This window comes from Sutcliffiella deserti (genome assembly GCF_020037475.1).
GTDB lineage: Bacteria > Bacillota > Bacilli > Bacillales > Bacillaceae_I > Sutcliffiella_A > Sutcliffiella_A deserti.
This window is the reverse complement of record NZ_JAIQDB010000001.1, coordinates 346030-403700: the sequence shown is the minus strand read 5'-3', so window position 1 is coordinate 403700 and position 57671 is coordinate 346030. Positions and strand designations below refer to the sequence as shown.

Below are 57671 nucleotides of genomic sequence, written 5' to 3'. Positions count from 1 at the left end.
CATTACCAAAACTCCGGTTATGATTGTCGAAGTTAGCAGTTTAACAGATATCCTTCCCGAGGAGATTGTACATGCTATGGACTCCATTGAACAATCACAGGGGTGGCCGACGTTTTCAGAAGATTGTGGATGGATTGATCGCATAAGAATCATCCCCTACCGAGCAGTAGGGAAAGAAACAACTCTTATGCTTGCCATTAAACCAGACAATGCAGTAATTTCACATGACAACAAGCTTTATGAAACAAGAAGGTTCTTGATTGGTCTAACAAGAACACAACTCTCATCTGATGGAGATTACACCGCGATTGTGCATCCGAAAATGCTACAGGGAGACGTAAATGAGTGTGTATCTTAAACAAGTCTGTGGCTGGTAGAAGGCTTTAGCACCACCTCCAAAATGCAACTAGCTTATAGGGACATCAACAAGAAGTACGAACAGTAATACCTTTATTCATGTTAACTAATTTGCACTTGATAGATTAAGATTTCATGCTAGCTAAATAAGAAGGAGGAATTAATTTGGGAAAGCTGAAAATAAGAATCACTTACTTATGGTATAAACTATTAATGAAATTGGGACTCAAAACAGATGAAATTTATTATATAGGAGGAAGTGAGGCACTGCCGCCACCGTTATCCAAAGAAGAAGAGGCACATCTTTTAATAAAGCTTCCAAAAGGAGACCAGGCTGCACGCTCCATACTTATTGAAAGAAACTTAAGACTAGTGGTGTACATTGCTAGAAAATTTGAGAACACAGGCATTAATATTGAGGATTTAATCAGTATCGGCACAATTGGACTTATAAAAGCTGTTAATACCTTTAATCCAGAAAAAAAAATAAAACTTGCTACCTACGCTTCCCGTTGTATTGAGAATGAGATTCTTATGTACCTGCGCCGGAACAATAAGGTCCGTTCGGAGGTGTCATTCGATGAACCATTGAACATTGATTGGGATGGAAACGAATTATTATTATCTGATGTTCTAGGAACAGATGACGATATTATCACTAAAGACTTAGAGGCAAATGTTGATCGTAAGTTACTTCTAAAAGCATTAGATCAATTAAACGAGAGGGAAAAGCAAATTATGGAGCTGAGGTTTGGACTGATTGGCGGGGAAGAGAAGACCCAAAAGGATGTAGCTGACATGCTCGGGATATCTCAATCCTATATATCACGTTTAGAAAAAAGAATCATAAAAAGGCTAAGAAAAGAATTTAACAAAATGGTGTAAAAAAATTTTACATTATTTTTTCCAGTAATGATAAGGGATAGCTTAATTTTTCAAAATAGATAAAATATAGCTTGTGCATATTTTTCCCTCCACAGGAGATACTTAACTCTGAACAGCAACTCCTGTTAGGAGGGGAAAGAATGACACGTAATAAGGTAGAAATCTGCGGAGTAGACACATCTAAGCTCCCTGTATTGAAGAATGAAGAAATGCGTAAGTTGTTTCGTGAAATGCAAAGTGGTGAGCTATCTGCAAGAGAAAAGCTTGTTAATGGTAATTTAAGACTTGTTCTCAGTGTTATTCAACGGTTTAATAACCGTGGTGAATTTGTAGATGACTTATTTCAAGTAGGATGCATTGGTTTAATGAAATCCATTGATAATTTTGATTTAGGTCAAAATGTAAAGTTCTCTACATATGCAGTACCTATGATAATCGGGGAGATAAGACGATATCTTCGGGATAATAATCCGATTAGGGTTTCCCGTTCTTTACGTGACATTGCTTATAAGGCATTGCAGGTAAGAGAGCGGTTAATGAGTGAAACATCCAGAGAGCCTACCGCAGAGGAAATATCAAAAGTACTTGAAGTACCACATGAGGAAATTGTTTTTGCTTTAGATGCAATCCAGGATCCAGTTTCTTTATTTGAGCCAATTTATAATGATGGTGGAGACCCGATTTATGTTTTAGATCAAATAAGTGATGAAAAGAACAAGGACATACAGTGGATTGAAGAAATCGCTCTAAAAGAAGGAATGAGACGTCTAAACGACAGAGAGAAGCTCATTTTAAGAAAACGGTTTTTTCAAGGGAAAACGCAAATGGAAGTTGCTGATGAGATTGGAATATCGCAAGCACAGGTTTCTCGTCTTGAAAAAGCTGCGATCAAGCAAATGAATAAAAATATTCAAAGTTAGAACGAATAAAAAGCACCTGCATTCTTTGTGTCCCACAAGGAATTGTTTGGTGCTTTTATTATTGCCCCATTTTTATATCTAAATATATACATATGGTTTTATGCTGTTAATTAGAGTACAAGAAATAAAGGTTTTCCTTACTCTTCCCTACTAGTCACTTTTTTTGTATTGCTTTTGAACATCTTTTTGCAAAAGAGCAAATTTATATCCCTTAAATTATATAATTTTTATTATTTATAAATACCCTTCATGAATAAGGATACAGGTATCATATATTGTATTATATGCTTATTAAATTGGAGGAATGATCGTGATTAAAATATCCGAATTCCAGATGAAAGATGTTGTTAGTGTTTCAGACGGTAAAAAGCTAGGAAATATAGGCGATATTGATATAAATTTAATGAACGGAAAAATCGAGGCAATAATTATTACAGGAGGCGGAAAGATGCTAGGCTTTTTCGGAAAAGATGAAGAAGTCGTCATCCCATGGAGGAACATTGTCAAGATTGGCTCCGATGTTATTTTGGTTAGGTACCAATCAAGTGTGGAACCGACATATGAAGAATAATAGAGACCCTTTCCTTAAAGATTGTTGCTATAAGTCAGTAAAAAAATCAGCTTTGAATTTTTTACTGCCCTCTTCACTACAAAATTTAGCGTAATTTCTAAATTGAAAAGGAAAAGAGCTCAAAAGCACGAGTGGTACCGATATAAGTGAAAGCAACAATCAATGCGAAAAAAGCCATAATAAAAGACGAATTTCTGTGTCGAAATTTAACTTAACATTCTAATTTACAAGGATAATATGGTACAATGTGAAAGAATATGTATGAAACAGATAAAGAAGGTGTCATGTATGTCGGAACCTTTTGTTCAACATTTTAATCAAGCCTTAACCATTCCAAGTTGGACTTCATTAAATAGCAGCCTTGTTACTGGTTTCACCACTAAAGTGGGCGGTGTAAGTGAGGGGGACTATACCAGTTTAAATATGGGTCTCCATGTAGATGATTTAGAAGAGTCGGTACGCCGCAACAAGGAAATTCTAGCCGATTCCTTGCGTTTTCCCACTAGCAGATGGATTGGCTGCGAACAGGTTCATGAGGCTGGTATTGAGAAAGTGGATGAAAACTTCATCGGAAAAGGTGTCACTTCCTATGAAAATGCACTTCCAGAAACTGACGGATTGTATACTGATAAGAAAGATATTTTACTAACTTTATGTTTTGCTGACTGTGTTCCTATCTATTTCTATTCACCTGAACACTCATTGATTGGTCTTGCTCATGCAGGATGGAAAGGTACAGTGAAAAATATAGGTCCCAAAATGGTGGAGCGGTGGAAGGCAGAGGGAGTCGATTCTAGTGAAATTCTGGTTGCTATAGGACCTTCCATTTCTCCTGAAGCTTACGTGGTGGATGACTACGTGCTAGATAAAGTTAAATCTGTCTTCTCACCTTCCAAGATCTCCGATGTACATAAAGAGGTTGCAAAAGGGCAGTATAGATTAGATTTAAAGAAAATCAACAAACAACTGCTCCTGGATGCTGGAGTAAAAGACTCAAATATTATCTGTAGCTCTTTTTGTACAAGCTCTGAAGATAAGTTGTTTTTCTCTCATCGTAGAGATAAAGGGAAAACCGGCAGAATGATGAGTTTTATTGGAATGAAAGGGGTACAAAATAATGAATGATACCTTTTCTATACAACAGAATGTTGCCACTATTAAAGAAAATATTGAAAAATCCTGCCTAATTGGGGGACAAGATCCAAAAAAAATAACAATTGTTGCTGTTACTAAATATGTTTCTATAGCCAGAGCAGAGGAAGCAGTTGCAAATGGAATAACGGATTTAGGGGAAAATCGCGATGAAGGTTTGTTGGAAAAATGGGCGGCTATTTCTTCTAATGCTTCTTGGCATTTTATCGGTTCCTTACAGTCCAGAAAAGTAAAAACAATCATTGATAAGGTTGATTATATCCACTCCTTAGATAGAATTTCCTTAGCGGAGGAAATACATAAACGAGCTACTAGAAAGATAAAGTGCTTTGTACAAGTAAATGTTTCTGGAGAAGATTCCAAGCATGGTTTACCAATGAATAAAGTAGCAAGTTTTATTGAAGAGTTATCTTCCTATACTAAGTTGGAAATAGTAGGATTAATGACAATGGCACCTTACACCAAGGACGAAGAGGTTTTGCGGAAATGTTTCCGGAACTTAAAGAATCTACAACAAAGTATCCAATCTAAGCATTATTCCTACGCACCTTGTACCGAGCTGTCCATGGGAATGTCAAATGATTATATGATTGCGATTGAAGAGGGAGCCACATTTATTCGAATTGGTAGTGCCCTTGTTGGGAATGAACAATAATCTGGAGGTGTAAGGAATGACTATAAAATCGAAATTTAAAAGCTTTTTTGCACTAGAGGATGAATACGAATATAAAGAACAAGATGAATATGTAGAAGAAGAGATGATCGAGGAGCCAAGAAGAACAAGATCCTCTTCTTCGCAACAAAAACAAAACGTTGTTAGTCTTCAAAGTGTCCAAAAATCCACTACCTCTAAGGTAGTGCTTGTTGAACCGAAATCCTATTCTGAAGCTCAGGATATTGCAGACCATTTAAAAGGTCGCCGAGCAATCATTGTTAACCTGCAAAGAATTGACCATGGTCAGGCTAAGCGTATAATCGATTTTCTAAGCGGTACGGTATATGCTGTAGGAGGAGATATTCAACGTGTCGGGCAAAACATTTTCTTATGTACACCAGATAACGTAGATGTATCTGGGTCTATTTCTGAAATAATGCAACAAGAGCAGGAAGACTTTAGCGATAAGAGGTGGTAGATTTATATGTATTTTATTTATGATTTAGTTAGTAACTTGGTGTATTTTTACTCCATCGCATTAATTATCTATATCTTTATGTCCTGGTTTCCAGGAGCAAGAGAGTCTTCTATTGGGAGATTTTTAGGGAAGATTTGTGAACCGTATTTAGATATGTTCCGTCGTATTATTCCACCACTTGGAATGATCGATATTTCTCCAATCGTTGGGATTTTAGTTTTGCGTTTTGCAATGGTGGGTCTTGGACAGTTGCTTAGAATGCTAGGTTTAATGTAAATAAAGCAAAGTGGCAATACAACAAATTATTATTTTAAATTTAAACTTTATTACAAAGTGCCAGATGTGATGGTGATTAGTATGAGTATTTATCAGCACTTCCGTCCAGAAGAACATGAGTTTATTGATCAGGTGATGGAATGGAAAGAAAACGTAATAGTCCAGTATGCACCTAAGCTAACGGACTTCTTAGATCCACGTGAACAAGAAATTGTTCAAAGTATTATTGGCACAAATGAAGAGATAAAGCTTGAATTTTTCGGTGGGGTAAGTGAAGCGGAACGCAAAAGAGCTTTGCTATACCCTTCGTACTACTCCCCCTCTACGGAAGATTTTCAAATTAAAACATATGAGCTTTCCTATCCTGATAAATTTGTTCAAATTGAACATCGACAAGTGCTAGGTTCGTTAATGGGTATCGGGCTGAAGCGGAGTAAGTTTGGAGATATTTATTTTCATGAAAAGAGTGTTCAGCTTGTTATAGGTGAAGAGGTAAGTTCATATGTGGAGCTGCAGTTTCAAGAAGTGGGAAAAGTGAAAGTAAATCTTAAAAACATCCCCTATACTGATTTAATCAGTCAAGAATCCGGATGGGAAGAATCATCAACCACCACAGCTTCACTACGCTTAGATGTGTTAATTGCAACAATCTATAACCTTTCGAGACAAAAAGCTCAAATGTTCATTGGTGCAAAAAAAGTGAAAGTAAACTGGAAGTTGGTAGAACAATCATCTTTTGAATGTTTGGAAGGTGATATTCTTTCTGTAAGAGGCTATGGTAGAAGCAAGCTTTTATCAGTAGAGGGAAAAACGAAAAAAGATAAATGGAGAGTTATAGTAGGAAAACAAAAATAATTCGACAGAATAAAGGTGTTTCTTCTTGAACTGTCGAATAATGTAAAGATCAGAAGAGATATAAATGGAGGTGGCAGCCATGCCCTTAACACCGTTAGATATTCACAATAAAGAGTTTAACAAAGGATTTAGAGGATATGATGAGGACGAAGTAAATGAATTTCTTGACCAGGTCATTAAGGATTATGAACTGGTTATTCGTGAAAAAAAGGAATTTGAAGAAAAAGTAAAAGAGCTCAACAGTCGTTTAACTCACTTTAATACTATTGAAGAGACTCTAAATAAATCCATTCTGATCGCACAGGAATCTGCGGAAGATGTGAGAAGAAACGCTCAAAAAGAGGCAAAGTTGATTATTAAAGAAGCAGAGAAAAATGCTGATCGCATTATCAATGAATCTTTACTTAAATCCAGAAAGCTTCAGATTGAAATTGATGAATTGAAAAAGCAATCCAAAGTCTTCCGAAATCGTTTCAAAATGCTTGTTGAGGCTCAATTAGAGTTAATCGCCAATGATGACTGGGACCATTTGATGGAATATGAAGAAAAAGACAAAGAATTAGAAGAAAATAGAGTATAACCTTGACATTTTAGGTTTATTTTCAGTATAATAACGAAACAATTATTGTATATTCTTTTTAATGATTAGCGAACTTATAATATTTATAAAACGTTGATAGGGATAGTAGTTTCTTTTAGACTTTATCAAGCGACCCGGGGATGGTGGAAGCCCGAGGAAAGTTAAGAAATGAAGATCACCCTTGAGTATTAGACTGAACGCAGTTGCCTGTAAGTTTAATCGTACGATCCACGTTACGGATACTAAAGTGGACTTGTAATCTTAAAGTCAATTTAGGGTGGTACCACGGGAGTCCTCTCGTCCCTTTTTGGGATGAGGGGACTTTTTTGTTTTTCAAATATACTTACTGGAGGAAAGAAACATGGAATATAAAGATACATTACTTATGCCGAAAACTGAATTCCCTATGAGAGGGAATTTACCAAATCGTGAGCCTCAAATTCAACAGCAATGGGACGATATGAATATCTATGAAAAAGTTCAAGAACGGACAAAGGATCGACCAATGTATGTGCTACATGACGGCCCACCGTATGCCAATGGAGACATCCATATGGGGCATGCTTTAAATAAAGTATTAAAGGATTTTATTGTCCGCTACAAGTCAATGAGCGGCTTTAAAGCACCATATGTTCCTGGCTGGGACACTCATGGGCTGCCAATTGAAACAGCGTTAACAAAAAATAAAAAAGTGAAGCGGAAAGAGATGTCGGTTGCAGAATTCCGTAAACTATGTGAAGAGTATGCATATGAGCAAGTGGACCGTCAGCGGGAACAATTCATGCGTTTAGGTGTGCGTGGTGATTGGTTTAATCCATACATTACCCTTAAACCTGAGTATGAAGCTCAGCAAATTAAGGTTTTTGGAGATATGGCGAAAAATGGTCTAATCTATAAAGGGTTAAAGCCTGTATATTGGTCCCCTTCTAGTGAATCTGCACTTGCGGAAGCAGAAATTGAGTACCAAGATAAGCGTTCACCATCCATTTATGTAGCATTTAATGTTGCAGATGGTAAAGGAGTACTAGAGGGCGATGAGCGTTTTATCATCTGGACCACTACTCCATGGACGATTCCTGCCAACCTCGGGATCGCTGTAAATCCTGAATTGAGTTATAGTGTTGTGGAAGTTAGCGGCGAAAAGTTTATTATTGCCTCTGAATTATTTGAAACTGTCGCAAAAGAATTAGAATGGGAAGATGCTGCAGTAGTTAAGACATTAAAGGGGCAAGACCTTGAACATATCGTTGCTAAGCATCCTTTATATGAACGCGAATCTCTTGTGATGTTAGGAGATCATGTTACGACAGATGCTGGTACAGGTTGTGTGCATACGGCTCCTGGGCACGGGGAAGATGACTTCATCATTGGCCAGAAATATGGCTTGGAAGTATTATGCCCTGTCGACTCTAAAGGTAATATGACGCAAGAGGCGCCAGGATTTGAAGGGTTGTTTTATGATCAAGCGAACAAGCCGATTACAGAAAAGCTACAAGATGCTGGAGCACTTTTGAAATTAACTTTTATTACGCACTCTTATCCTCACGACTGGCGTACAAAGAAGCCAACTATTTTCCGTGCAACGGCTCAATGGTTTGCTAGCATCGACAAAATCAGAGATCAATTATTAAATGCGGTAGCTGAAACTAAATGGGTTCCTGCATGGGGAGAAACTCGTTTAACAAACATGGTTCGTGACCGTGGAGACTGGTGTATTTCCCGTCAACGTGCATGGGGAGTACCTATCCCTGTATTCTACGCGGAAAATGGTCAAGAGATTATTACAACCGAGACCATCGATCATGTTTCCGATTTGTTCAGAAACCATGGTTCAAATATCTGGTTTGAAAAAGAAGCAAAAGAGCTATTACCAGAAGGTTTCACGCATGAAGGAAGTCCGAACGGATCTTTCACTAAAGAAATGGATATTATGGACGTGTGGTTTGATTCCGGTTCTTCTCATCAATCCGTATTGGAAGAAAGAGAAGACCTGCAAAGACCAGCAGACCTTTATCTAGAAGGCTCAGACCAATATCGTGGATGGTTCAACTCTTCCTTAACAACTAGTGTTGCTGTTACTGGAAAAGCTCCTTATAAAGGGATTTTAAGTCACGGATTTGCGCTTGATGGTAATGGCAGAAAAATGAGTAAATCTCTGGGGAATGTAGTTCTTCCTTCTAAAGTAATGAATCAGTTAGGTGCAGACATCCTACGTTTATGGGTTTCATCTGTTGATTACCAAGCGGATGTTCGTGTTTCTGACAATATCTTAAAACAAGTAGCAGAAGTATATCGGAAAATCCGTAATACATTCCGTTTCTTGCTCGGTAACCTAGCTGACTTTAATCCAACCGTAAACAAAGTAGAGATGAATGATCTTCGCGAAGTGGACCGCTACATGATGGTGAAGTTAAATAATTTGATGACAAAGGTGAAAAGGTCCTATGATGATTATGAATTTGCAGGAATCTATCATGCGGTTCATAACTTTTGCACCATTGAACTAAGTTCGTTCTACTTGGATTTTGCAAAAGATATTCTTTATATCGAAGCAAAAGATCAACACGATCGTCGTTCGATCCAAACTGTTCTTTATGAAACTTTGCTTGCTCTAACTAAGCTGGTAGCGCCGATTTTACCACATACAGCTGATGAGGTTTGGTCGCATATTGAGTTTGTATCAGAAGAAAGTGTCCAATTAGTTGACATGCCAGAGCCGCTTCAAGTAGATAATGCGGAAGCAATTGAAGAAAAATGGAATCGTTTCATGAATTTGCGTGATGATGTTCTTAAAGCTTTAGAGGTTGCACGAAATGAAAAAATCATTGGTAAATCTCTAGCAGCAAAAATTACGTTGTATCCTAATGGAGAAACAAAAGCTTTGTTGGATTCCATTGAAGAAAATATTCAACAGTTGTTTATTGTTTCGGGCCTTGAAATTGCTGACTCAAAAGAAGAAGCACCTGCCAGCGCTCAAACGTTTGACAGTGTCTCCATTGTGATTGCACCTGCAGAAGGGGAAACATGTGACCGCTGTTGGGTTGTATCAAAAACTGTCGGAGAAGATAAAGATCATCCTTCCTTATGCACACGATGTGCATCTGTGGTAAAAAATAATTACACCGCATAAATTTTAACCACTAAACCTCGCAAGAGAAAAGTCTTGCGAGGTTTAGTTACGTTTTAGAAAGCCGTAAAACCTCCGAAAGGTAAATACACCTTTTAGGAAGGGAAGCGTAATTATACATGCTTTCTTTACCAATGCTTATTTGCTATAATTCAGAGGTACATAAACATGAGCTGGAGGTACTATTGGTGATTTATTATATACTTGCACTTTTCATCATTATAGTTGATCAATTAACAAAATGGTTGGTTGTAAAATATATGGAACTTGGAGAGAATATAACAATTATAGAGAACTTTTTGTATTTATCCTCTCATCGGAATAGAGGGGCGGCATGGGGCATTCTAGAAGGCCAAATGTATTTTTTCTATATTATTACGGTTGCAGTAGTAATAGGGTTAATTGTGTATATACAAAAATTGCCGAAAGACCAAAAATGGATGAAGCTGGCGCTCAGTCTGATGCTCGGCGGTGCAATTGGAAACTTCATCGACCGTTTGCTTCACCAGGAAGTAATAGATTTTATCAATACCTTTATATTTAGCTACGATTTTCCAATATTTAATGTAGCAGATTCCACATTAGTGATAGGTGTTGGTATTATTTTAGTTTTAACCTTACTAGAGGGTAAGAAAGAGAAGGAGCTATCAAACTAATGGAAGAAACCTTATTGTTCCACGTAAAGGAAGCACAAAAGAATGACCGTATTGACAAAGTGATCTCGACGGAAAATGAAGAATGGTCAAGATCTCAGGTTCAACAATGGATAAAAGATGGACACATTCTTGTTAACGGTGAAAAAACGAAACCAAATTATAAATGTAGTATCGGTGATGATATTACCGTAATTGTTCCAGAACCCGAAATTCTCGATGTGACTCCGGAAGAAATGAATTTAGACATCTATTATGAAGATGCAGATGTAATTGTCGTAAATAAACCTCGCGGAATGGTTGTTCACCCAGCAGTGGGTCATGGATCAGGTACACTTGTAAATGGACTAATGGCTCATTGTAAAGACCTTTCAGGCATAAACGGAGTATTACGGCCAGGTATTGTCCACCGAATTGACAAAGATACAAGTGGCTTGCTAATGGTTGCAAAAAATGACTTCGCTCATGAAAAGTTAGTAAACCAACTTGTAGCTAAATCTGTTACAAGAAAATATGAAGCGATTGTACATGGTGTAATCTCTCATGATGTAGGCACAGTTGATGCTCCAATTGGCAGGGATAAAAAAGATAGACAGGCAATGACGGTTACAGATGATAACAGCAGAAATGCCGTGACTCATTTCCGTGTGCTAGAACGATTTAAGGATTTTACTCATGTTGAATGTCAGCTGGAAACAGGAAGAACACATCAAATTCGCGTTCACATGAAATATATCGGTTATCCATTAGCAGGCGATCCTAAGTATGGACCGAAAAAATCGTTGGATATTGAAGGTCAGGCTCTACATGCAGGTGTTTTGGGCTTTGAGCATCCACGTACTGGAAAGTACCTTGAGTTCCAGGCACCAATACCAGCAGATTTCGAGCACATTCTTAAAATATTAAAAAGTCATTGACAGACTAATGTTATTTTGAGATAATCATTACAGTTGAATAAGACCTTTAAACGACAGTCCCGTGAGGCTGAGAAGGTACCGGATATACGAAATTGGATTAACATACATCCACCCATTTTCGTATCCTAAAACCTCTCATTATACGGTGAGAGGTTTTTTGTATGTATCGTTCAGACCTTAATAAGAGAATGGGGAGGCAAAGCATGTCAGAGAAAGCATTAATTTTAGATGAGCAAGCTATAAGAAGAGCCCTGACTCGTATCGCGCACGAAATTATTGAACGTAACAAAGGTGTAGAAGATTCGGTTTTAGTAGGAATCAAGACCAGAGGGATTCACCTTGCTAAACGATTAGCTGCCCGCATTAGTGAAATTGAAGAGAAAGAAATAGCAGTTGGCGAACTGGATATCACGCTCTATCGAGATGATCTTTCCACTAAGACTCAGGACAAAGAGCCCCTTGTTAAGGGATCAGACATTCCTGTTTCTATTACAAATAAAAAAGTGATTTTAGTTGATGATGTTCTTTTCACAGGAAGAACGGTCCGAGCAGGAATGGACGCTCTAATGGATTTCGGCAGGCCATCACAAATTCAGCTGGCAGTATTAGTAGACAGAGGGCACAGAGAGCTCCCTATACGAGCAGACTTTGTTGGTAAGAATATACCAACAGCAAGCTCCGAAAAAATTGTTGTCGAGCTTTCCGAAATTGATGAAAATGATCAAGTAAGTATACATGAAAAATAAATAAATGACCCTTTTAAGTGCAGTCCCGTGAGGCTTGCAAAGGGGTAAATAGGTTCTGATCCTCATCGGATTTTTATGGACCTCTCTACCTCTTTGTGCCCGCACAAAGAGTTTTTTTATTGGAAAAACAAATTTGGAGGTTACACCTATGAGAGAAAAACCAGTTTTAGATATACATGAAGTACCAAAAGCACCGAAATGGTTCATGCTTAGCATTCAGCATCTATTCGCCATGTTTGGAGCTACTATACTAGTACCTATGCTTGTTGGCTTAAGTCCGGCGGTTGCATTAGTATCAAGTGGTCTAGGAACCCTAGCGTACCTGCTTATTACTAAAGGACAAATACCAGCTTATCTTGGATCATCCTTTGCATTTATCATTCCCATCGTTTCAGCAACAGCAATAGGCGGACCAGGAGGAGCAATGGTGGGAAGCTTTTTGGCTGGTATTGTGTATGGAATTGTTGCACTGTTAATTAAGCAGCTCGGTCATCAATGGATCTTAAAGCTATTACCTCCAGTAGTAGTAGGACCAGTTATTATTGTCATTGGATTAGGCCTTGCAAGTGTAGCAGTCGATATGGCCATGTATGAAAATCCAGGAGCAGCACCTGCTGATCTGATTTATAGTCTTAAACACTTAATGGTGGCATTAACAACGCTGGCAATCACTGTAGGAGCAGCAATCTTCTTAAAGGGTATCTTTGGAATCATTCCGATCCTGCTTGGAATTGTGGGAGGATATACAACTGCATATTTTGCTGGTTTAGTAGACTTCACATCAGTAAAAGCTGCAGCATGGATTCAAGCACCTGACTTTCTTGTACCATTTTTCAGCTACACACCAAGCTTAAACTGGTCCATCATTGTAATCATGGTACCAATCGCGGTAGTAACGATCGCCGAGCATATTGGTGACCAGATGGTATTAAGTAAAATTGTTGGAAGAAATTTTGTAAAAAAACCAGGACTGCACCGATCAATTTTAGGTGATGGAGTAGCAACTATCTTAGCATCCCTTATCGGAGGACCACCAAATACGACATACGGAGAAAATATCGGTGTCATTGCAATCACTAGAGTATTCAGTGTGTTCGTAGTAGGGGGAGCAGCGGTACTCGCAATCGGCTTTGGATTTATCGGGAAAATTACAGCTCTTATCGGTACTATACCGAGTGCAGTAATGGGGGGAGTTTCGATCCTATTGTTCGGTATCATAGCATCAAGTGGTTTAAGAATGTTAATAGATAATAAGGTAGACTTAGGAAACAAAAGAAATTTAATTATCTCCTCCGTTATTGCTGTAGTTGGTGTAGGTGGGGCATTCATCCAAGTGAATGATGATCTACAAATAGCAGGAATGGCTTTAGCGGCAATTCTAGGAATCTTCTTAAACTTAGTATTACCAGGAAAAGAAACGAACAGCGAACAAGAAGATTTTTTCAAAAATGAAAATGATACCATTGCATAGTACCTTTTAAAAGAAGTCCAGAGAGGCTTAAAAGGGTGAACGGCACAAGCTTGATCATACAAGAAAGTTTATTGAAGGCTTTCTTGTATTCAAGTCCACCGATGACACCCTTTCTTAACGGAATGGGTGTTTTTTATAGAAAAAAGGGAGGATATCAATACATGAGGCATTTGCGGACGATGGATGATGTAACAGATAAAGAAATCTTTCAATTAATAGAGGAAGCGCTAGAGCTACAACAGGGTAAAAGTTGGAAGGCTACAGAACAGAAATTTGTTGCAAATCTTTTCTACGAATCTAGTACAAGAACAAAATGCAGCTTTGAAATGGCTGAAAGAAAACTTGGATTATCCGTTCTTCCATTTGAAGTAAGCACCTCAAGTGTCAATAAAGGAGAAAGTTTGTATGACACTGCTAGAACCTTAGAGGCACTTGGTGTGAAAGCCTTAGTTATTCGCCACCCTGAAGATGAATTTTTCTTACAACTAAGTTCTTTGAACCTCGCAATTATTAATGGTGGAGATGGCTGTGGAAACCATCCAACTCAATCACTCCTTGACTTGATGACAATTTATCAGGAATACGGGAAATTTGACGGGGTTCAGATTACGATTATTGGAGATATCCGTCATAGCAGAGTTGCTAGGTCCAATAGAGCAGTATTGACTCGTCTAGGAGCAACGGTTACCTTCGTCGCACCACCCGAATGGAGAGACTTTAGTTATGATGATGAAGCATATATCACCATGGACGAGGCGATAAATACGAGTGACGTTATAATGCTCCTTCGTATTCAACATGAAAGACATGAAGCAAAGAATAAGAGCATCGAACGTTATCACCAGCAATATGGGTTAACGATTGAAAGAGAAAAACAGATGAAAACGAACAGCATTATCATGCACCCTGCTCCAATTAACCGCGGAGTGGAAATAGCAACGGAATTAGTAGAATGCCAGCGTTCGCGAATTTTTAAGCAAATGGAAAACGGACTGTATATGAGAATGGCTGTTTTAAAAAGAGCTTTATCAAATCATGAAGGAGGAGTTTTTGATGACAACAGTACTGAAGAATGGAAAATGGCTTAATCTAAAAGGTGAATTAGAAAAGGTAGACATTCTGATAGAAGATAACCGTATCGCTAAAATCTCCTCTAATATACAAACATCAGGAACAGAAGAGATCATTAACTTAGAGAATAAGCTAATAGCCCCAGGGTTTATCGATGTTCATGTTCACTTAAGAGAACCCGGTGGGGAAAAGAAAGAAACAATTAGAACAGGCACATTGGCGGCAGCAAAAGGTGGATTCACTACAATATGCCCTATGCCCAATACAAGACCAACTCCAGACACAAAAGAACAGTTAGAATGGCTGCAAAAAAGAATAAAAGAAACAGCGCATGTAAGAGTGCTCCCATATGCTTGCATTACAACTAGGCAGCTTGGTGAAGAGATAACAAATTTCGCAGAATTAAAAAGAGCAGGGGCATTTGCCTTTACGGACGATGGTGTAGGAGTGCAGGATGCTTCCAAAATGCTTACAGCAATGAAACAAGCTGCTGAACTGAATATGGCGATTGTTGCACATTGCGAAGAAAACACACTAATCAATAAAGGTAGTGTACATGAAGGGAAATTTTCGAAAGAGCATGGATTAAATGGAATACCATCTGTTTGCGAATCCGTACACATTGCGAGAGACATTTTGTTAGCCGAGGCTGCAGGTTGTCATTACCATGTTTGTCATATCAGCACAAAAGAATCCGTAAGAGTGGTTCGAGATGCCAAAAGAGCCGGAATCAAAGTGACAGCTGAAGTAAGCCCCCACCATTTACTGTTATCTGAAGAAGATATACCAGGGCTAGATTCTAATTATAAAATGAACCCTCCTTTAAGAGGATTTGATGATAGAGCTGCTTTAATTGAAGGTCTTATGGATGGAACAATTGACTTTATAGCAACGGACCATGCTCCTCATACTGCTGAAGAAAAAGCAGAAGGAATGGAAGTGGCACCATTTGGAATAGTTGGGCTCGAAACAGCTTTCCCATTGCTTTATACACATTTTGTATTAGAAGGTAAGATGGCACTTTCTGACCTGATTGATTGGCTAACAGTAAAACCGGCAAATGTTTTTGATCTTCCTTATGGAGTGTTAAAAGAAGGTGCGATTGCAGACATTACCATTCTTGACTTAGAAGCTAGTGCAAGTATCGATCCGTCCACATTTTTATCCAAAGGCAGAAACACACCATTTACAGATTGGGAATGTAAGGGCTGGCCTGTAATGACAATGGTAGAAGGAAAACTAGTATGGCAGAAAGGTAGTGTTGAAGTATGAATCGGCAACTAATTTTAGAGGATGGTACTTTTTTTGTAGGAAAGGCTTTTGGAAGCACAAAGGATTCTATTGGTGAAGTAGTTTTTAATACGGGGATGACAGGATATCAAGAAATATTGTCTGATCCATCCTATTGCGGACAGTTAGTTACATTAACCTATCCACTAGTAGGAAATTATGGAATAAACAGAGATGATTTTGAATCCATACACCCTGCAATTAATGGCTTTATTGTTCGGGAGGTTAGTGACTTTCCATCTAATTTCAGAAACCAATGGTCACTTGATGAATTTTTTAAAGCGAAAGATATTCCTGGGATTTCAGGAATAGATACTCGTAAACTTACTCGTATTATCCGACAATATGGAACGTTAAAAGGAGCTTTCTGCAGTCTTGATGTAGATCGGGAAAGCATCATTCAACGCTTGAGAAATACGACACTTGCTACAAATCAAGTGTACCAGGTATCAACAAAAACAGCTTACCCAAGTCCGGGTAGAGGGTATCGTGTTGTGCTTGTGGATTTTGGAATGAAGCATGGCATTCTAAGGGAGCTAAATAAAAGAGGCTGTGATGTAGTGGTAGTACCATACAACGTAACAGCAGAAGAAATTATGCAGCTCAGTCCTGATGGAGTTATGTTATCGAACGGCCCTGGAGACCCAAAAGATGTACCCCAAGCAATAGTGATGATTCAGGAGCTCCTTGGAAAAGTTCCTGTTTTTGGAATATGCTTAGGTCATCAACTTTTTGCCCTTGCATGTGGTGCAGATACAGAAAAAATGAAATTTGGACACAGAGGTTCCAATCATCCAGTTAAGGACATAACAACTGGTAAAATAGCAATAACTTCTCAAAATCACGGCTACACCGTGACAGAGCAATCGATTGATGGAACCAGATTAGAAATAACGCATCTGGCCCTTAATGATGGCACAGTGGAAGGTGTCAAACATAAGGATTATCCAGCATTCACTGTCCAATACCACCCTGAAGCAAGTCCTGGGCCAGAGGATGCAAATTATTTGTTTGATCAGTTTATGAATTTAATCACTGAAGATACAAAGAAGAAGGGGGAAGCAGTATGCCAAAACGTCTAGACATTCAATCCATCTTAGTTATTGGTTCAGGTCCCATTGTTATCGGGCAAGCAGCAGAATTCGATTATGCCGGCACACAAGCTTGTATTGCATTAAGAGAAGAAGGATACCGAGTGATATTGGTAAACTCTAATCCAGCTACAATTATGACGGATCAAGAAATGGCGGATAAAGTGTACATGGAGCCTCTAACCGTTGAGTTTGTTAGTAGAATAATTCGCAAAGAACGGCCTGACGCGATTCTTCCGACACTCGGAGGGCAAACTGGATTAAATTTAGCAGTAGAATTAGCTGAAGCTGGAGTTCTAGAAGAATGTAATGTTCAAATACTTGGAACGAAGCTTTCTGCGATCCAAAAAGCAGAGGACCGGGATCTTTTTCGGACACTGATGAATGAATTAAATGAACCTGTCCCACAAAGTGATATTATCCATAATCTTGATGAAGCATATCAATTTATCGAAAAAGTCGGGTACCCTGTCATCGTCCGTCCTGCCTACACGCTTGGAGGAACTGGTGGTGGAATTTGTTCAGACAAGGAAGAGTTGGATGAAATAGTAGCTAGTGGATTAAAAAATAGTCCCGTAACTCAATGTTTGTTAGAAAAAAGTATCGCAGGATTTAAGGAAATTGAGTATGAAGTGATGCGCGATAGCAATGATAATGCCATTGTCGTATGTAATATGGAGAATATTGACCCTGTAGGAGTTCATACCGGTGATTCGATTGTTGTTGCTCCAAGCCAAACACTCAGCGATAGAGAATACCAGCTCTTACGGAATGTATCCCTGAAAATAATTCGCGCGCTAGAAATTGAAGGTGGATGTAACGTTCAGCTCGCACTTGATCCTTATAGCTTTAACTACTATATTATTGAAGTGAATCCTAGGGTAAGTCGTTCCTCAGCACTTGCTTCAAAAGCAACAGGATATCCTATTGCTAAGCTTGCAGCTAAAATAGCCGTTGGATTGACCCTCGACGAAATGATGAATCCTGTAACAGGGAAAACTTATGCATGCTTTGAGCCGTCATTAGATTATATTGTGACAAAAATACCTCGATTCCCTTTTGATAAATTTGAAAGTGCTAACCGTCGTTTAGGGACGCAGATGAAAGCAACAGGAGAAGTCATGGCAATAGGCCGTACATTCGAAGAATCCTTGTTAAAAGCGGTTCGTTCTCTAGAATCCAACATCTATCATCTGGAGCTAGCAAATAGTAACGAGTTTACAGACGAATTGGTGGAAAAGCGAATACGAAAAGCAGGAGATGAACGGTTATTCTATATCGCAGAAGCGCTCCGAAGAGGTGTAAGCATCCAAAAGATTAATGAATGGTGTGAAATTGATCTGTTTTTCCTGAAAAAGCTACAAAATATCCTGGATATGGAAGAGGTCTTAAGCGATAATGTGGAATGCTTGTCGATCCTCTTTGAAGCAAAACAAATGGGTTTTAGTGATTTGACGATTGCCAAGCTATGGAATACTACTGAACGTGCGATCTATGATTTACGAGTGAGGGAAGATCTTACTCCGGTTTTTAAAATGGTAGATACTTGTGCAGCGGAATTCGAGTCAGGAACTCCCTACTTCTATGGAACCTATGAAGAAGAGAATGAATCGATTGTTACAGATAAAGAAAGTATTGTCGTGCTGGGTTCAGGTCCCATCCGAATAGGTCAGGGAATCGAGTTTGACTATGCGACGGTTCATTCCGTTTGGGCGATTAAAGAAGCGGGCTATGAAGCAATCATTATTAATAACAATCCTGAAACTGTTTCAACAGACTTCAGTATTTCCGACAAACTTTACTTTGAGCCTTTAACGATAGAAGACGTGATGAATGTTATCAACCTCGAAAAACCAAAAGGTGTTGTAGTTCAATTTGGAGGCCAAACGGCTATAAATCTCGCTGCAGAACTAGAAGCACGTGGGGTGAAAATTCTCGGAACGACATTAGAGGATATAGATCGAGCTGAAAATCGTAATAAGTTCGAAAAAACTCTATCAAGATTGGGTATTCCCCAGCCAAAAGGAAAAACAGCTACCTCTATTGATGAGGCGATCCTGATTGCTGAAAGCATCGGATATCCGGTACTTGTTAGACCCTCCTATGTACTCGGTGGACGTGCGATGGAGATTGTCTATAGAACGCAGGAACTATTGCATTATATGAAAAATGCGGTAAAAATTAACCCAGAACATCCAGTGTTAATTGATAAATATATGATAGGTAAAGAGATTGAAGTAGATGCAATTTCAGATGGAAAAGATGTATTCATCCCAGGCATCATGGAGCATATCGAGCGAGCTGGAGTACATTCAGGGGATTCCATTGCCGTCTATCCTCCTCAAACATTGAGTACGGAAATTAAAAACCAGATAATAGATTATACGATAAAACTGGCAAAAGGATTAAACATTGTAGGACTATTAAACATCCAGTTCGTCATCTACAAAGATGAAGTTTATGTGATTGAAGTTAATCCAAGATCAAGTCGAACCGTTCCATTTTTAAGTAAAATTACTTATGTACCAATGGCAAAGGTTGCAACAAAAATCATTCTAGGACAATCATTGACTGAGCAAGGATATCAAACTGGATTACAGCCAGAAACAAAAGGTGTCTTTGTGAAGGTTCCTGTCTTCTCCTTTGCGAAATTACGAAACGTTGATATCACACTAGGTCCTGAAATGAAGTCAACGGGAGAAGTAATGGGCAAAGATATTACATTGGAAAAGGCATTATATAAAGGGTTAGTAGCTTCAGGTTTTTCCATTAAAACCTACGGATCGGTATTGTTTACCATTGCAGATAAAGACAAAGAAGAAGCGCTTATGATTGCGAAAAGATTCCACCGTATTGGGTATAAGTTATTGGCTACAGAAGGGACAGCGAATTTCTTCGCCGAAGAGAATATACCGGTTACCATTGTTAATAAAATCGGTGCTGAATCACCTAACTTGATTGATGTTATCCGCAAAGGAGAGGCACAGTTTGTCATTAATACGTTAACCAAAGGGAAACAGCCTGCTCGTGATGGATTTAGAATTCGTAGAGAAAGTGTTGAAAATGGTATTCCTTGCTTAACCTCTCTTGACACTGCACTAGCTATATTAAGAGTCCTAGAATCGATGACATTTTCGATTGAATCAATGGAAGGATTAGAAATCCAGGAAGCTGAGGCGGTGTTCAGTTCATGAAAAAAGCATGGATGAAGGTGGTTTCTCAAAAAATTCTCACACGAAATATCTTTGAATTGACCCTAGAAGGAGAACTCGTAGGTATAATGAGTTCTCCGGGTCAATTCGTGCATATACGTGTTGGAGAAGGGCTTGACCCTCTGCTCCGCAGACCGATAAGTATCGCAGCAATCGATAAGGCTAGAAATCAGTGCAAACTAACCTACCGGGCAGAAGGTAAAGGTACTACCCTGCTTGCAAAAAAGCAAGAGGGTGAAATGATTGATATTTTAGGTCCCTTAGGTAACGGCTTTCCACTTCATGAACTTCAAAGAGGAGACACAGCATTAATAGTTGGCGGAGGCATTGGCATTCCACCTCTATTAGAGCTAACAAAGCAATTGCATCAAAAAGGGGTTCAAACAAAACATGTGTTAGGCTTTCAATCTATCGATGACGTTTTTTACAAAAATGAATTTGCCTATTATGGCGATACGTATATTGCCACAGTTGATGGTTCATATGGAACAAAAGGCTATGTAACAAATGTATTGGATGAACTGCAGCCATCTTTTCATACACTCTTTTCCTGTGGACCAACCCCAATGCTTAAAGCAGTAGAAGATCTTTATCCTAATGACAATGTCTATTTATCCTTGGAAGAACGAATGGGCTGTGGAATTGGTGCCTGTTTTGCATGTGTGTGTCATTTACAAGAGGACCCTGATGGCTATTCTTATAAAAAGGTTTGTACAGATGGCCCAGTTTTCCGAGCTAAGGAGGTAGTACTATGACGAGTTTGAATATGACTCTTCCTGGACTTGATTTGAAGAATCCTATTATGCCAGCATCCGGCTGCTTTGGCTTTGGCAGGGAGTATAGCAAGTTTTATGATTTAAGTGTTCTTGGAGCAATTATGATAAAGGCGACCACACAGGAAGCGAGATTCGGGAACCCGACGCCGCGAGTAGCAGAAACATCTGCTGGGATGTTAAACGCGATCGGTTTGCAGAATCCAGGACTAGCTAAGGTAATAGATGAAGAGCTTCCTTTTTTGTCAAACTATGATGTTCCAATTATTGCTAACGTAGCAGGTTCAAAGCTAGAAGATTATGTGGAAGTAGCGAAAGAAATCTCCAAATCTCCAAATGTAAAAGCCCTTGAACTGAATATCTCCTGTCCCAATGTGAAAACCGGTGGCATCGCCTTTGGAACAGATCCAGCAGTTGCTTATGAGGTGACAAAGGCTGTAAAAAATGTTTCAGAGGTGCCTGTGTATGTGAAGCTTTCTCCTAATGTGACCAATATTGTAGACATTGCTTTAAGCATTGAAAAAGCTGGTGCCGATGGATTAACCATGATCAATACGCTTCTTGGTATGAGAATTGACTTAAAGACGGGACGACCTATTCTCGCAAATGGATCTGGTGGACTTTCAGGTCCTGCGATAAAACCAGTTGCAATTAGAATGGTTTATGAAGTAAGTCAAAAGGTGAATATTCCGATCATCGGGATGGGTGGCGTTCAATCAGCTGAGGATGTACTTGAGTTTTATTTTGCAGGAGCAAGTGCAGTTGCAGTTGGAACTGCGAATTTTGTAGATCCCTTTATCTGTCCGACCATTATCGATGCATTACCTCAAAAGCTTCAAGATTTAGGTTTTGAGCATATCTCTGAATGTATTGGAAGGAGCTGGAATCAACATGCAAAAATCGCTTATAGTCGCCCTTGATTTTCAAAACAAAGAAGAGGTTTTGGCTTTTTTAAGAAATTTTCAAGAGGAACAACTTTATGTAAAAGTCGGAATGGAACTATTCTACTCGGAAGGTCCAGATATTATTAAACTATTAAAAGATCAAGGACATGATATCTTCCTAGATTTAAAACTTCATGATATTCCGCATACTGTCTACAGTGCAATGAAGGTACTTGCAAAGCTCGGGGTAAATATGACAAATGTCCATGCAGCAGGTGGTCGGGAAATGATGAGGGCCGCATTAGAAGGGATTAGAGAGGGATCTATTACAGGGGATTCCCCGGCACTTATCGCTGTGACACAGTTAACCAGCATGTCGGAAGAACAGATGCAACAGGATCTTTTAATATACCGTAATTTAAATGATGTGGTGTTACACTATGCTAGAAATGCATATGAAATGGGTTTGGCCGGAGTGGTTTGTTCATCTTTGGAAGCACCTTTATTAAAAAGAGAACTAGGTGCAACATTTAAAAAAGTAACACCAGGTATTCGATTGAAAGAAGATGAGAAGGCAGACCAGAGTAGAATTGTGACTCCAAGAGAAGCTTTTGAGCTAGGTGCAACAGAAATTGTTGTAGGGAGAAGTATTACTAGATCAGCGGATCCAGTGCTAGCATATCAAACAATTTTACAACAATGGCAAGGAGTGGAGAGAGCATGAATACAACCTTAGCAGAAGATCTTTTAAGAATTAAAGCGGTATTTTTTCAGCCAAATGAACCCTTCACATGGTCATCAGGAATAAAATCCCCGATATATTGTGATAATCGCTTAACCATTTCCTACCCTGACATAAGAAATAATATTGCACATTCCCTTGCTGAGCTTATAGAAGAAAAGTATCCACAAGCAGAAATGATTGCCGGCACAGCAACAGCAGGCATTCCACATGGTTCATTAGTAAGTGATAGGCTAAATCTCCCAATGTGTTATGTAAGAAGCAAGCCTAAAGGTCACGGAAAAGGAAAACAGATTGAAGGAGTGGTGCAGGAGGGGCAAAAGGTTGTAGTGGTGGAAGACTTAATATCAACTGGAGGAAGTTCTCTAAACGCAGTGAAAGCGCTCCGTGAGGTTGGGTGTGAAGTTTTAGGAGTAGTTGCGATTTTCACCTATGGTCTTGAGGTAGCAAAAAGCAACCTAAAAAGTCAAGCTATAGAGGCAGATGCGATTTGCGACTACCAAACACTTATGGATGTTGCCATTGAAAAAGGCTATCTTGCCCAAAAGGATCGTTCCAAGCTTTCAAAATGGGCCCAAGACCCAACAAATGAAGCATGGATGAACTTATAGACATTAAAATACTTATATTAAAAAGGCTCTGTTAAACGCCGCTGTTGATTTCCGCAAAAGGCTACGCGTTCCACGGGGCGGTGCTAGAGCCTCCTCGCAAGTCTACCGCGGCCGGACGTGGAGTCTCCGCCTTTTGCTCCAATCATCGCTGGTAAAGTACTATTATCAACACTCATCTTTAACAGAGCATTAAAAAAGAGCACCTTTTCCTAAGAAAGTGTGCTCTTAACTTTTATTAAATTAAAGTTTCAATTTCACTGTTTTCTCTTAACTCTTGTACTAAAGCTTGTAATTGCTGTTGAATTGCTTGGTCTTCTAGTTGAGTTCTGATTTGCTCTTCTACATCAGCAAATTCTGGGAAAGCGGCTTGCTCTTCTTCAGCTTGCTCCTGTTCTTCACTTTGCGCTTTTGCTTGGTCATAATATTCTCTTACTTGCTCATCTGTAACTTCAGCAGTAGTTACTTCTTCTTCCATATATTTCTGTAATGCAAGTTCTTGAGCAATTTGTTTTTTGAAGGTCTCTAACGTAAGTGTACTGCTTTCAAGTGCTTCTTCAAACTGTTCCTCGCTCTCGAAACCTTCTTTTACTTCTGCTAAATATTCCTCAATTTCTTCATCGGAGGCTTCGTAGCCTTTGTTTGTAACTTCTTGTGAAAGCAATTCTTGATCAATTAAAGAATTTAATGTTTGTTCTTTAATCGTTTCAGGATCAGCTTGTTGTCCATATTGCATCATCATCATCTGAGTCTGCTGGGCCATTGAATTATAATCCTGACCTTTAATTTCTTCCCCATTAACTTTTACAACAACTTCGTCTGGGTCTACTTCTTCCACTCCCGTTTGTTCGTTTGGCTGTTCTTCGTTTGGTACTTCTTCTTCAGCCGCATTATTGTTATTATTATTTCCTCCGCACGCTGCCAATATAAGACTTGACATTAATACCATTAAGAATATTGTGAGCTTTTTTTTCATGTTGAAACCTCCATTAGTATACATTGAAAACTATTTTTCCATTTAAACATGTATTTTATAAGGATGCAAATAATATCCTTTATAATTCTGTGATTAGCTTAGCCTTTTAGCGAAATAATCATTTCTTCATCAGGTGTAACATAAACAGTTTGCTGCTGATCATAAATAACAAATCCCGGTTTGGACCCAGAAGGTTTCTTCACATTACGAACTTTGGTGAAATCCACTGGAACAGAACCTGAATGACGAGCCTTACTGAAATACGCGGCAAGTGTTGCGGCTTCTAGTATGGTCTTTTCTGATGGTTCTGAGGTGCGTATTACCACATGGGACCCCGGGATATCCTTTGTATGCAACCAAACATCATCTCTTCTTGCAATTTTATTAGTTAAATGATCATTTTGCTTATTATTTTTACCGACCAATATTTCTGTGCCGTCAGAAGACTTATAAATGTCCAATACCGGTTTTTGTGGCTTTACTTTCTTCTGGTTTCTCTTTTGCTTTAGCTTAATATATCCTTCTTCTGCAAGTTCTTCTCGTATCTCCCGGATATCTTTAGGAGAAGCAGTTTCCACCTGCTGCAGAAGAATACTGAAATAGTCAATTTCGGCTTCCGCTTTTGTAATTTGGGCCTCTACAACCTCTAATGAATTTTTGGCTTTTTGATATTTTTGGAAATAGCGTTGTGCATTACTTGATGGACCGCGCTGTGGATCAAGCGGAATGACAATATTATCTGATTCTTCACTATAGTAATTGAGCACCTCTACTCTAGAATCTCCTCTGGAAATTTGATAGAGGTTAGCTGTTAATAATTCACCATATAGTTGATATTTTTCTGCTTCTTTTGCATCAACCAATGTTTTTTTTAGCTTAACAATCTTCTTTTTGTTTTTTTCTATTTCATTTAAGATGAAACGTTCCAAGTCATTTGCCTGCTGCTTAACCCGGTCTCTTGAAGCTTTTCCGAAATAAAAGCGATCAAGCAGCTCACTTAAAGTAGCGAAGGTTTTTCTATCACCTTTAATATGATCCAAGGGAAGAATATAAAATATTTCTTTGCTGTCAGTTGAAATTAATTGTGGCTCTACTTGGTATTCTTTTACTTTTTCCACCATATCAATAAAGCTTTTCGGCAGCGTCTGACGATTTGCAAGTCCTGCCCTGTGCACTGCTTCTTTAGCAAAAAGAGGTGAGATACCAGCAAAAATATTCACTAATTGCTTATCAAGCTTTCCGCCTATAAAATCAATTTTTCTTTGTACAGTTTCTTCTGTCGCTTCAAACGGATGATACTTATTCTGTTCTGGAGGCAGCACATACTCTTGACCAGGAGATAAGCTTCGATGCCTGTTTTGGGACATAGGAACATGCTTGATGCTATCTAAAATCATCTTTCTTTCATTATCAACAAAAATAATATTCGAATGCCGTCCCATAATTTCCACTATTAATTGCTTGTAAGATATATCTCCAATTTCGTTTCGTGCCTTTACATCGAAAATAATTATTCGGTCCATTGCGACTTGATGAATATTTGTAATGATACTACCTTCTAGATGCTTACGCAGAAGCATACAAAACATCGGTGGTTCGGAAGGATTATCATAGGATTCCTCTGTTAAATGCATTCTCGCGTAACTAGGATGTGCAGATATAAGCAGCTTATGATTACTCCCACCCGACCGGATTGTCATGACCAATTCATTTTTATATGGCTGATAGATTTTCGCTATCCGACCATTTTCCAATTTTTCACGCAATTCACCTACCATTGCATAAGTAAAAAAACCATCAAATGACATCTATATTACTCCCTTTCTAAACTGCCAGATCTAATGCGTTTGCCAAAGTATGTATTCTAATAACAAGACCCTAACTTTTAAAAGTATATCATTTTTTTGGACGAGTCTGAATAAGCTTTGTTAGATAGATTTTGTGTAAAGGTTGTGAGGTGAAACAGATGAAGTGGTATGAGATGCGAACAGAAGAAGTAGAAGAAAAAATTAATGCGGATTTAAAAATCGGATTAAGCGAATCAGAAGCAGAAAATCGTCTGTTGCAGTTTGGGGCAAATGAACTTCAAGAGGCGGAGCGGCCAAATGCCTTTTTAGTATTTCTTGAACAATTTAAAGATTTCATGGTAGTGGTGCTCTTGGCAGCAACGTTAATTTCAGGGCTGTTAGGAGAGTATATTGATGCAATTGCGATCATTGCAATTGTCATTATAAATGGGATATTGGGATTTTTTCAAGAGCGTAAAGCAGAGCGTTCCTTACAAGCACTTAAAGAACTTTCTGCTCCACAAGTGACTGTATTAAGAGAAAATGAATGGAGAAAAATTGCCTCACGTGAAATTGTCGTTGGAGATGTGGTGAAATTCACGAGTGGGGACAGGATTGGCGCCGATTTAAGAATAGTTCAGTCAAGTTCATTAGAAATAGAAGAGTCTGCATTAACAGGGGAGTCAGTTCCGGTTGTCAAAAAGAACACGCCCGTCCTTGGAGGAGACCTATCTATTGGTGACCAAGAAAATATGGCATTTATGGGTACGCTTGTTACAAGAGGAACTGGTGTAGGTGTTGTAGTGGCAACAGGTATGAACACTGCGATGGGGCAAATAGCTGACCTTCTTCAATCAGCTGAAGCAACCATAACCCCTTTGCAACGGAAGTTAGAACAATTAGGGAAGATACTCATTGTTGTGGCATTGTTTTTAACCCTTCTTGTCGTTATTTTAGGTATCATCCAAGGTCATGAAGTTTATGATATGTTTTTGGCTGGTGTTTCCTTGGCGGTGGCCGCAATTCCAGAGGGCTTGCCTGCAATTGTAACGGTGGCTTTGTCGCTAGGTGTGCAGCGTATGATAAAACAAAAATCAATCGTTAGAAAACTTCCTGCTGTGGAAACATTAGGTTGTGCTTCTGTTATATGTTCGGACAAAACTGGAACACTTACACAAAATAAAATGACGGTAACTCAAGTGTGGTCAGGCGGGCAAACTTGGGCTGTTACTGGAAATGGTTATGAGCCCAAAGGTGAATTTATTTCTGCCGATTCCAAGGGTCCTACTAAGAGCAAGTCCCTTCAGCAGCTTCTAACCTTTGGGTTGCTTTGTAATCATGCAAGCATAATCAAGAAAAATAACCAATATATACTTGACGGTGACCCGACAGAGGGGGCACTAGCTGTTGCTGCATTAAAAGCAGGGTATGCAAGGGAAACGCTTTTAGATGAATTTTCCATTGTAAAAGAATATCCATTTGATTCGGAACGGAAAATGATGAGTATTGTTGTTAAGGATAAGCAAGAAAAGTTATTCTTAATTACAAAAGGGGCGCCAGATGTAATTAGCAATGTAAGTGAGTCCATCCTATGGGAAGGTCGAAAACAAATATTTACAGATAAGTACGTTACTATTGTAAAAGATACGGTTCATGGTTTAGCGGCTCTTGCACTTAGGAACATAGCCGTTGCCTTTAAGCCATTACCCAATTTCCATCAGAACATGACAGAAAAAGAAGTAGAAAAAGACCTTACATTCATTGGTATCCAAGGCATGATTGATCCTCCTAGACCAGAAGTAAAACAAGCTGTAAAAGAATGCAAAGAAGCAGGCATTAAAACGATAATGATCACAGGTGACCATATAATCACAGCAAAAGCAATCGCTACAGAAATAGGTATCCTTCCAATGGGTGGAAAAGTAATGGAAGGAAAAACACTTCAAAAGATGTCTCAGAATGAACTTGAAGAAATGGTGGATGATATCTATGTATTTGCACGAGTTTCTCCGCAACATAAACTATCCATTGTAAAAGCTCTACAAAAGAAAGGCCATATCGTTGCAATGACTGGGGATGGAGTAAATGATGCTCCGGCCATCAAAGCTTCTGATATTGGTATATCGATGGGGATCACAGGAACAGATGTCGCAAAGGAAGCCTCTTCACTTGTACTATTGGATGATAACTTTGCCACCATCAAATCTGCTATAAAAGAAGGAAGAAATATATACGAAAATATCCGAAAATTCATCCGATATTTGCTTGCATCCAACGTCGGAGAGATTCTTGTTATGCTATTTGCAATGTTACTTGCATTACCTCTGCCACTTGTACCAATCCAAATTTTATGGGTAAACCTTGTGACAGATGGACTTCCAGCAATGGCGCTAGGACTTGACCAAGCAGAAGGGGACGTGATGAAACGAAAGCCGAGGCATCCTAGAGAAGGAGTGTTTGCAAGAGGACTATGGTGGAAAATTATAAGCAGAGGGTTTATGATCGGACTTGTTACCCTTATTGCCTTCATCATTGTCTATAAACAGCACCCGGATAACCTTATTTACGCTCAAACCGTGGCATTTGCTACATTAGTAATGGCACAACTCATCCATGTATTTGATTGTAGAAGTGAGCGCTCGGTATACCATCGTAATCCTTTTCAGAACCTGTACCTTGTTTTCGCTGTAATCTCAAGTATACTTTTAATGCTTGTTGTTATCTATTATCCGCCACTGCAAGGAATTTTCCACACGGTGGCACTTGATCCGCAAGAATGGTTATTGATATTAGGATTAGCCTCTCTTCCAACTTTTTTACTTGTGGGAACTCTTTTTACAAGAAAAGCAAAATAGAATATGTTATAATTAGTTAAGGTAGTAGAGGCTTCTCTATTACCTTTTTAATGGTTTTGGATGACTCAGTCCAGTTTGTACGTCTAAGCGGAGCCTTGCGCTTTTGTTCTTGTTTTCAACATTTCATGAAATAACTTCTTTTAAAAATGCTTAAACAGTGCTAATATAGTGTTTGCTTAAGCTAAAACAAGCCCGCTTACTAAGCTCTTTTTTATTTTAAAAAGGCTATTTTCGCATTGATTGTTACCTTTACGAAGAGGGTACCATCCGTTACAATCGTTGCTGTCGTGCTCTTTTCCTGTTAAAAAATTTCACTTAATCTTGAGTGAATCTACGGGCCTATAGCAACAATTTTAAAGAGCCTTGGAAAAAGAGTCTTTCTATACTTAGAGAACGGACGTGAGGATGATGGTGAAGAGCATGACAGGCTTTGGTAGATCAGAAAAGAACACAGACTCATACCGGATTGTGGTAGAAATGAAGTCTGTTAATCATCGTTTTTGTGAAATCAATATTAGAATGCCTAAGCTATTGCTTTCTCTAGAGGATAAAATTAAAAAGTTGGTTAGTATACACCTTCAGCGGGGGAGAATAGAAGTCTTCCTTACAATAGATGGACATGGTTTGTCCAAAAAAGAAGTAAAAGTAGATTGGGAACTGCTGAACGAATACATACAATCTTTACAAAGGGTGAAGGATCGGTTTCAAATTTCTAGTTCTTTTCAAATAAATGATATACTTCAGTTAGAGAATGTTTTAACTGTAACAGAAGAAGAAAATATCCAAAATGATTTAGAAGAACAATTATTGGAAAATGTACATATTGCACTAAAACAGCTTGTCTCGATGCGTTCTGCAGAAGGGGAGCAACTCCAAATAGACATTATGGATAATATTACTCATATAGAACGAATTGCAGTGGAGCTGAATCAATATGCTCCCATTGTCGTAGACGCTTACCGATTACGACTGGAAAAGAAAATTAAAGAGTATGTCAGTACAGTTATTGACGAACAGAGGCTGATTACAGAAGCAGCAATCTTTGCAGATAAGGCCGACATCAATGAAGAGTTAAAAAGAATTCATAGTCATGTTGTCCAATTCACTCAAACGCTACAAGCCGATGGAGCGGTCGGAAGAAAGCTGGATTTTCTTGTACAAGAATTGAACCGTGAAGTAAACACGATTGGTTCAAAGGCGAATGATGCTAGGATTGCTAATTATGTAGTAGAAATGAAAGCGTGCTTAGAGAAAATCAAAGAGCAAGTGCAAAACATTGAGTGATCATTGATTACTAACCCTATATCAGGGTTAGAATAGAGTTTGTAACTAGAGGTGGAAATCGTGATTAAGTTAATTAATATTGGCTTCGGGAATATTGTTTCTGCAAACCGTATCATATCTATCGTAAGCCCTGAATCTGCCCCGATAAAAAGGATTATCCAGGACGCCAGAGACCAAGGGATGCTAATAGATGCAACCTATGGAAGACGAACAAGAGCAGTTCTTATTATGGACAGCGATCATGTTATATTGTCAGCGGTACAACCAGAGACTGTAGCGCAGCGACTTGTAAATAAAGATGATATGTCTGATGAAGGGTAGGTATAAACAATAGATGAGAGATAGAGGATTATTAATCGTACTTTCCGGTCCATCTGGGGTTGGGAAAGGAACAGTGCGGAAAGCTTTATTTTCAAAAGAAGATGTGAGCTTGCATTATTCCATTTCCATGACTACTAGAAGTCCTCGCGCAGGCGAAGTGGATGCAACGGATTATTTTTTTAAATCCAGAGAAGAGTTTGAAAAACTTATCGAGAAAGATAAATTTATCGAATGGGCAGAATATGTCGGGAATTATTACGGCACACCAGTTGATTATGTAGAACAATGCCTGACAGAAGGGAAAGATGTTTTTCTAGAAATAGAAGTTCAGGGTGCCATACAGGTAAAAAGCAAATTCCCTGAAGGAGTATTCATCTTCTTAATGCCACCGAGCCTTTCAGAATTAAAAAACAGAATTACTACTAGAGGCACAGAAACTGAAGATCTTATAAACAATAGAATGACAGTAGCAAAAGAAGAAATCGAAATGATGGACGCTTATGATTATGTTGTTGAAAACGACCAAGTCGATTTAGCTTGCGATCGCATCCAAGCAATTGTTCAAGCAGAACATTGTAAAAGAACACGACTACGCGAAAAATATAAAATGATGCTGGAGGCTGAATAATATGTTATATCCGTCTATAGATTCCTTAATGCAAAAGCTTGATTCAAAATATACCCTTGTAACGGTGTCTGCTAGACGCGCCCGTGAACTCCAAGTGGTAAACGATCAGATGCTAGAAGAAACAGTATCCTATAAATTTGTGGGAAAAGCGTTAGAAGAAATTGATGCTGGTTTATTATCAGCTAAAACGATTAAAACAGCTGAAAGAAGCGAAGGAATTCTTAATCACAAGTAAAAATAACAACCTAGAAATAGGTTGTTATTTTTTTAATAGTTGACTGTGTTATACACCGCTGTTAATTTCAAAATAGACATGTGTGGCGAGAGAAAGTTTGCGGGGTCTATGGCTTCCCGTTTCTACCCGGTTCAGTCCGAGTCAAAAAAAGCACAATTATCAGCACTCAACTTTAACAGAGCCTACTAGTTAAGGTTGTAATGAGCCTAGTTAAATGAAAAGTCGGGGGATAGTGAAATGCTTTTAACAAATAAAAAAATCCTTTTATGTGTAACTGGTGGTATTGCTGTCTATAAAGCGGTTGCACTTACTAGTAAACTTGTCCAACAAGGGGCAGAAGTTAAGGTAATTATGAGTCAATCCGCTTGTAAATTTGTAACTCCATTATCTTTTCAAGCTTTATCACGAAATGAAGTGTTTACTGATACATTTGAAGAAAAAAACCCTTCTGTAATTTCGCATATCGACCTTGCAGACTGGGCTGACATAATTTTAGTTGTACCAGCAACAGCAAATGTAATTGGGAAATTGGCCAATGGATTAGCTGATGACATGGTAACAACAACCCTTCTTGCTTCCACTGCACCTGTCTTTATTGCACCTGCAATGAATGTTCATATGATTAGTCATCCAGCTGTTGTAAACAATATGAATCGTTTAGCAGACTATGGCTATCGTTTTATTGAACCTGGTGAAGGCTTTTTAGCATGCGGTTATGTAGGAAAAGGTCGACTAGAAGAACCAGAAGCGATAGTGAGTGCAATTATTAATTATTTTTCAACACAAAATAAAGAACCTAAACTTCTTAAAGGAATAAATATTCTAGTAACTGCAGGTCCAACTGTCGAAAAGGTAGATCCTGTCCGATATTTCACTAACAAGTCTACTGGGAAAATGGGATACGCCATTGCAGAAGTGGCAACTGAGTTTGGGGCAAATGTTACCTTAATTTCTGGTCCTACCTCCCTCCAAAGCCCGAAAGGTGTTCATACGATAAGAGTTGAGTCTGCTAAGGAAATGTATGATGTTGTATTAGAAAATTACGATCAATGTGAAGTTGTAATCAAATCAGCAGCTGTTGCTGACTATCGTCCTAAAAATGTTTCAGAAATTAAAATAAAAAAACAAGCTGGAGATCAGGCAATAGAAATGGAGCGCACGCAAGATATTCTGAAAGAGTTGGGAGAAAGAAAAACGCAACAGATTCTTGTGGGGTTTGCAGCAGAAACAAATAACGTAAAAGAATATGCTTTAAATAAACTCAAGAAAAAAAACCTTGATTACATTGTGGCAAATGACGTAACAGTGGCTGGAGCAGGTTTTGGAACAGATACCAACATTGTGACGATATACCGCAAAGATGAGACAAACAGAAAGCTCCCGTTGATGACTAAAAGAGAGGTAGCGGCAGCATTATTACAGGAAATAGCTTCATACATAGAGGGTAAGGCATGACTTACGCAAGTGTCATAGTAGATGTACCGGCGAAGCAGACGGATCGTGCATTTGATTATGAAATCCCTGAAAAATGGGAAGGGTTCCTTCAACCGGGAATGAGAGTGATTGTGCCCTTTGGTCCTCGGCATATTCAGGGCTTTGTTGTTAGTATCAAAAATACAACTTCAGTAAACAAGACAAAAAAAATATCCTCATTAATTGATATAACACCGATTTTAACTAAGGAGCTCCTTTTACTGGCAGGCTGGGTTAGGGATCATACTTTATGCTTTACCATTTCTGCTTTTCAAGCAATGCTGCCTGCTGCTTTAAAGGCAAAGTACGAAAAATGGCTTATTGCCAAGAATCTGGAACTTGTTCCTGCTGAGCTGGCATTATTTTTCCAAAATTCAAATAGGGTTCGTTTTGGTGATATAGAAGGAACCGGTCATTTTAAATTAATCAAGCAGTTAATAGAGGATAATGTTTTAGAAGTTTACTATGAGGTAAAAGATAAGCTATCAAAAAAAACTATACGCATTGTTCGTCCTAACCGTTCGCAGGAAGAACTTATAAAGGCGAAGGATCAGCTCTCAAACCGTGCTGCAGCTCAACATAAGCTTCTCGATTATTTTATTGCTACTAAAAGAGAACAGGCTGTTAAAAAGAATCTGTTAGAAGAATTGCAAATTGGAACGAGTGCCATTAGCGCGTTGGTGAAAATGAGATTGCTACAGGAAGCAGACGAAGAAATCTATCGAGATCCTTATGAAAACAGAAGCTTTAAACAATCAGAAAATCTAGCCTTAACACCACAGCAACAAGCAACCATTTCTCCAATTCTCCACTCTATTGAAAAGGGTAAACATGATGGATATGTTATGTTTGGTGTCACAGGAAGTGGGAAAACGGAAGTTTATATGCAAGCGGTTGATGCTGTATTAAAAAAAGGAAAAGAAGCGATTGTTCTAGTCCCGGAAATATCGTTAACACCGCAAATGGTAAACCGCTTCAAATCCAGATTCGGATCGGATGTAGCTGTTATGCACAGCGGGTTGGGTATGGGTGAAAAATATGACGAGTGGCGAAAAATACATCGTAAAGAAGTGAAAGTTGTTGTAGGGGCAAGATCTGCTATTTTTGCTCCATTTGAAAATATCGGTATTATCATTATTGATGAAGAACATGAAACAAGCTACAAGCAGGAAGATACCCCTCGCTATCATGCAAGGGACATCGCAATTCAAAGAGGAAAATATCATCAATGTCCGGTAGTGTTAGGAAGTGCTACTCCGTCACTTGAAACGTTCGCAAGAGCATCCAAAGGAGTATACCAACTTTTAACCATGGATAAGAGGATGAGCGACCAAGGAATGCCAAAAGTTGAAATTGTAGATATGAGAGAAGAACTTAGAGAGGGAAACCGTTCCATGTTCTCAAGGGACCTCCTAGAAAAGCTCCACATCCGCTTAGATAAAGGAGAACAGTCTGTTCTTTTTCTTAACAAACGTGGCTATTCTTCTTTTGTTATGTGTCGAGATTGCGGCTATGTTGTTGAATGTCCTCACTGTGATATTTCCTTAACCTATCATCGTATTTCCAATAATTTAAAGTGCCATTATTGTGGGTATGAAGAAAAAGTTCACGAGACATGTCCTTCCTGCGATAGTGAACATTTTCGTTTTTTTGGAACCGGAACACAAAAGGTGGAGGAAGAACTGACAAAACTAATACCTGATGCCCGAGTAATAAGAATGGATGTTGATACAACATCCAAAAAAGGCTCCCACGAAAAGCTTCTACAACAATTTGGAGATCAAAAGGCAGATATCTTATTAGGAACCCAAATGATTGCCAAAGGTCTTGATTTTCCAATGGTGACACTAGTAGGAGTGCTTACAGCGGATACGATGCTTAACATCCCGGACTTTCGATCCTCAGAAAAAACTTTTCAGTTGCTTACACAAGTGAGTGGGCGGGCAGGTAGACACCTACTCGCAGGAGAAGTAGTCATTCAAACTTACAGCCCAGAGCATTATAGTGTAGAATTAGCAAGTACCCATGATTACCTCTCTTTTTATCAAAAAGAAATGCAACTAAGGAAAGCACATCAATATCCGCCTTTTTATTATCTGGCTCTTGTTACCGTTACACATCAGGAGCTAACTAAAGTAGTCGATGTAACAGAAAAAATCACTAATTTTCTTGGAATGCAATTGTCTAAAGAAGCGGTTATATTAGGGCCTGTATCTTCCCCTATTGCGCGTATTAAAGATAAATACAGGTATCAATGTATCGTTAAATATAAAAAAGAACCTAATCTCCATGAAGCGTTAAAAACAATCGTGGAAAAATACCAAGCACAAATGGATCAGGAAAAACTTTCCATTCATATAGATTTGAACCCTTACATGTTAATGTAATGGATGGAGGAAGAGAAATTGTCAATTTTAAAGATTGTAGAGTACCCGGCAACAGTGCTGGAACAAAAATGCGAAACAGTTATTACCTTTGATAAAAAACTTAACCAGTTATTGAATAGTATGTACGAAACCATGGTAGAAGCAGATGGAGTTGGTCTTGCTGCCCCACAAATTGGGATAGCGAAACAAATCGCTATTGTAGAAGTGGATGAGCGAAAAGGGAAAATCGAACTTATTAATCCTGAAATAATAGTGGAGGACGGAGAGCAGATTGGACCAGAAGGATGTCTAAGTTTTCCAGGGTTATATGGGGAAGTTAGACGCTCGTATTACGTGAAAGTTCGTGCCCAAAACCGTAAAGGAAAATGGTATGAGGCAGAGGCCACTGGTTTTCTTGCACGGGCCATACAGCACGAAATTGATCATTTAAATGGAGTTTTATTTACATCTAAAGTCTTGAACTATTTAGAAGAAGAAGAGTTAGAAGGGTGATTTATATGAAACGAATAGTGTTTATGGGGACACCTGATTTTGCTGTCCCAGTTCTTCAACAGATAATCCAAGATGGCTATGAGGTTATCGCAGTGGTGACTCAGCCGGATCGACCAAAAGGGCGAAAAAAAGTATTAACGGCACCTCCTGTTAAAATAGAAGCAGAAAAACATGGAATACCTGTATTTCAGCCGGAAAAGATAAGAGAAAAGTCGGAATACGAAAAAATCACTTCTTTAAAGCCTGATCTTATTGTGACGGCAGCTTTCGGACAGATTCTACCGAACCCTCTGTTGGATTCACCCAAATATGGATGTATAAATGTCCATGCTTCTCTATTACCAAAACTAAGAGGTGGGGCGCCAATTCACTATGCTATTATGCAAGGAGAAAAGAAAACAGGCGTGACGATTATGTATATGGTGGAGAAACTAGATGCAGGAGACATTTTAACGCAAGTGGAAGTAAATATTACCGAAAAGGATCATGTGGGATCTCTTCATAATAAATTAAGTGAGGCAGGTTCGTTATTGCTATCCCAAACACTTCCGCTATTATTTGAAGGAAAACTTACACCTATTAAGCAAATTTCAGATGATGCTACATTTGCTGGCAATATTAAAAGAGAACAGGAAAAGATCGATTGGAACAAAACCGGAGAAGAAATCTATAACCAAATTAGGGGCTTACATCCATGGCCGGTTGCTTATACTAATTTAGAAGGACAAGTAATGAAGGTTTGGTGGGGTGAAAAGGTTGAGAAGGATAGCACTGCATCGCCAGGGACGATTATTGGAAAAGAAGAAGATGGATTCCTTGTGAAAACTGGTAATACTATAAGTATTAAAATTACCGACCTTCAACTTGCCGGTAAAAAAAGAATGACTGGAACACAATTTTTAAATGGTGCAGGAGCTTCATTATCCGAGGGCACAAAGCTAGGAGAATAAAATGAAAAACGTGAGAGAACTTGCTTTAGAAGCGCTACTGAATATTGAAAAAAAGCAAGCCTATAGTAATTTACTTATAAACAATTATTTGGATTCCGGAAAGTTAAGCAAAAAAGATGCCGGTCTTTTTACCGAAATGGTGTATGGAACTATCCAACGCTCCATGACGTTAGATTATTATTTGACACCATATTTGGAGAAACAAAAGAAACTGCAGGATTGGGTAAGGGTATTGCTTCGTTTAACACTATACCAAATGGTTTATCTTGATAAGGTTCCCGAGAGAGCAGCAATCTTTGAAGCGGTGGAAATTGCTAAAAAGCAAGGTCATAAAGGGGTCGCTTCTGTAGTGAATGGTGTTCTAAGGTCCATTCAACGTCAAGGTTTACCAAACCTTGAAGAGTTAGAAAACGATTTGGACAGAATCTCAATCGCGACTAGCCATCCTCGTTGGCTGGTTGAAAAATGGATAGAACAATACGGTGTAGAAAATACAGAACGAATGTGTGAAATGAATCTTGTTCCTCCAAGTCAAACCGTTCGGGTAAATACAGCAAAGGCCACAGTTGAAGAAGTGATTTCCATGCTGAGAACTCAAGGTTTTGATGTGGACAAGGGAGATCTTGCTGAAGATAGCATCGTATCCAACAAAGGCAACCTGGCATTTTCAAATGCATATAAAAATGGGTACATTACAATTCAAGACGAAAGCTCCATGCTTGTTGCAAGAACATTGGGTGTAACAGAAGGAGATACTGTTTTTGATAGTTGTGCAGCCCCTGGAGGAAAATCCACTCATATTGCAGAACTTTTAAAGGGTACAGGGACAGTTTTTTCAACAGATTTACACGAGCATAAAATCAGGTTAATAAAAGAACAAGCAACGCGACTAAATCTTCCCAATATTAAAGTGCAGACGTTAGATAGCCGAAAAGCACAGGAAGTTTTTGAAATAGAACAATTTGATAGGGTACTGGTTGATGCCCCATGCTCCGGTTTTGGAGTAATTCGTAGAAAACCGGATTTAAAGTTCACGAAAACTATGGAGGATGTGAAACAGTTAGCCTCGGTTCAGTTATCGATCTTAGAACAAGTTGCACCTTTAGTAAAAAAAGGTGGAACTTTAGTGTATAGTACATGTACAATTGATAAAGAAGAAAATACAGAAGTTGTAAAAGCTTTCTTAGAAAATAACCCAGACTATAAGATAGATTTCAACATAAAAGATTTATTGCCAGCTAGTCTGGAGACCTATATAAAAGATGGGATGCTCCAGCTCTTGCCACACTATTTTGGTACAGATGGATTTTTTATTGTTAGACTAAAAAGGCAGGTGCTATAAAGATGGAACAAAAAACAACATCCGTGAGTAAAAAAGAAGCAACAACAAGTAAACCATCCATCTATTCTCTTCAAATGCATGAACTTGAAGCATGGTTAATTAGTATTGGAGAAAAGAAATTCAGGACAACCCAAATTTTTGAATGGCTTTACAAGAAAAGAGTAACAACCTTTGAAGAAATGTCCAACTTATCAAAATCTCTACGTGATAAATTGGAAGAAACCTACACCATAACTACGCTCAAGACGATTGTCCAACAAACGTCAGCAGATGGGACAATGAAGTTTTTATTTGAACTACATGACGGTTATTCCATTGAAACGGTACTAATGAAACATGAATATGGAAACTCTGTATGTGTGACCACTCAGGTAGGATGCCGGATTGGTTGTACATTCTGTGCATCTACACTAGGCGGGTTAAAACGTAATCTAGAAGCGGGAGAAATCGTAGCACAAGTCGTTAAAGTACAGCAAGCGGTTGATGAGCTAGAAGAACGCGTCAGTCATGTTGTGATCATGGGTATTGGAGAACCTTTTGATAACTATGATGAAATGTTAAGCTTCCTGAAAATCATTAACCATGATCAAGCTCTTAACATTGGTGCTAGACATATTACTGTTTCTACAAGTGGTATTATTCCGAAGATTTATAAATTCGCGGATGAAAATATGCAGATTAATTTTGCAATTTCCCTGCATGCTCCAAACACGGAAATACGTTCCCGACTTATGCCAATAAACAAAGCATATAAACTTCCTGATCTGATGGAATCTATTCATTATTATATAAAGAAAACAGGTAGAAGAGTAAGCTTTGAATATGGCTTGTTTGGTGGAGTAAATGATCAAGTAGAGCATGCCGAAGAATTGGCCAAGCTTGTAAAAGGTATAAAGTGTCATATAAATCTCATTCCAGTAAATTATGTACCGGAACGTGATTACGTAAGAACACCAAAGGAACAAATAAACTTATTTGAAAAAACCTTAAAAGATCTAGGTGTTAATGTAACAGTACGTCGTGAGCAAGGGCATGATATTGATGCTGCATGTGGCCAACTGCGTGCGAAGGAGCGAAAAGAAGAGACGAGGTGACAGTGTTGAAGGTCTTTTTAACAGATAAAGGGAGAGTTCGTTCGCATAATGAAGACAACGGGGGAATTTTTGTTAATAAAGATGGAACCGTATTAGCGGTTGTTTGTGATGGAATGGGGGGGCATCAAGCTGGTGATGTTGCCAGTGAGAAAGCTGTTTCACACATTAAGGCAATGTGGGAGGAGTCAGAAAATGTCTCTTCTCCTGAGCCTGCAGAAGTTTGGTTTAAGACTTATATAAACCATATCAACCAACATTTATTTGAGCATGCAAATAAACACAAGGAATGCCAAGGGATGGGAACAACGATTGTTGCGGCTATACTTGGAGATTCTTTTATTACGATTGCCCATGTAGGGGATAGCAGAATCTATCTCATTACAAACGGGGAAGCGAAACAACTTACTGAGGACCAAACTTTTGTTAATGAGTTAGTGAAAAGCGGCCAAATATCGAAAGAGGATGCAGAACATCATCCTAGAAAAAATGTAATACTACAAGCATTAGGGACAGAAAATACCGTTAAAGTTGATTTGAAAACTATTACATATGATGATGCAGGCTATCTTTTACTTTGTTCAGATGGGTTAAGTAACAAAGTGTATGCAACCGAATTAGTGGATGTATTAGCTAAAGGTAAAGCGCCATTATCTGCAAAAGCTAAAGAGTTAATCGATCGAGCAAATCAGTATGGCGGAGAAGATAACATCACAGTTGCCATTTTGGAATTATCTGTCACCGAAGACGAGAGTGGGTGATATTTTTGTTAATTGGCAAAAGATTAAACGGGCGATATAAAATCCGTGAAGTCATTGGCGGCGGTGGAATGGCAAATGTCTACCTTGCACATGATGTGATATTAGACCGTGATGTAGCGGTAAAGGTACTACGTCTAGATTTTGCAAATGACGAAGAATTTATACGCCGCTTTAGAAGAGAAGCACAATCTGCAACTAGTTTAGATCACCCGAATATTGTCAGTATTTATGATATTGGGGAAGAAGAAGACATTTATTATATCGTGATGGAACATGTTTCAGGTAAAACATTAAAGCAATATATCCAGCAGTATGCTCCAATAGAGCAGTATAACACTGTGGAAATAATGAAACAGCTAACATCAGCGATTGCCCACGCGCATGAAAATGGTATTATCCACAGGGATATAAAACCACAGAATATTTTAATAGACGATTATGGCACAATTAAAGTAACAGATTTTGGAATTGCGATGGCTTTAAGTTCTACCACGATAACACAGACTAACTCCCTCTTAGGTTCGGTGCACTATTTATCACCCGAACAAGCCAGAGGAAGCTTAGCGACCAAAAAATCGGATGTTTATGCATTAGGAATTGTTATGTTTGAAATGCTAACTGGGAGGTTACCTTTTTCAGGCGAATCTGCCGTTTCAATTGCTTTAAAACATCTTCAGTCCGAAACGCCATCTCCAAAAAGATGGAATCCAGCGATCCCACAAAGCCTTGAGAATGTTGTATTAAAATCAATGGCGAAGGATCCATTTCATCGCTACGAAAGTGTGGAAGAAATCTCGGAAGACTTGGAGACTGTACTTAACCCGAATAGAATAGACGAACCTAAGTTCGTCATTCCTGATAATGATGAAGAGGCAACAAAAGCAATTCCTATCATTAAGGGGGATCTATCCAAGCATCTTATGAAGGAATCTGGTGCAGATCACAGGCCTGTAGATACAAAAAATCCTGAGGAAAAAGAACCTCCAAAAAAGAAAAAGAAAAAATGGCTTGTTGCTGTATTTATATTTTTATTTCTGCTAATAGGGGGAATAGCTGCGGCATTTACGATCCTTCCACCAATTCTGTTACCTCAAGACATTACAGTACCGGATGTTACAAATATGGAGTATGATGCTGCTGTTGAAGAACTAACCACCACTGGCTTTATTATAACGGCGACAGAAGACGAACCGAGTGAAGACATCGAACAAGGTCATGTAATTAGAACCTGGCCAGAGGCTGGTAAGGTTAGAAAAGAAGGCTCAGAGATCACGATTTACCGAAGTGCAGGAAAAGAACCTATAGAAGTGGAAGATTATACTTCGCTTCAAATTAATGATGCTATAAATAGAGTGAACTTAGAGAATTACAAAGATTATGAAGTGGTGGATGAGATTTTTTCTGAGGACGATCCTGAAGGGACTATTATTAGACAAGATCCTTCTCCAGGTGATTTGGTTATCCCTGATGAAACTGTTATTACCTTTGTGGTTTCAAAAGGTTCAAGTCCAATTTCTTTGGATAACTACCAGGGTTCTTCGTTAGAATTCGCTCAAAGACATCTGGCTACACTGGGCATTGAGATTGAAACCGTGGAGGAATACAGCCCGGACGTATCTGCTGGAAATATAATTAAACAAGATCCTGCACCGGATTCTCAAGTGAAAAAGGGTGCTACGATCAAGTTGATTGTTTCAAAAGGACCTCAACCAGAAGATAAAGTAGTTGATATTCCGCTTGAAGTGACATATGAACCGTCAGAAGAAGGTGTCGAACAAAAAGTTGAACTTTATATAGAAGACTTAAATAATAATATGGAATCTCCAGAAGAAACCTATATTATTACAGATGATCTTATTACAGAATTCACGATAACTGTTCCATATAAACAACAAGCTAAATATGAAGTTTTTGTTGATGGAGAAAAAGTGGAGTCTGTTACGATAAACTATGATGATCTTGATTAATTAAGCTCTTTTCGTAAAGATTGTTGCTGTAAGCCCGTAAAAAATCGGCAATTGGATTTTTTACTCTCCTATCCACACAAAATTAAGAGGATTCTATTAAGTTAAACAGGAAAAGAGCACGACATCAACGATAGTAACGTGTTATATCAACTTACGTAAAAGCAACAATCAATGCGAAAACAGCCATTAATTACAAGGAGTGAGAGTATGCCAGAAGGAAAGATTGTCAAAGCACTGAGTGGTTTTTATTATGTTTTGACAGCGGATGGCCTTATAACCCAATGTAGAGGCAGAGGAATATTTCGTAAAAATAAAATCAACCCTCTTGTTGGGGACTCGGTTGTTTTTCAAGCGGATAATGACCGGGAAGGGTATATTCTCGAGGTATTACCGAGAAAAAACGAGTTGGTTCGCCCTCCTATTGCAAATATTGACCAAGCTATTTTAGTCTTCTCAGCAATGGAACCTGAGTTCAGCACTGCACTTTTAGACAGGTTTTTGGTGCTAGTAGAATCAAAAGAAGTGACACCTCTCATCTGTATTTCTAAAATGGACTTGATAGATCAGGATGAAAAACTCAACTTCTTTGCTGAATATTATCGTAAAATAGGCTACGAAGTAATATTAATTTCTACAAAAGATCCAGAAGGATTAAAGGAGATTTTACCCTATCTAAAAGATCGAACTTCTGTGATAGCAGGGCAGTCTGGTGTAGGTAAATCTTCGCTATTGAATGTGTTGCGCCCAGAATTGGCATTAAAGACAAATGATATCTCCACTCATCTTGGTCGAGGTAAGCATACAACACGTCATGTAGAGCTTATAGAAATCAATGATGGATTTGTTGCAGATACTCCAGGATTTAGTTCGCTTGAATTTCAAGAAATGGAAGCAGAAGAAGTGAAAGAGTGTTTTCCTGAGTTCGTTCATATTAGTGATCAATGTAAATTTAGAGAATGCACCCATCTAAAGGAACCTAAATGTGCTGTGAAAGACGCTGTAGAAACAGAAAAGATTGCAGCCTTCCGTTATAAGCACTATGTTTCATTTGTAGAAGAAATAAAAGATAGAAAGCCGAGGTATTAGGATGATTAAAATAGCCCCTTCTATCCTAAGCGCAGATTTTGCTAATCTACAAAAGGATATACAAGAAGTCGATCAGGGTGGTGCTGATTATATCCATATCGATGTGATGGACGGTCATTTTGTTCCCAATATCACAATCGGTCCATTAATTGTAGAAGCAATTCGGCCAATTACTACTCTGCCTTTGGATGTTCATTTAATGATTGAGGACCCGGATCGTTACATCTCTGCCTTCGCGAAGGCAGGAGCAGATATTATCTCTGTTCATGTAGAGGCATGTCGTCATCTGCATCGCACAGTTCAACTTATAAAATCCGAAGGGGTGAAAGCGGGTGTTGTTATAAATCCTGCTACTCCTGTGGAGAGTATTATCCCGATACTAGATGAGGTAGACTTAGTTTTATTAATGACAGTGAATCCTGGTTTTGGTGGGCAAGCATTTATTCATAATGTACTCTCTAAAATTAGACAAGTTCGATCACTTATTAATGAAAAAGGACTTTCTGTAGAAGTGGAGGTAGATGGTGGAGTTAATCCAGAAACTGCTCGTCTTTGTGTAGAGGCAGGGGCGAATGTTTTGGTAGCTGGGTCCGCGATCTACCAGAAAACTGATCGGAAGGAAGCTATATCTTCTATTCGCGGGAACTTGTCATAAACAGGTAACGAAGGTGGAATGCTAAAGAAAAAGTTATGGAGGTAAGAGAATGAACATAACAAAGGATGACTTGGCGATTCTAGAACAGGCGCTGCAATCCGCTTTAGCCAATAGCACAGACTATCAGGAAATCAGCATGTATGAACAGGTGCTTGAAAAATTTCACCAACAACATAAAGCAAGAGCCGATGGCTTTCGCTATGACTACGATGATTCAAATATATAAAGAAAGGTCTTCATTATGAAGGCTTTTTTTCTGTGTTTAAAAGTAAAGTTTAAAAAGGAGTAATATTATAATGATAATACATATAGTAGCAGGTGGCCCTGTAGAATATATACCAGAACTTCGGAAGGTGCACCAAGATAATGTTGTATGGGTTGGTGTTGATCGAGGAGTTCACTATCTATTAGAAGAAAATATAACACCATTTAAAGCATTTGGAGATTTTGATTCGGTTACAGAGGTAGAACTTTCCGAGATGAAAAGTAGGTTAAAAGATATTAATATTTTTCCAAGTGAAAAAAATGAAACCGATACAGAGATTGCAATGAATTGGGCAATAAAACAGAAGCCTACAAGTATCGTCCTGTTTGGTGTTACGGGAGGAAGGCTGGATCATTTTTTAGGAAATGTTCAACTTTTAATAAAAGGAATAGAATCAGGAATACCGATAAAAATATGTGACAAACAAAATCTTTTATACTTAAAGCAAGAAGGTGTGTATTCATTTAAAAAAAGGCAGGATTACCCTTACATATCATTCCTTCCTGTGACAGCAACAGTTACGGCTCTTACACTGGAGGGGGTAAAGTATCCTCTAAAAAACAGGAATATTAAGTGGGGAGACACACTATGTATAAGTAATGAACTTGATAATGAAATTGGTACTTTTTCATTTAAGGACGGCATATTAATGGTGATAAGGAGCCGTGATTAATTATTATTACTTTATATTTTAGCGGGTCTGCACACTAGTACGTAATTAATCATTTATTAATAGTGGTAAAAAGTGCTGAGGAGGGAAAGGGAATGAAATTTTATACAATAAAGTTACCAAGATTTTTGGGTGGAATCATTCGTGCGATGTTAGGTTCGTTTAAAAAAGAGTAGAGCACCTTTAAGAGGTGCTTTTTTAATAGAAGTGGCCCAACAGGCATAAGGCTATGGTAATACCGTTGTTGATTTTAGCATTCGGGCCGGTGCCTGAGCCTCATTGGCTAAGCCTTCTGAGTATTGAGCTTGCCGATGGAAAAACGGCCTAGTCACGCCTAACTCCAATCAACAACTAGTACAACATTACATGTTGTTTGTTTTACACAAGTAATTAATAAAAGTAAAAAGCGACAGGAGATTCCTGTCGCTTTTGTATGTGCGTATAATTATACGCGCTCTACTTTACCTGATTTTAAAGCTCTAGCTGAAACGTATACACGCTTTGGCTTACCATCTACTAAGATGCGTACTTTTTGTAGGTTTGCACCCCAAGTACGTCTTGTAGAATTCATTGCGTGTGAACGAGCATTACCAGTGCTAGTTTTCTTACCAGTGATTACACATTTACGTGCCATATTCGATTCCCTCCCAACTACAAAGAAACATCAGTCAATATTTTCATTTTAGTGTCAGAATAACCGTGTAAGTATCCTTCATTCTAATGAAGCAGGTGCTTATATGGTCTTCTATTTTTAAAAATAAACAGTTGAAAATACTTATATAATTTAACATACAACCGTGCACTTTGCAATAGTTCAAATGAAAGCTTTCAAGAAAAAAGCCTTGACATACATGTTTTCAGGAGTCAGTATAATAATAGTATTGTTACAATAATAATCGCCTGCTTTAAAAAACCTATAAATTATAGTAAAATTAGCAAGTAGACAAGGAGACAAACCAATCGAAGGGGGAAGCATTATGTCCATCGAACTAAAAACATCTTATGGTCAAATAGATATTTCTAATGATGTAGTAGCAACAATTGCAGGTGGAGCGGCTATAGATTGCTACGGAATTATAGGAATGGCTTCAAAAAACCAAATAAAAGATGGGTTATCAGAAATTCTTCGAAAAGAAAATTTCACAAAAGGTGTCATTGTTCGTCAGGAAGAAGATCAGCTACATATTGATATGTACATTATTGTAAGTTACGGAACCAAAATTTCTGAAGTCGCTCATAATGTACAAACTAAAGTAAAATATACCCTTAATCAAATGCTCGGTCTTTCCGTTGAATCATTAAATATTTATGTACAGGGAGTTCGAGTTACGAACCCGTAATAAGGAGGAAAATTTAGTGTCAGTTAAAGTTCTAAATGGGAAACGTTTTGCACAAATGGTTATCCAAGGTGCAAATCATTTATCTAACAACGCTAAGACTGTAGATGCGTTGAACGTGTTTCCGGTTCCAGATGGGGATACGGGAACAAATATGAACCTTTCTATAACTTCTGGAGCGAAGGAAGTTAAGAACAATGTTTCGGAACATATTGGAAAGGTCGGTTCTGCTCTGGCTAAAGGTTTACTTATGGGTGCAAGAGGTAACTCAGGAGTAATACTTTCACAGTTATTCCGTGGATTCTCTAAGCATATCGAATCAAAAGCGACAATCACCAGTGCTGATTTTGCTCAAGCATTAGAAGCAGGGGTGCAAACTGCTTATAAAGCAGTTATGAAGCCCGTCGAAGGTACTATCCTTACAGTAGCAAAAGATGCAGCAAAGAAAGCGATTGCTGTAGCTAAAAGTGAAGAAGATATAATAGTGCTAATGGAGGAAACGTTAAAAGAAGCGAATGCTTCCTTAAAACGCACACCTGATCTTTTACCAGTGTTAAAAGAGGTAGGGGTAGTAGATAGTGGTGGACAAGGTCTTGTATACATTTATGAAGGATTCTTAGCAGAACTTAAAGGGCAAAGAATTGAAGACATCGTACCTACGACAACGATGAATGAATTAGTAAGTGCAGAACACCATAAAAATATCCATTCTTCCATTAATACAGAAGATATTGAGTTTGGTTACTGTACAGAGTTTATGGTTAAATTCGAAGAGGATAAATTAAAGGAATCACCCTTCACAGAAGAAAACTTCCGTAATGAACTATCTGAATTCGGAGATTCTCTTTTAGTTATTGCAGATGAAGAGCTTGTTAAGGTACATATCCATGCAGAACAGCCTGGTGATGTACTAACTTATGGACAACGCTATGGCAGCCTAATCAATATGAAAATTGAAAACATGCGCGAACAGCATAGTAATCTTCTGTTTCAGGAGGAAGATTATCCAACAGTTACACCAGAGGTCCCTAAGAAACGCGAAAAGTTTGGTATCATCACGGTAGCAATGGGCGAAGGGATCGCAGAAATGTTTAGAAGCATCGGGGCAAAAGCCGTGATTGAAGGCGGTCAAACAATGAACCCGAGTACAGAAGATATTTTAAAAGCAATTGCCGAAGTAAATGCAGATAATGTTATCATTCTGCCTAATAATAGCAATATTGTGATGGCTGCAAAACAAGCTGCTGAAGTTGCGGAACAAAACGTTGCTGTTGTTGAAAGTAAAACAGTTCCCCAAGGTATGGCTGCAATTTTAGCTTTTAATCCCACAGGCGAGCTAGATGAAAACGAAGAGACAATGAGAGAAGCCCTAAAAACAGTAAAGACAGGTCAAATTACCTTTGCTGTTAGAGACACGAATATCGATGGCATTGAAATCCAAAAAGATGATTTTATGGGAATTTTCGATGGGAAAATCGTTCTTACAAGCAAGGATAAGAGACAGGCAGCTAAAGATTTGATGAAGAACATGATGGATGAGGACTCTGAAATACTGACTGTCATTTATGGCGAAGATGTCACAGAGTCAGAAGTCAATGAGCTAGTTCAGGAACTTGAGGAGACTTATCCTGATGCAGAAGTAGAAGTGCATAACGGGAAACAGCCGCTATACTCCTATATTTTCTCGATTGAATAAAGAGCTGCTTGTACTTTAAATAAAAGCAACTAAAGAAGGGTTTTTCATACCCTTCTTTTGTATGTTGTAAAATAGATTATTTTGTTATAATTGTAGTGAAGGGGAGTGGGGAAAATGAAATATAAAAGTGTATTTGATATAATTGGTCCCGTTATGATTGGCCCTTCTAGTTCTCATACAGCAGGTGCTGCTAGAATTGGTCGTGTTGCAAGAAGCTTATTTGGAAGACAGCCAAAATGGGCAAACATTTCTTTCTATGGTTCATTTGCTAAAACCTACAAAGGTCACGGCACAGATGTAGCAATCGTCGGTGGTTTATTGGACTATGATACTTTTGATGAAAGAATCAAAACTTCGATGAGTATAGCAGAATCTCTGGATATAAAAATCACTTTTCAGATAGAAGAAGCTATTACCGACCATCCCAACACTGCAAAGGTGATGATTGGCGATGATGACGGAGAATTAGAATTGGTTGGAATCTCTATCGGTGGAGGTAAAATCGAAATTACTCAATTAAATGGCTTTGACCTTGGATTATCCGGGAATCATCCAGCACTTTTAGTTGTTCATGATGATCGATACGGTGCGATAGCAGCAGTTGCGAATATACTTGCTAAGTTCACAATAAATATTGGTCATATGGAGGTTTCTCGTAAGGAAAAAGGGAAACAAGCTTTAATGACCATTGAAGTAGATCAAAATATTGATGATGCTGTGATAGCTGAGCTCTCGGCACTGCCTCATATTACACAAGTTACCAAAATAGTAGATTAATTTATAGAATAAATATGATAACGCTTTCATGCTGTTGTCGAAGGGGGAAAGCAGATGTTTCGAAATGTTGCTGAATTGGTAGAAATAGCGGAAAGTAGCAATAAAAAGATATCTGAAATAATGATAGAGCAAGAGATGGAGTTTACCGGTAAAAGCCGGGAGGACATTATTGCACAAATGGATAAAAATCTTGAAGTGATGGAACAGGCAGTAGAACGCGGAATGCAAGGAGTTAAATCTGTTTCAGGTTTAACTGGAGGAGATGCAGTGCTGCTGCAAAAGTATATTGAAACAGGCAAGTCCTTGACGGGAAAGAATATCTTAGATGCAGTGAGTAAGGCTGTTGCTACAAACGAGGTCAATGCTGCTATGGGAACAATCTGTGCAACACCTACCGCTGGATCAGCCGGAGTAGTTCCTGGAACTCTTTTTGCAGTCAAGGAAGTGCTTAATCCCACCCGTGAAGAGATGATAAATTTCTTATTTACATCTGGTGCGTTTGGTTTTGTTGTAGCAAATAATGCCTCCATTTCCGGAGCGGCAGGTGGCTGCCAGGCCGAAGTTGGTTCAGCGTCGGGTATGGCTGCAGCTGCAATCGTTGAAATCGCCGGCGGAACTCCTAATCAAAGTGCACATGCTATGGCCATAACACTTAAAAACATGTTAGGATTAGTGTGCGATCCAGTTGCAGGCTTAGTGGAGGTTCCATGTGTTAAACGAAACGCAATGGGTGCTGCCAATGCAATGGTCGCTGCAGATATGGCTCTTGCAGGGATAACAAGTAGGATTCCTTGTGATGAAGTAATTGATGCTATGTATAAGATTGGTCAAACGATGCCAACTGCACTTAAAGAAACGGCACAAGGAGGGTTGGCGGCAACACCAACGGGTCGTGAATTAGAGGCGAAAATCTTTGGTGTTACCTTACAAAAAGGTGAATAAATTATCTGAAACTGCCATTACAAATATTAAAGGAATTGGGGAAGAAACTGCTAATTCTCTTTATGCTATGGGGATAGAGTCTGTTGAAGACCTTCTCATGCATTTTCCATATAGATATGAAGATTATCAGCTTCAGGATATTTCAGAGGCAAAACATGAGGAAAGAATAACTGTAGAAGGGAAGGTTCATGGTGAGCCTTCTCTTATGTATTATGGGAAAAAGAAATCCAGGTTAACTTTTCGCGTGTATGTAGGCCAGTTCTTAGTAAAGGCGGTCTGTTTTAATCGGCCATTTTATAAAAATAAACTTTCGATTAATGATACGATTACATTAACAGGAAAATGGGATCAAAACCGTCAAATGATTACGGTCCTTGAAATCCATTTTGGCTCTTTTACGAAAGAAAATGAAATCGAGCCTGTTTATTCTGTAAAAGGCAGTATCACTGTGAAGCAAATGAGAAAATTCATCAGTCTTGCACTTAAAGGCTATGGGGAACAGGTAGAAAGCGTCCTGCCTTCCACTCTTTTGGAAAGGTATAAACTACCTTCAAAAAAAGAATCATTAATAGCATTACATACTCCTGTTAACCAGACGATGCTTAAGCATGCGAGGCGCTATTTTGTCTATGAGGAGTTTTTGCTGTTTCAATTAAAAATGCAAGCATTGCGAAAATATAAAAGAGAGCACTCGAAAGGAATTTCTCACAATTACTCAGAAGAAGAGTTAAATAGGTTTGTTGCTCGTCTTCCATTTCCTTTGACTGGGGCACAAAATCGTGTGTTAAAAGAGATAGTAGGAGATCTCACTTCCCCTTATCGGATGAATCGACTATTGCAAGGAGACGTTGGGTCAGGGAAAACGGTGGTAGCAGCAATCAGCTTATACGCTTCCTACCTTTCCGGATTTCAAGGAGCACTTATGGTACCAACAGAGATCCTAGCAGAACAACATGCACAGTCATTAACAACTCTTTTTGCAGAAACTCCCTTAAAGATAGATCTTTTGACTAGTTCTGTAAAAGGGAAAAAACGAAGAGAGCTTTTAAGTAATCTTGCAGAAGGGAAAATTGATATTCTCGTAGGAACTCATGCCTTAATACAAGAAGAAGTGAATTTTTCTTCACTGGGACTGGTTATCACGGACGAACAGCATCGTTTTGGTGTAGCGCAAAGACGTGTATTGCGGGAAAAAGGGGAGAGTCCTGATGTTTTATTTATGACAGCTACACCTATCCCCCGAACGCTTGCCATAACAGCTTTTGGAGAAATGGATGTCTCTGTTATTGACGAAATGCCTGCCGGAAGAAAAGCGATTGAAACTTATTGGGCAAAGCATCAAATGATCGATCGGGTCCTTGGATTTGTAGAAAAGGAATTACAAAAGGGAAGACAAGCCTACATCATTTGTCCGCTTATTGAAGAGTCAGAAAAGCTAGACTTTCAAAATGCGATTGATGTTCATACTATGTTAACCGACTACTACCAGGGCAAATGGAAGATAGGATTAATGCATGGTCGACTCCATTCAGAGGAAAAGGAAAAGATTATGTTGGATTTTAGTGAAAACCAAGTTCAGGTATTAGTCTCGACAACTGTAGTGGAAGTGGGGGTTAATGTCCCTAATGCAACAATGATGGTAATTTATGACGCCGAACGTTTTGGACTCTCACAACTTCATCAGTTAAGAGGAAGAGTTGGACGAGGAAGTGAACAATCCTATTGTATCTTGCTTGCAGATCCCAAGTCTGAAGTAGGAAAAGAACGGATGAAAATAATGACCGAAACGACTGATGGTTTTGTGTTATCTGAAAAAGATCTGGAGCTAAGAGGACCAGGTGATTTTTTCGGTAAAAAGCAAAGTGGTGTCCCTGAGTTCAAAGTAGCAGATATGGTTCATGACTACAGAGCGCTAGAGGTGGCTAGGCAAGATGCCTATGAGATGCTTCATTCCACAAGTTTTTGGAAAGAGCCCCAGTATGAAGGTCTTAGAATGATGATAGAGGAATCAGGTGTATTAGATGGCGAAAAGCTGGACTAATTAAAAGAGAAGCGTGGCTGATTATAAGTCCGCTTCTTTATTTATGCAATCCATTATACATTTTAATTTGCATTTCATAAGGTTATGTCTTGCAAAATGTACCTCTCCTATATATACTACTGTTAGTACCTAGTCATAATAGTTCGGATGGTGTGGAAAAGTATGAAAAGAAATAAAAAGGACCGTCAATATTCATTAAAAGATAAAATTAAAGAGAATCCTTTTATAACGGATGAAGAATTGGCGGAGTTCTTTCAGGTAAGCATACAGACAATCAGGTTAGATCGATTGGAATTGAGTATTCCTGAATTAAGAGAAAGAATAAAAAGTGTTGCTACACAAACGCTCGAAAAAGAAGTTCGTTCCTTGCCTATTGAGGAAGTAATAGGTGAAATTATAGATTTAGAGCTTGACCAAAGTGCAATTTCCATCTTTGATGTCCAAAAAGAACACGTTTTTAAACGAAATCAGATTACACGAGGACACCACTTGTTTGCACAAGCGAACTCTCTGGCTGTTGCCGTAATCAATGATGAGCTAGCACTAACGGCAAAAGCGACTATCCGTTTTACCAGACCTGTAAAACTAGGAGAGAGAATAGTGGCAAAAGCGGTGGTTAGCAAGGTTGATAAAGAAAAAGGCAGAACAACAGTAGAGGTGAAAAGTACAGTTGGAAGTGAAAAGGTCTTTCACGGAGAATTTGAAATGTTCCGCTCTACAAGTTATTAATCACAAAGGTAGGTAGTAAAGATGAAAATAGCAATTGATGCAATGGGCGGTGACAATGCACCTAAGTCGATCGTCGAAGGAGTCATGAAATCGGTAGAGAAATATTCCGATCTAACTTTTACATTAATTGGAGACGAAAAAAAGATCCGCCCTTACTTAACGAATGATAAAAATATTACTATTATACATACAGAAGAAGTTATATCTGGTGACGAAGAACCGGTCAAGGCAGTGCGACGCAAAAAAAACTCTTCAATGGTTCTGATGGCCAAGGAAGTAAAAGATGGTAACGCAGATGCGTGTATCTCAGCCGGAAATACCGGGGCTTTGATGACAGCAGGCCTTTTAATAGTAGGGAGAATTAAAGGAATTGAAAGACCGGCCCTCTCCCCCACATTTCCCACAATAGACGGAAATGGATTCTTAATGCTTGACGTGGGTGCAAATGTGGATGCGAAGCCAGAACACTTGTTGCAATATGCACTAATGGGGTCTATCTATTCCGAGAAAGTGCGTGGTGTTAAATCCCCGAGAGTAGGATTATTGAATGTCGGAACAGAAGATAACAAAGGTAACGAACTAACAAAAGCGGCGTTTGAGCTAATCCAAAAGTCAGGGGCCGTTCAGTTTATCGGAAATGTCGAAGCGCGTGACCTATTAAACGGTGTTGCAGATGTTGTAGTGACAGACGGGTTTACTGGTAATGTAACCTTAAAGGCTATTGAAGGTACAGCACTTTCGGTTTTTGCCATGCTAAAAGAGGCCTTAACAAGCGATATGAAAAGCAAGCTAGCGGCTGCGGTATTAAAGCCAAAGTTTAAAACAATTAAAAATAAGATGGACTACTCTGAATACGGAGGAGCTGCATTGTTCGGATTAAAAGCACCGGTTGTAAAAGCCCACGGTTCCTCCGATGCTACCGCGGTATTTAATTCGATCCGTCAAACAAGAGAAATGTTGCAAACCGGTATGGTTGATGCTATTTCAAAAACGATGGAAAATACGGTGTATGTCACTAAAGTCGAGGATGGGGGAGAATAATGGGGAAAGTTGCTTTTGTTTTTCCAGGTCAAGGATCGCAAAGTGTAGGGATGGGGCAAGAATTAGCAAAAGAATACAAAAATGTAGCAGCTATAATTAATAAAGCAGATCAAAAACTGGGCTTTAATTTATCTTCGCTCATGTTTGAAGGGCCGCAAGAAGAATTAACATTGACGTACAATGCGCAGCCTGCTCTTTTAACAACGAGTATTTCTATATTACAACAACTCACTGAAGCAGAAATCGTCCCCGATTATGTTGCAGGACATAGCCTGGGGGAATATTCCGCATTAGTTGCCGCAAATGCAATGAGCTTTGAAGATGCAGTGTATGCGGTGCACTTGCGTGGTAAATTTATGGAAGAAGCGGTCCCTGCTGGAGAAGGTACAATGGCTGCCGTGCTCGGACTAGATGAGGCAACCTTAAAAGAAGTAACAGAACTCATAACCCGTGAGGTAGCACCAGTGCAACTGGCAAACTTAAACTGTCCGGGACAAATTGTTATATCCGGCTCTGTAGAAGGAGTTAAAGCAGCGTCAGAGAAAGCCAAAGAAAAAGGCGCCAAACGTGTGATTCCATTAGTCGTTAGTGGACCATTTCATTCTAGTTTAATGAAACCGGCAGCTCAAAAGCTTTCTGAAGCACTTGCCAACTGTAATATCCAGGATACACGCATCCCCGTTATCGCAAATGTTGATGCACAAGCCATGCAAACATCAAGTGAAATGTGTGAAAAATTGGTCAAGCAATTATACTCACCTGTGCGTTGGGAACAGTCAGTCGAAAAAATGATCGAACTTGGTGTAGATACTTTTATTGAAGTAGGACCTGGAAAAGTATTATCAGGGCTAATCAAAAAGATTAATAGAAAAGTTACTACAATTCCAGTATATGACTTGGAGTCGTTGCAAAAAGTAAAAGATCATTTCGGTTTGGAGGGGAAAGAAAATGCTTAAAGGAAAAACAGCGGTTATCACTGGAGCTTCGCGTGGAATTGGCCGTGCGATTGCCCTGGAACTTGCAGAGCAAGGGGCCAATATTGTAGTCAATTACTCCGGCAGTGAAGCAAAAGCCCATGAAGTCGTGGAAGCTATTAAAGGAATAGGTGGAGATGCAATAGCCTTTCAAGCAAATGTAGCAAACATGGATGAAGTGCAGGCTTTGATAAAGGAAAGCATCACACGATTTGGAACGATTGATATACTTGTAAACAATGCAGGGATTACAAGAGATAATCTTCTTATGCGTATGAAAGAAGAGGAATGGGATGATGTTATTAACATCAATCTAAAAGGTGTCTTTAACGCAACTAAAGCTGTAACACGGCAAATGATGAAACAACGCTCAGGCAGAATCATTAATATTGCTTCCATCGTTGGTGTAAGTGGTAATCCTGGTCAAGCGAACTATGTGGCTGCCAAAGCGGGGGTAATTGGGTTAACGAAAACTACAGCTCGAGAGCTTGCAACCCGACATATTACGGCGAATGCTATTGCTCCTGGATTTATCACCACTGACATGACTGAAAAGCTTTCTGAAGAAGTGAAAACAGAAATGTTAAAACAGATCCCTCTAGCCCGCTTTGGAGAAGCCAAAGACATCGCGTCAGTTGTCAGTTTCCTGGCTTCAGACAAAAGTTCTTATATTACCGGACAAACCATCCATGTTGACGGTGGAATGGTAATGTAAATAGAAAGCGAAGCAGCTCTTTTTAGCTTTGAGAGAAAATAAAAAACAATCTAGTTTTTTTAGATGAGTTTCTCTATAATATTTTGAGGGGAGGTGAAAGTTATGGCAGATATTTTAGAGCGTGTAACAAAGATCGTTGTAGATCGATTAGGTGTTGATGAGTCTGAAGTGAATCTTGATTCTAAATTTAAAGATGATTTAGGTGCAGATTCTTTGGATGTAGTTGAACTAGTAATGGAACTAGAAGATGAGTTTGATTTGGAAATTTCAGATGATGAGGCTGAGAACATTACAACAGTTGCAGATGTGGTTAACTACATAAAAGCAAACCAATAAGGCTTCGTTATTGCAAGTCCCACTTAAAAGTGGGGCTTTTATTTTTGGTTTGGGCTGCTCTTTTAATTGTCGGGGAAGTGTCGGAGCCTCCTTGGCTAACGTATGCGCCTATCGTTTCGAACAATATTAAGTGCACCACCCTGTGGATTAGAGTAGCCGGGGGGATAACAAAGGGGAGGTAGCACTGAGACCTCTCATAATAAAAGTGTTTTTAAATACTCTTGGAAAAAACTTAAAAGCACCATCGATTCAAGGTGCCCCTAGCTGTTGTTCGGAACGAAAGGCGGAGACTCCAGCGGGAGGTAGCGCTTAGGGAAGACCCCGCAGGCGTTAGCCGAGGAGGCTTCCCAAGCGCCCCGCGGACGCGAAGCCTTTCGTGGAGATCAACAGCGGTCGAAAAAGCCTACTCCTATATATTGAACTTTGGGAAGGAGGCTACTTCAATCCAGGAATCCATCTAAAACATAGACGCTATTAACATCCAAGTCTCTAAAAAGGGTTTTGGATTGAGTGGCCACCTTTTTTAATTACACATTAAACGACTACGCCTATAGTGATCGATTTTGCTTGTAACAACTTACTCAGGTGCAACTGCCCGTGAGTAATTAGCGTAGTAAGAATATTTTAATTTTAGTGTAGAATAAATAATTTCACATAAAAAAGAGAAAATGGTGTAAGATGCTATTTGTAACTTAATAAATCTTTGTTAAAATAGTGATGTTATACATCTTTCCCCTTAGAAGTTCGCATTTTTCTTGGAGAAAGAAGATTGTATGTTGGAGGCCCCTTTATGACAAGAAATAAAAGTCGAATAAATGAAAAACAAAATGAGATGATCGGAAAGAAATTTCAACAGCTACAAGAGGAATTAAATATAAACTTTCAAAATGATAAATTGTTATATCAAGCTTTTACCCATTCATCCTATGTGAATGAGCATCGTAGGAAGCCATATGAGGATAATGAAAGGTTAGAATTTTTAGGAGATGCCGTATTAGAGTTAACGGTTTCCCAATTTCTTTATAAAAAATTCCCGATGATGAGCGAAGGACAATTAACGAAACTTCGTGCATCCATTGTATGTGAACCATCCTTGGTTTCTTTTGCAGATGAACTTTCCTTTGGGACCTACGTATTGCTTGGAAAAGGAGAAGAGCTGACGGGTGGTCGAGCTAGACCTGCGTTACTGGCAGACGTATTTGAAGCCTTTATTGGAGCCTTATATTTAGATCTCGGCTTACCAGCAGTCTTTTCATTTTTAGAAAAATACGTTTATCCAAAGATAAATGAAGGTGCTTTTTCTCATGTGATGGATTATAAAAGTCAATTACAAGAGTTGATTCAGCGAAATGCTCTTGGTGTAATTGAATACGAAGTGCTCGAAGAAAAAGGACCTGCGCATAACAGAGAATTTGTTTCAAGAGTATCCTTGAATAAAGAAGCACTTGGAACTGGTATCGGCCGGTCGAAAAAAGAAGCAGAACAACAGGCTGCACAATTCGCTTTAGAACAACTAAAGAAAAAATAGGGAAGAGAGGGCGGTCCTATAGTGCCTGGTATCGGCCAAGGATCGCCTTCTTTCCTCGTTTACATAAAACAGAGGTGAAGTGGAATGTACCTCAAACGATTAGAAGTTGTAGGATTTAAGTCGTTTGCAGAAAAAATATCCGTAGATTTTGTGCCAGGTGTAACAGCAGTGGTGGGTCCAAATGGAAGCGGAAAAAGTAATATAATCGATGCGGTCAGATGGGTATTAGGGGAGCAATCCGCTAAATCTTTGCGTGGCACAAAAATGGAAGATATCATTTTTGCAGGAAGCGATAGCAGAAAAGCAGTAAATGTTGCTGAAGTTACCTTAACCTTAGATAATAGCAATCGTATCTTACCGATAGACTACATGGAAGTAAGTGTAACAAGACGAGCGTTTCGTTCAGGCGATAGTGAGTTTTTGATAAACAAGCAAACATGCCGATTAAAAGACATTGTGGATCTGTTTATCGATTCCGGCCTCGGAAAAGAAGCTTTCTCTATTATTAGTCAAGGAAAAGTAGAAGAGATTTTAAGCAGTAAAGCAGAAGAACGCCGTAGAATATTTGAAGAGGCTGCTGGTGTACTGAAATATAAGTCCCGAAAAAAGAAAGCAGAAGGAAAGTTGTGGGATACCCAAGAAAATCTTAACAGGGTATCTGATATTTTACATGAGTTAGAAGGTCAAGTAGAGCCTTTAAAAATCCAGGCTTCCATTGCAAAGGATTATTTAGAAAAAAAAGAAGAGCTAGAACAAATCGAAGTAGGAGTTACGGTTTACGAAATTGAAGAACTGCATCATAAATGGGAGAAAAATAAAAAAGAGGTACAAGAAAGTACCGAAAAAGAAATGACGCTTTCTACGGAACTGAACTCAAAAGAAGCAGCACTTGAAAAATTCAAAGACCAGGTTGCAGCGTTGGATGAATCGGTTGATTCCCTTCAACAAGCTCTTTTAGTAGCGAGCTCAGAATTAGAAAAGCTAGAAGGTAGAAAAGAAGTGCTGAAGGAGCGCAA

56 protein-coding genes and 1 other annotated feature (2 of these 57 only partly in view) are annotated in these 57671 nt (G+C 38.8%); of the genes, 53 read left to right on the top strand and 3 right to left on the bottom strand.

Annotated features, from left to right (window positions below):
* From spoIIGA to pyrE, 23 genes are all read left to right on the top strand, one after another.
* A protein-coding gene (spoIIGA, locus tag K9B36_RS01925) for a sigma-E processing peptidase SpoIIGA (RefSeq protein WP_223700309.1) crosses the window boundary here: on the top strand, positions 1-358 show its final stretch. The gene continues 572 nt to the left of window position 1, outside the view; 358 of the gene's 930 nt are visible here — the last part of the coding sequence; its start codon lies off the left edge, out of view; the stop codon is at positions 356-358.
* 164 nt (positions 359-522) lie between these two features.
* Entirely contained in the window at positions 523-1242 is a 720-nt protein-coding gene (gene sigE / locus K9B36_RS01920; RefSeq protein WP_223700308.1) for an RNA polymerase sporulation sigma factor SigE, read from the top strand.
* 140 nt (positions 1243-1382) lie between these two features.
* Positions 1383-2162 carry an RNA polymerase sporulation sigma factor SigG gene (gene sigG, locus K9B36_RS01915; RefSeq protein WP_060665819.1) on the top strand — a complete coding sequence of 260 codons (780 nt, stop codon included), beginning with the start codon at positions 1383-1385 and terminating at the stop codon, positions 2160-2162.
* A 310-nt stretch (positions 2163-2472) separates the two neighbouring features.
* Positions 2473-2733, top strand: a complete 261-nt coding sequence (locus K9B36_RS01910) for a YlmC/YmxH family sporulation protein (protein WP_223700307.1) — start codon at positions 2473-2475, stop codon at positions 2731-2733.
* A gap of 288 nt (positions 2734-3021) precedes the next feature.
* On the top strand, positions 3022-3858 hold the full coding sequence (pgeF, locus tag K9B36_RS01905; RefSeq protein WP_223700306.1) for a peptidoglycan editing factor PgeF: 837 nt from the start codon (positions 3022-3024) through the stop codon (positions 3856-3858).
* The gene (locus tag K9B36_RS01900; protein WP_223700305.1) at positions 3851-4540 is read left to right on the top strand and encodes a YggS family pyridoxal phosphate-dependent enzyme; all 690 of its coding nucleotides are present in this window, start codon (positions 3851-3853) and stop codon (positions 4538-4540) included. The genes pgeF and K9B36_RS01900 overlap by 8 nt, the downstream gene beginning before the upstream one ends.
* A gap of 16 nt (positions 4541-4556) precedes the next feature.
* Entirely contained in the window at positions 4557-5018 is a 462-nt protein-coding gene (locus K9B36_RS01895) for a cell division protein SepF (protein ID WP_223700304.1), read from the top strand.
* A gap of 6 nt (positions 5019-5024) precedes the next feature.
* Entirely contained in the window at positions 5025-5294 is a 270-nt protein-coding gene (locus K9B36_RS01890; protein WP_263399245.1) for a YggT family protein, read from the top strand.
* Between the two features lie 81 nt (positions 5295-5375).
* The gene (locus K9B36_RS01885) at positions 5376-6149 is read left to right on the top strand and encodes a YlmH family RNA-binding protein (RefSeq protein ID WP_223700303.1); all 774 of its coding nucleotides are present in this window, start codon (positions 5376-5378) and stop codon (positions 6147-6149) included.
* Between the two features lie 79 nt (positions 6150-6228).
* Positions 6229-6729 (top strand): DivIVA domain-containing protein, encoded by a 501-nt coding sequence (locus K9B36_RS01880; RefSeq protein WP_223700302.1) that lies wholly within the window; start codon positions 6229-6231, stop codon positions 6727-6729.
* Positions 6730-6813: 84 nt separating this feature from the next.
* Positions 6814-7037: a binding site (T-box leader), on the top strand.
* A gap of 53 nt (positions 7038-7090) precedes the next feature.
* Positions 7091-9859 (top strand): isoleucine--tRNA ligase, encoded by a 2769-nt coding sequence (ileS, locus tag K9B36_RS01875; protein ID WP_223700301.1) that lies wholly within the window; start codon positions 7091-7093, stop codon positions 9857-9859.
* A 185-nt stretch (positions 9860-10044) separates the two neighbouring features.
* Positions 10045-10512, top strand: coding sequence for a signal peptidase II (lspA, locus tag K9B36_RS01870; RefSeq protein ID WP_223700300.1), 468 nt, complete (start codon positions 10045-10047; stop codon positions 10510-10512).
* On the top strand, positions 10512-11426 hold the full coding sequence (locus K9B36_RS01865) for an RluA family pseudouridine synthase (protein WP_223700299.1): 915 nt from the start codon (positions 10512-10514) through the stop codon (positions 11424-11426). The genes lspA and K9B36_RS01865 overlap by 1 nt, the downstream gene beginning before the upstream one ends.
* A 203-nt stretch (positions 11427-11629) precedes the next feature.
* The gene (pyrR, locus tag K9B36_RS01860) at positions 11630-12172 is read left to right on the top strand and encodes a bifunctional pyr operon transcriptional regulator/uracil phosphoribosyltransferase PyrR (RefSeq protein WP_223700298.1); all 543 of its coding nucleotides are present in this window, start codon (positions 11630-11632) and stop codon (positions 12170-12172) included.
* Positions 12173-12320: 148 nt separating this feature from the next.
* Positions 12321-13643, top strand: coding sequence for a uracil-xanthine permease family protein (locus tag K9B36_RS01855; RefSeq protein WP_223700297.1), 1323 nt, complete (start codon positions 12321-12323; stop codon positions 13641-13643).
* A 161-nt stretch (positions 13644-13804) separates the two neighbouring features.
* The gene (locus K9B36_RS01850; protein WP_223700296.1) at positions 13805-14731 is read left to right on the top strand and encodes an aspartate carbamoyltransferase catalytic subunit; all 927 of its coding nucleotides are present in this window, start codon (positions 13805-13807) and stop codon (positions 14729-14731) included.
* Positions 14697-15986: a dihydroorotase gene (locus K9B36_RS01845; protein WP_223700295.1), complete on the top strand. Its 1290-nt coding sequence runs from the start codon at positions 14697-14699 to the stop codon at positions 15984-15986. The genes K9B36_RS01850 and K9B36_RS01845 overlap by 35 nt, the downstream gene beginning before the upstream one ends.
* The gene (locus K9B36_RS01840) at positions 15983-17086 is read left to right on the top strand and encodes a carbamoyl phosphate synthase small subunit (RefSeq protein WP_223700294.1); all 1104 of its coding nucleotides are present in this window, start codon (positions 15983-15985) and stop codon (positions 17084-17086) included. Before K9B36_RS01845 ends, K9B36_RS01840 begins: the two co-directional genes overlap by 4 nt.
* The gene (gene carB / locus K9B36_RS01835) at positions 17071-20289 is read left to right on the top strand and encodes a carbamoyl-phosphate synthase large subunit (RefSeq protein WP_223700293.1); all 3219 of its coding nucleotides are present in this window, start codon (positions 17071-17073) and stop codon (positions 20287-20289) included. Before K9B36_RS01840 ends, carB begins: the two co-directional genes overlap by 16 nt.
* Positions 20286-21062, top strand: a complete 777-nt coding sequence (locus K9B36_RS01830; RefSeq protein WP_223700292.1) for a dihydroorotate dehydrogenase electron transfer subunit — start codon at positions 20286-20288, stop codon at positions 21060-21062. Before carB ends, K9B36_RS01830 begins: the two co-directional genes overlap by 4 nt.
* Complete coding sequence (locus K9B36_RS01825; protein ID WP_223700291.1) at positions 21059-22000, top strand: dihydroorotate dehydrogenase; 942 nt, start codon at positions 21059-21061, stop codon at positions 21998-22000. The genes K9B36_RS01830 and K9B36_RS01825 overlap by 4 nt, the downstream gene beginning before the upstream one ends.
* Positions 21972-22688: an orotidine-5'-phosphate decarboxylase gene (gene pyrF, locus K9B36_RS01820; protein ID WP_223700290.1), complete on the top strand. Its 717-nt coding sequence runs from the start codon at positions 21972-21974 to the stop codon at positions 22686-22688. Before K9B36_RS01825 ends, pyrF begins: the two co-directional genes overlap by 29 nt.
* A complete protein-coding gene (pyrE, locus tag K9B36_RS01815) occupies positions 22685-23317 on the top strand; it encodes an orotate phosphoribosyltransferase (RefSeq protein WP_223700289.1) in 633 nt (210 codons plus the stop codon). Before pyrF ends, pyrE begins: the two co-directional genes overlap by 4 nt.
* A 235-nt stretch (positions 23318-23552) precedes the next feature.
* On the opposite strand, the gene K9B36_RS01810 is transcribed toward pyrE, so the two are convergent.
* A complete protein-coding gene (locus K9B36_RS01810) occupies positions 23553-24290 on the bottom strand; it encodes a SurA N-terminal domain-containing protein (protein WP_223700288.1) in 738 nt (245 codons plus the stop codon).
* 98 nt (positions 24291-24388) lie between these two features.
* A complete protein-coding gene (locus K9B36_RS01805) occupies positions 24389-26098 on the bottom strand; it encodes an Rqc2 family fibronectin-binding protein (RefSeq protein WP_223700287.1) in 1710 nt (569 codons plus the stop codon).
* A gap of 158 nt (positions 26099-26256) precedes the next feature.
* Between K9B36_RS01805 and K9B36_RS01800 the strand changes: the two genes are divergently transcribed.
* From K9B36_RS01800 to spoVM, 18 genes are all read left to right on the top strand, one after another.
* Positions 26257-28932, top strand: coding sequence for a calcium-translocating P-type ATPase, SERCA-type (locus K9B36_RS01800; protein WP_223700286.1), 2676 nt, complete (start codon positions 26257-26259; stop codon positions 28930-28932).
* A 408-nt stretch (positions 28933-29340) separates the two neighbouring features.
* Positions 29341-30216 carry a YicC/YloC family endoribonuclease gene (locus tag K9B36_RS01795; RefSeq protein ID WP_223700975.1) on the top strand — a complete coding sequence of 292 codons (876 nt, stop codon included), beginning with the start codon at positions 29341-29343 and terminating at the stop codon, positions 30214-30216.
* Positions 30217-30273: 57 nt separating this feature from the next.
* Complete coding sequence (remA, locus tag K9B36_RS01790) at positions 30274-30537, top strand: extracellular matrix/biofilm regulator RemA (protein ID WP_223700974.1); 264 nt, start codon at positions 30274-30276, stop codon at positions 30535-30537.
* 13 nt (positions 30538-30550) lie between these two features.
* The gene (gene gmk, locus K9B36_RS01785) at positions 30551-31165 is read left to right on the top strand and encodes a guanylate kinase (protein WP_223700285.1); all 615 of its coding nucleotides are present in this window, start codon (positions 30551-30553) and stop codon (positions 31163-31165) included.
* A gap of 1 nt (position 31166) precedes the next feature.
* The gene (rpoZ, locus tag K9B36_RS01780) at positions 31167-31400 is read left to right on the top strand and encodes a DNA-directed RNA polymerase subunit omega (RefSeq protein WP_223700284.1); all 234 of its coding nucleotides are present in this window, start codon (positions 31167-31169) and stop codon (positions 31398-31400) included.
* Positions 31401-31637: 237 nt separating this feature from the next.
* On the top strand, positions 31638-32855 hold the full coding sequence (gene coaBC, locus K9B36_RS01775) for a bifunctional phosphopantothenoylcysteine decarboxylase/phosphopantothenate--cysteine ligase CoaBC (RefSeq protein ID WP_223700283.1): 1218 nt from the start codon (positions 31638-31640) through the stop codon (positions 32853-32855).
* Positions 32852-35260 (top strand): primosomal protein N', encoded by a 2409-nt coding sequence (priA, locus tag K9B36_RS01770; protein ID WP_223700282.1) that lies wholly within the window; start codon positions 32852-32854, stop codon positions 35258-35260. The genes coaBC and priA overlap by 4 nt, the downstream gene beginning before the upstream one ends.
* 18 nt (positions 35261-35278) lie before the next feature.
* On the top strand, positions 35279-35752 hold the full coding sequence (gene def / locus K9B36_RS01765; RefSeq protein WP_223700281.1) for a peptide deformylase: 474 nt from the start codon (positions 35279-35281) through the stop codon (positions 35750-35752).
* Between the two features lie 5 nt (positions 35753-35757).
* A complete protein-coding gene (gene fmt, locus K9B36_RS01760) occupies positions 35758-36702 on the top strand; it encodes a methionyl-tRNA formyltransferase (protein WP_223700280.1) in 945 nt (314 codons plus the stop codon).
* A 1-nt stretch (position 36703) separates the two neighbouring features.
* Positions 36704-38044 carry a 16S rRNA (cytosine(967)-C(5))-methyltransferase RsmB gene (gene rsmB / locus K9B36_RS01755; protein ID WP_223700279.1) on the top strand — a complete coding sequence of 447 codons (1341 nt, stop codon included), beginning with the start codon at positions 36704-36706 and terminating at the stop codon, positions 38042-38044.
* Positions 38045-38046: 2 nt separating this feature from the next.
* Positions 38047-39138: a 23S rRNA (adenine(2503)-C(2))-methyltransferase RlmN gene (rlmN, locus tag K9B36_RS01750; protein WP_223700278.1), complete on the top strand. Its 1092-nt coding sequence runs from the start codon at positions 38047-38049 to the stop codon at positions 39136-39138.
* A 2-nt stretch (positions 39139-39140) separates the two neighbouring features.
* Positions 39141-39896: a Stp1/IreP family PP2C-type Ser/Thr phosphatase gene (locus K9B36_RS01745; RefSeq protein WP_223700973.1), complete on the top strand. Its 756-nt coding sequence runs from the start codon at positions 39141-39143 to the stop codon at positions 39894-39896.
* A gap of 5 nt (positions 39897-39901) precedes the next feature.
* A complete protein-coding gene (gene pknB / locus K9B36_RS01740; protein ID WP_223700972.1) occupies positions 39902-41863 on the top strand; it encodes a Stk1 family PASTA domain-containing Ser/Thr kinase in 1962 nt (653 codons plus the stop codon).
* 207 nt (positions 41864-42070) lie between these two features.
* Complete coding sequence (rsgA, locus tag K9B36_RS01735; RefSeq protein WP_223700277.1) at positions 42071-42949, top strand: ribosome small subunit-dependent GTPase A; 879 nt, start codon at positions 42071-42073, stop codon at positions 42947-42949.
* A 1-nt stretch (position 42950) separates the two neighbouring features.
* Positions 42951-43604 (top strand): ribulose-phosphate 3-epimerase, encoded by a 654-nt coding sequence (rpe, locus tag K9B36_RS01730; RefSeq protein ID WP_223700276.1) that lies wholly within the window; start codon positions 42951-42953, stop codon positions 43602-43604.
* A 49-nt stretch (positions 43605-43653) separates the two neighbouring features.
* Positions 43654-43830, top strand: a complete 177-nt coding sequence (locus K9B36_RS01725; protein ID WP_223700275.1) for a hypothetical protein — start codon at positions 43654-43656, stop codon at positions 43828-43830.
* Positions 43831-43900: 70 nt separating this feature from the next.
* On the top strand, positions 43901-44542 hold the full coding sequence (locus K9B36_RS01720) for a thiamine diphosphokinase (RefSeq protein WP_223700274.1): 642 nt from the start codon (positions 43901-43903) through the stop codon (positions 44540-44542).
* 92 nt (positions 44543-44634) lie between these two features.
* Positions 44635-44715 carry a stage V sporulation protein SpoVM gene (gene spoVM, locus K9B36_RS01715; RefSeq protein ID WP_060665857.1) on the top strand — a complete coding sequence of 27 codons (81 nt, stop codon included), beginning with the start codon at positions 44635-44637 and terminating at the stop codon, positions 44713-44715.
* Positions 44716-44984: 269 nt separating this feature from the next.
* Here spoVM and rpmB read toward each other — a convergent pair whose 3' ends face one another.
* The gene (rpmB, locus tag K9B36_RS01710) at positions 44985-45173 is read right to left on the bottom strand and encodes a 50S ribosomal protein L28 (protein WP_223700273.1); all 189 of its coding nucleotides are present in this window, start codon (positions 45171-45173) and stop codon (positions 44985-44987) included.
* Between the two features lie 343 nt (positions 45174-45516).
* On the opposite strand from rpmB, the gene K9B36_RS01705 reads away from it, so the two are divergent.
* The 12 genes from K9B36_RS01705 to smc form a co-directional block, all read left to right on the top strand.
* Positions 45517-45879 carry an Asp23/Gls24 family envelope stress response protein gene (locus K9B36_RS01705; RefSeq protein ID WP_223700272.1) on the top strand — a complete coding sequence of 121 codons (363 nt, stop codon included), beginning with the start codon at positions 45517-45519 and terminating at the stop codon, positions 45877-45879.
* Positions 45880-45895: 16 nt separating this feature from the next.
* On the top strand, positions 45896-47572 hold the full coding sequence (locus tag K9B36_RS01700; RefSeq protein WP_223700271.1) for a DAK2 domain-containing protein: 1677 nt from the start codon (positions 45896-45898) through the stop codon (positions 47570-47572).
* A gap of 114 nt (positions 47573-47686) precedes the next feature.
* On the top strand, positions 47687-48349 hold the full coding sequence (gene sdaAB / locus K9B36_RS01695; RefSeq protein ID WP_223700270.1) for an L-serine ammonia-lyase, iron-sulfur-dependent subunit beta: 663 nt from the start codon (positions 47687-47689) through the stop codon (positions 48347-48349).
* A gap of 54 nt (positions 48350-48403) precedes the next feature.
* Positions 48404-49291 (top strand): L-serine ammonia-lyase, iron-sulfur-dependent, subunit alpha, encoded by an 888-nt coding sequence (sdaAA, locus tag K9B36_RS01690; RefSeq protein WP_223700269.1) that lies wholly within the window; start codon positions 48404-48406, stop codon positions 49289-49291.
* Positions 49284-51332, top strand: a complete 2049-nt coding sequence (gene recG, locus K9B36_RS01685) for an ATP-dependent DNA helicase RecG (RefSeq protein ID WP_223700971.1) — start codon at positions 49284-49286, stop codon at positions 51330-51332. Before sdaAA ends, recG begins: the two co-directional genes overlap by 8 nt.
* Before the next feature lie 162 nt (positions 51333-51494).
* Positions 51495-52061, top strand: a complete 567-nt coding sequence (gene fapR / locus K9B36_RS01680) for a transcription factor FapR (RefSeq protein WP_223700268.1) — start codon at positions 51495-51497, stop codon at positions 52059-52061.
* 21 nt (positions 52062-52082) lie between these two features.
* Positions 52083-53102 (top strand): phosphate acyltransferase PlsX, encoded by a 1020-nt coding sequence (gene plsX, locus K9B36_RS01675; protein ID WP_223700267.1) that lies wholly within the window; start codon positions 52083-52085, stop codon positions 53100-53102.
* A complete protein-coding gene (fabD, locus tag K9B36_RS01670) occupies positions 53102-54058 on the top strand; it encodes an ACP S-malonyltransferase (protein WP_223700266.1) in 957 nt (318 codons plus the stop codon). The genes plsX and fabD overlap by 1 nt, the downstream gene beginning before the upstream one ends.
* Complete coding sequence (gene fabG / locus K9B36_RS01665) at positions 54051-54791, top strand: 3-oxoacyl-[acyl-carrier-protein] reductase (protein WP_223700265.1); 741 nt, start codon at positions 54051-54053, stop codon at positions 54789-54791. Before fabD ends, fabG begins: the two co-directional genes overlap by 8 nt.
* A gap of 102 nt (positions 54792-54893) precedes the next feature.
* Entirely contained in the window at positions 54894-55127 is a 234-nt protein-coding gene (gene acpP / locus K9B36_RS01660; protein ID WP_223700264.1) for an acyl carrier protein, read from the top strand.
* Between the two features lie 790 nt (positions 55128-55917).
* Positions 55918-56655, top strand: coding sequence for a ribonuclease III (gene rnc / locus K9B36_RS01655; RefSeq protein WP_317889847.1), 738 nt, complete (start codon positions 55918-55920; stop codon positions 56653-56655).
* A gap of 84 nt (positions 56656-56739) precedes the next feature.
* Positions 56740-57671, top strand: the start of a protein-coding gene (gene smc / locus K9B36_RS01650) for a chromosome segregation protein SMC (protein ID WP_223700263.1). Its footprint extends 2635 nt past the window's final position; only the first 932 of its 3567 coding nucleotides appear in the window; it begins with the start codon at positions 56740-56742; its stop codon lies off the right edge, out of view.

Bases quoted from the DNA above. Each gene is read 5' to 3' on its own strand.
- sigG (WP_060665819.1), top strand. From the start codon at position 1,383: ATGACACGTAATAAGGTAGAAATCTGCGGAGTAGACACATCTAAGCTC.
- pgeF (WP_223700306.1), top strand. From the start codon at position 3,022: ATGTCGGAACCTTTTGTTCAACATTTTAATCAAGCCTTAACCATTCCA.
- K9B36_RS01900 (WP_223700305.1), top strand. From the start codon at position 3,851: ATGAATGATACCTTTTCTATACAACAGAATGTTGCCACTATTAAAGAA.
- K9B36_RS01895 (WP_223700304.1), top strand. From the start codon at position 4,557: ATGACTATAAAATCGAAATTTAAAAGCTTTTTTGCACTAGAGGATGAA.
- K9B36_RS01890 (WP_263399245.1), top strand. From the start codon at position 5,025: ATGTATTTTATTTATGATTTAGTTAGTAACTTGGTGTATTTTTACTCC.
- K9B36_RS01885 (WP_223700303.1), top strand. From the start codon at position 5,376: ATGAGTATTTATCAGCACTTCCGTCCAGAAGAACATGAGTTTATTGAT.
- K9B36_RS01880 (WP_223700302.1), top strand. From the start codon at position 6,229: ATGCCCTTAACACCGTTAGATATTCACAATAAAGAGTTTAACAAAGGA.
- ileS (WP_223700301.1), top strand. From the start codon at position 7,091: ATGGAATATAAAGATACATTACTTATGCCGAAAACTGAATTCCCTATG.
- K9B36_RS01865 (WP_223700299.1), top strand. From the start codon at position 10,512: ATGGAAGAAACCTTATTGTTCCACGTAAAGGAAGCACAAAAGAATGAC.
- pyrR (WP_223700298.1), top strand. From the start codon at position 11,630: ATGTCAGAGAAAGCATTAATTTTAGATGAGCAAGCTATAAGAAGAGCC.
- K9B36_RS01855 (WP_223700297.1), top strand. From the start codon at position 12,321: ATGAGAGAAAAACCAGTTTTAGATATACATGAAGTACCAAAAGCACCG.
- K9B36_RS01850 (WP_223700296.1), top strand. From the start codon at position 13,805: ATGAGGCATTTGCGGACGATGGATGATGTAACAGATAAAGAAATCTTT.
- K9B36_RS01845 (WP_223700295.1), top strand. From the start codon at position 14,697: ATGACAACAGTACTGAAGAATGGAAAATGGCTTAATCTAAAAGGTGAA.
- K9B36_RS01840 (WP_223700294.1), top strand. From the start codon at position 15,983: ATGAATCGGCAACTAATTTTAGAGGATGGTACTTTTTTTGTAGGAAAG.
- carB (WP_223700293.1), top strand. From the start codon at position 17,071: ATGCCAAAACGTCTAGACATTCAATCCATCTTAGTTATTGGTTCAGGT.
- K9B36_RS01830 (WP_223700292.1), top strand. From the start codon at position 20,286: ATGAAAAAAGCATGGATGAAGGTGGTTTCTCAAAAAATTCTCACACGA.
- K9B36_RS01825 (WP_223700291.1), top strand. From the start codon at position 21,059: ATGACGAGTTTGAATATGACTCTTCCTGGACTTGATTTGAAGAATCCT.
- pyrF (WP_223700290.1), top strand. From the start codon at position 21,972: ATGCAAAAATCGCTTATAGTCGCCCTTGATTTTCAAAACAAAGAAGAG.
- pyrE (WP_223700289.1), top strand. From the start codon at position 22,685: ATGAATACAACCTTAGCAGAAGATCTTTTAAGAATTAAAGCGGTATTT.
- K9B36_RS01810 (WP_223700288.1), bottom strand. From the start codon at position 24,290: ATGAAAAAAAAGCTCACAATATTCTTAATGGTATTAATGTCAAGTCTT.
- K9B36_RS01805 (WP_223700287.1), bottom strand. From the start codon at position 26,098: ATGTCATTTGATGGTTTTTTTACTTATGCAATGGTAGGTGAATTGCGT.
- K9B36_RS01800 (WP_223700286.1), top strand. From the start codon at position 26,257: ATGAAGTGGTATGAGATGCGAACAGAAGAAGTAGAAGAAAAAATTAAT.
- K9B36_RS01795 (WP_223700975.1), top strand. From the start codon at position 29,341: ATGGTGAAGAGCATGACAGGCTTTGGTAGATCAGAAAAGAACACAGAC.
- gmk (WP_223700285.1), top strand. From the start codon at position 30,551: ATGAGAGATAGAGGATTATTAATCGTACTTTCCGGTCCATCTGGGGTT.
- rpoZ (WP_223700284.1), top strand. From the start codon at position 31,167: ATGTTATATCCGTCTATAGATTCCTTAATGCAAAAGCTTGATTCAAAA.
- coaBC (WP_223700283.1), top strand. From the start codon at position 31,638: ATGCTTTTAACAAATAAAAAAATCCTTTTATGTGTAACTGGTGGTATT.
- priA (WP_223700282.1), top strand. From the start codon at position 32,852: ATGACTTACGCAAGTGTCATAGTAGATGTACCGGCGAAGCAGACGGAT.
- fmt (WP_223700280.1), top strand. From the start codon at position 35,758: ATGAAACGAATAGTGTTTATGGGGACACCTGATTTTGCTGTCCCAGTT.
- rsmB (WP_223700279.1), top strand. From the start codon at position 36,704: ATGAAAAACGTGAGAGAACTTGCTTTAGAAGCGCTACTGAATATTGAA.
- rlmN (WP_223700278.1), top strand. From the start codon at position 38,047: ATGGAACAAAAAACAACATCCGTGAGTAAAAAAGAAGCAACAACAAGT.
- rsgA (WP_223700277.1), top strand. From the start codon at position 42,071: ATGCCAGAAGGAAAGATTGTCAAAGCACTGAGTGGTTTTTATTATGTT.
- rpe (WP_223700276.1), top strand. From the start codon at position 42,951: ATGATTAAAATAGCCCCTTCTATCCTAAGCGCAGATTTTGCTAATCTA.
- K9B36_RS01725 (WP_223700275.1), top strand. From the start codon at position 43,654: ATGAACATAACAAAGGATGACTTGGCGATTCTAGAACAGGCGCTGCAA.
- K9B36_RS01720 (WP_223700274.1), top strand. From the start codon at position 43,901: ATGATAATACATATAGTAGCAGGTGGCCCTGTAGAATATATACCAGAA.
- spoVM (WP_060665857.1), top strand. From the start codon at position 44,635: ATGAAATTTTATACAATAAAGTTACCAAGATTTTTGGGTGGAATCATT.
- rpmB (WP_223700273.1), bottom strand. From the start codon at position 45,173: ATGGCACGTAAATGTGTAATCACTGGTAAGAAAACTAGCACTGGTAAT.
- K9B36_RS01705 (WP_223700272.1), top strand. From the start codon at position 45,517: ATGTCCATCGAACTAAAAACATCTTATGGTCAAATAGATATTTCTAAT.
- sdaAB (WP_223700270.1), top strand. From the start codon at position 47,687: ATGAAATATAAAAGTGTATTTGATATAATTGGTCCCGTTATGATTGGC.
- sdaAA (WP_223700269.1), top strand. From the start codon at position 48,404: ATGTTTCGAAATGTTGCTGAATTGGTAGAAATAGCGGAAAGTAGCAAT.
- fapR (WP_223700268.1), top strand. From the start codon at position 51,495: ATGAAAAGAAATAAAAAGGACCGTCAATATTCATTAAAAGATAAAATT.
- plsX (WP_223700267.1), top strand. From the start codon at position 52,083: ATGAAAATAGCAATTGATGCAATGGGCGGTGACAATGCACCTAAGTCG.
- fabD (WP_223700266.1), top strand. From the start codon at position 53,102: ATGGGGAAAGTTGCTTTTGTTTTTCCAGGTCAAGGATCGCAAAGTGTA.
- fabG (WP_223700265.1), top strand. From the start codon at position 54,051: ATGCTTAAAGGAAAAACAGCGGTTATCACTGGAGCTTCGCGTGGAATT.
- acpP (WP_223700264.1), top strand. From the start codon at position 54,894: ATGGCAGATATTTTAGAGCGTGTAACAAAGATCGTTGTAGATCGATTA.
- rnc (WP_317889847.1), top strand. From the start codon at position 55,918: ATGACAAGAAATAAAAGTCGAATAAATGAAAAACAAAATGAGATGATC.